The following is a 50,632-nucleotide window of genomic DNA, read 5'->3' on the forward strand; positions in this document are numbered from 1 at the left end:
ACAACTATTGAAATGACAACAGTTTTCTGTACGACACAATAATACGACCTCTATCCTTCATCTCTTTTCTCTTGAATTAAGGTGATATAATGGTCCAAAGCTACCGTCATTATATAAGCCACCGCTAAACCAAGAAAGCCGCCTATCAGAATTCCTAGTAATCGGTTTTGAATGAGACTAGATAATTGACCTCCCTTAGCTATCATAGAAAGCAATATTGCTAAGGGATTTGTAAATATATTGGCGACGGCATAATTTCTGACAACAAAATACTGTGATAAGGCATAAAAGAGTGTAACAAGAATTACTATCTGTAATCGATTAAAAGGAAAATAAAAGATCAAACTGGACAAAATTAATCCTGCTATCGCCCCAAATGTATATTGTAAGTGTCTTTCACGAATGGCTCTCAAGTTTTCTCCTAGCAGGATAGAGGCACATGCTAATGTGACCCAGTAGGGATTTTGCAACTTTAACCCTTGACTCAAATAAACAGAAATAAATAAGGCTCCACTATAGAAAACGCCATCTATAATGACAATTGGATCATTATAAAAGCGTCTTTTTAATGACTTAAGCATTAGCGGAGTTTCAGGTCGTGAGTCAAAAGATTTAATGATGATTCCGCCAACAACACTAAATGCTACACCCATCAAGAAAAATAGAATTAAAACAGGGAGTTTGTCAACCGAAACCGTCGTACTACCTCCCATAGCGCTCAACATAGCATAAAAGAGTACTCCTGGTTTTGAAATGTCGTATAACCTCGTCAAGACTCTGCTAAAAAAAGCAACGGCTGCAACGACTATAGCAGTCGTCCAAGGCAAGAAAGATGATAGCAAACCAAGTAAGAATGCTAATAGTAAAGTCAAACCGATAATAGCTAGGCGTACCACCAAGGAAAACATCGGAATATTTCGATAATAAAAAAGCGTAAATAATCCCAAAGTGGCAAAAGAAGAAATTTTAAAATTGTCACTCCAATAACCCAATAACATTATAATAAAAGCAATAATGGTGATGGTGATAACTCTGAGTTGAGCATCCTCTATTTCTTTTGTTCTAAAAATATTTTGCAAATTAATCTCATTCTCCTTTCTTTATTAAAAGGGAGGTTAGATTGTCTATCTAACCTCTTCAACTACTATAAAAACCCTAAATTCATTATAGTCAAATGAATTAACTTTCAGACAAGGAACTGAGACGCGGACAGTACTTGAGTACGGCAAGTCGAAAGTGACGATGTATCAAAGTTAATTCAAAAGACTATACTTATCGAACATCTGTCTAATATTATAATATGGAATTTTTAAAGTTAAAAAATATACTTTATAATACTATTTTTTTCCATTTTCTGATTTTAGTTCGAAAAGTTCCAAAGGGTGCAACAGTATTTACATGAATAAACTTATACACTTCCCAAGTTGCTGTTTTAGTCGCTTCATCAGCCCATTTTCTCATATGTGGTTCAAATAATTCTTCCTCACTCAACGAATCAATCATTGCATATATCGAATTAATATTTTCATTTAATTTTGCTTTCAACTCTTGCAGAGATAAATGAGCGTAGGTATCCGTGAACCACTGATATAATTCACCCAGTTGATTCCATTTAAATTCATCCGATGGTGTTTTTACTTGAAGCCCTTTTCTTTCGTCTCCTTCCCACTTAAGAAGCAAACTTGTCCATCCAACCTGATATGAAAGGTTTTCTGCTGGAGTTCTATCAACTTCGGCAATTCTCTTATCTTTCAGGCTTTCTGGGATATTAGCAAATTCTGAAATATATTTCTCAAATGTTTTCTCTATTTCAGCTTTTAGTTCTTCTTTATCTTCGTATGTTCGCAAACAATCACCTTCATTCTGATTCATCAGTACTCTAAATTAAACAGATCTTATTTTCTCCTTTATCTCTTCAACTGATATACAAATCCTGAATTCACTACTTACCGAACATCTCTACTATGAGCTTTATATGAGGTATAGACACTCTCCTTAAAACGATGGTCTCTCGGATTCAATCATACTTATGAATATATAAACGAAGGTATCCAGTCTAAAGGATGTCTCCGTAATATTATAATGTATACTGAACAAACAGTTATTGACTAGATATCTAATCCTATCTCGTGACTACGTTCTGCTTTTTTAAATAAATAAAAACCATTGCGAATAGAAGCTAAACACTCCACACGATTACGTTGCGCCTCAAAAACACTTGGGGCATCTAAAACGATAAAATTAGCTGGCTTTCCAATCTCTAGCCCATATTCTTTTTCAAGCCCCATTAACTTCGCTCCATTATAGGTCACGAGATCAAAGTTTTTATCAAAATCATCTTTTCGCATGAGTTGAGCTAAATGAATACCATTGTCCAAGATATTCATCATATTCCCATTTCCAGCTGGATACCATAAATCGACAATCGAATCTTGTGCGAATGCAACGTTTATCTTTTGGTCTACAAACTCTAAGACTCGAGTTAGCCCTCGACGTTTTGGATAACTATCTTGACGGCCTTGTAAGAAAGCATTTTCGGTTGGACAAGAGATAAAATGAATACCAGACTTCTTAAAGAGTCCCATCATTCGAAAGGCATAGGCATCATTAACTGAACCAAAAGAGCAAGTATGACTCGCTGTTGTACGAGCACCGTAATTTTGTTTCAACACTTCTGCATTTAATAATTCTAAAAATCTCGCTTGTGTATCATCCGTTTCATCACAATGAACATCAATGTATTTATCATATTTTAGAGCCAAACGAACGATTTCTTTTATGGAATCTTCTCCAATACTTCTTGCCCACTCATTATGGGGAATCCCACCAACACAGTCTGCTCCAAGCTGAAGTGCTTCTTCTACTAAATCGCGACCTGTTTTTCCTTCAGCTTCATAAGAATACATCCCATTTTGTGGAAAGGCGACAACCTGAATCGTCACTTTGTCTTTTAGTTCTTCTCGTAATTCAAGTGCTGCTTTGATTCCTGTTAGATTAGGATCTGTACAGTCCGTCTGAGCACGGATATATTGCGTACCATAACTCATAACATCCTTAATAGCTTGACGCATTCTGGCTTTCATTTCCTCTTTGGTTGTGCCTTTTTTAAAGTCATTCCAAATATCAATAGCTTCGAATAAGGTGCCAGTTTTGTTTTCAGCCTTATCTGTCTGACCGGTAAAATAATAATCCAAGTGTAAGTGAGGATCAACATAGGGTGGTAGGATAAGCTTCCCTTTAACATCAATGATTTCATCAGCATGACCTAAGTCTGTCCCGATAGCTGAAAAACGACCGTTCTCGACAATAAATTCTGTTGCTTTGTCATACCTATAAACATTAGCATTTATATATTTTTGTTTCATAGATTAATAATCTCCATTTTTTATTATTGTTAAGAATAGAATAGAGCAATTACTTTCCAAGATAAGTTAATACAGCTATCAACGCTGCTTGCGTACCTGTCTCAAGAGTTGGATGGATAGCAGGAGCAAATTTTGGATTATGATTGGCATAGACTTCTTGTCCCTCCACAAAACCGCCAAATCCCCAGTATAGATAAGGGATCCCTAGAGCACGTGGGATATAAGAAAAATCTTCAGAAGCTGTCATCGCATGGTAGTGAGTTGCAACACGATCTTCACCAAGGTTTGTCATAAAAGCTTGTTTAACTTTTTGACTGATTTGTGGATCGTTATCTGTTAACGGATAGGTGTCATAAACCTCTACCTCTGGATCTTTTTCACAACCTCCAGCCATACATTCTGCGGTTACTATACGTTTAATGGCATTAATAATATGTTCTTGAATGCCCTCATCATAAGTACGAATATTCAACAGCAAGGTAGCTGTATCTGGGATGATATTCGCTTTTAAGCCAGACTGGAAAGAACCCACCGACACCACTGAAAATTGGAAGGGATCGATTTCTCTGGATACAATAGTTTGCAACTTCAAGACGATAGAAGAGGCAATCACTACCGGGTCAATGCTAAGGTGGGGCATTGAACCATGTGCACCTTTTCCATAAACGGTTACTTTAACAGAAGCTGCACTGGATAAAAAGGCCTCTTCTTTGACACCCACATGACCTGAACACGGTTCTGTTAACACATGCTGTGCTAGTGCCAGATCTGGTTTAGGAATTTTGGAAAAGAGACCATCCTCAATCATCGACTTAGCTCCAGCTGCAATCTCTTCTCCTGGTTGGAACAAAGCAATGTAAGTTCCTGTCCATTCTGTTTGATGTTGCGCCATAGCCCAAGCGGCTCCTAATCCAGCTACAATGTGGACATCATGACCACAGGCATGCATCACAGGAACAAGATTTCCATCTAAATCCTTCATCGTCACTGTCGAAGCATAGGGCAATCCCGTTTCTTCCTTGACAGGAAGAGCATCAATATCTGCTCGAAAGAGGACTTTCTTACCTTCACCATTTTTTAAAACACCAACAACCCCTCCACCAATTTTTTGCGTTTCATAACCATAAGACACTAAGGTATCATAGATAAACTGAGCGGTGTGTGTTTCTTGCATAGATAGCTCGGGATGACTATGTAGATATTTATAGGTTTCTTCTTGCCAATCTTTAATGGTTTCGATAGATGATAAAATGTTTTGAATACTCATGTATTTCTCCTTTACTTATTCATCTTATAAAAATCTATAGGTGATGACTTATTGCAGATATTGATGAATCACTTCTTGATAGACTTCAATAAAGTCTAAATATTGTGATAGTGGTAGTCGCTCGTCAATCTTATGGTTTAAGCTCGGCATTCCAGGTCCATAAACAGCCACTTCTAAATTGGCATTTGCGCGTACAAACTGGGCGGCATCAGTTGTACCGGATACAACCATTGGTTTCACACTATCAAGATTAGAAGAAGCCATATCTTCTGAAAGCATGTTCTTTCCAAGAACATCATTCATTTGTTGAATCAGAAACTGAGGTTTGAGGGAATCATGACTATTCGCCACTTGGAGAATGGTCAGAACCAACTGTGAGTCTGGTGCTGCTTCTACTGGCGGTTGATCAGCTGTTATCACAGCCTCCAAATCCACGCCTTTTGTTTGATTGAGTTCATCTAATACGGCCTCTACTGTTGCCATGACAATCGCATTATCATATTCTGGAATAGTTCTGACATTGGCCTCAAACATTGCTTGATCAGGAATCGAATTAATTTGACTACCTCCTGATAGCAAGGTGATATTATGAAATGTTTTTCCAAGAACAGGATTTTCGATTTCCTCTGCTTGTTGAGTAATGCGTTCTGAGATCATCGTCATTGCTGTAAGCAGATGATCAATAGCATTTTCTCCTAAATCTGGAGTAGAGGAGTGGGCTGCAACACCTCTAGAGACTACCTTATAATTTAGAGAGCCTTTATGTGCATGAACAACCCCAATATTGCAGGGTTCTCCAATCAAGACTGCATCAACATCGTCTAAATATCCAAGATTGGTTAACTGGGTCGAGCCTAGTTCCCCCACTTCCTCACCAACCGTAGCCAATAGTCTAATTGTCCCTTTAAACTGACCGCTCTCTTTCAAATTAATAAAAGCAATTACAAGAGCTGTCAATCCTGATTTCATATCCGAAGCACCACGTCCCCAGATAAGCCCATCCTCAATATCTCCCGAAAAAGGCGGGTGCGTCCATTGGGATTCATCACCAGAACTAACGACATCCATATGACCAGATAGGGCTAATACTCTCCCTTCTCCATTCGTTATTTCAGCAACTAAGCTACTTCTTCCTTCACTATAAGGAATCAATTTGGAGTCAATTCCATGGTTCTTTAGGATATTCTGATAGTACTTGGCAACTGCTTCTTCATTTCCATTTTCAGATTTAATCTGAATGACATCTTGCAACATATTGATATAAGTTTGTTTATCCATTAAATAGGGTCCTCCTCCCACTTGTTCTGAGCATCTATCTTTATAATCGAAATACTTTACTACAACAGACAGTTCTTTACTAATCAGACAAGATTCCTAAAAATACTAGCAAAGACTAGAATACAACGATCCTTGAGCATAAAGTATCCGACCGTAATCATAGTAGCTCAATAATTTTATTATATCACTATTCTACTAGTTAGGTCTTCTACTAATTATTTTTTCTTGGCATAACAAACATAATTGAGACAAACGCCAGTATACAGAAAACAAGGTTTACAGCTAACCCCCATAGCAAGCCAATATCGTAATGATTTTTCCCTGAGAAAGCATAGAATAGAGCAATTGAAATAGCGACACCTATAGCACCACCTAGAGAGCTAGCCATTTTATAAATCCCAGAAGCAGAACCAACTTTTTCATTAGGTATAGTTGCGATAGCAGCATCTGTAGATGGTGTCGCATAAATTCCTAGTCCGATACCATAAATAGCATAGCCTAGAAATACCATAACAAGATACATTGGCCCTGATATGTTGACGAACATCATCAATGAAATCCCTAAAAATGTCATAATCGTTCCCATAACCATCGGTTTTCTTGCTCCGAATTGTTGGAGTAATCTCTCGCCGATACGAATGGTCACCAAAATACAAGCCAAGTAACCTAATGATAACTCTCCTGCTACTTGAGCTGATAAGCCTCTTCCTAGTTGCATATAGGTATTAACCACGATAAGGGTTCCAGCTACTGCATTTAATAAAAAGTTTGAAAGTGTTGCTCCAAGGTATTTACGATTTTGAAACAACTGGAAATCAATAAATGCATTCTCTTTTGAATGTTCTACTTTATAAAAAAGACATAAGCCCGCAAGCATCAATAAAAATAAACCTATCGTAACAACAGAGAACAGGCCTCTTTCCTGAGCACTAGCAATTCCGATATTTAAAGCAAGCATACTTACAATGAAAAGAACCAGCCCCACTAAATCAAACCGACTTTTCTTAGTTTCCACTTTGCTTTCTGGAGTTCCCCACAAGCAGATAAAGCTCATTAATGAAGCAAGGATTGAAAATACAAAAACATATCTCCAACCTAAAGTGCTGGCAATAGCACCTCCAAGAAAAGAGCAGAGCCCTGAACCACCCCATGAACCAATTGACCAAAAACTAACGGCTCGTTGTCTTTCTTTGCCATCGTAATAAGTTTTCACTAATGACATCGTAGCGGGCATAATAAAAGCAGCTGCTAATCCTTGACAAATTCTTCCTAAGATAAATAAAATGGCTCCTGATGAAAAGATTAGACAAAACGAACCCACAATGTTTAATAAAAGACCAAAATAGGTAAATCTCACCCGCCCTAATTTATCCGCCAAGCCTCCAGCAACGACAATAAATAAACCCGAAAATAAAGCTGTTAGTGATATCCCTGTCTCCATCACTGAGGAGGGCACTCCCAAATCCGCTTGTACATCAGGTGCCATATTTAAAATAGATTGTGCAAATAACCAAAACGATAAAACCGCTAAAACAATCCCAACCAATAATTTATTGGTCCCTTTGTAACTCATATGGTTTTCCATGAAAATATATCTCCTTATTAATTTTATAGCAATTTACTGATGGTAACTATTTTATTACTTCGTTTCATAATCTTCAAAGATTTAAAAAAAAAAGAACATATAACTAAAAAGTTATTTAGTCTTATCATGTCTATGTAAAGTCTGCCTAGAACTCCGGCTTATTTTACCAGCTATGCTATAATAAATAAAGAATGTACCTTTTAGACCTCACACCCACTACTAATTACCATAACTAATTGGTAATGGGTAACTAGATATGAACTAGCGTAACAATAAACAGGCTACATTTTCATAAATATAGAAAGTCAGGTATTCACTCATGGAAACGTTACAAAAAATTAACTTCTTAGAGGCTATTGATTCTTGTGAGTCACTAACGAAAGCAGCTAAACATCTATTTATTTCTCAGCCCTATCTCAGCAAAGTTATTAAGCAAATGGAAAAACAACTAGATATATCGCTTATTCATAACCATCATACAGGGAGTCAACTAAGCTATGCAGGTAAACGTTATCTTTACTACTTAAAAGAAATACACCGTCTTGAAAATAAAATAACTGATGAGATGTACCTGATACGAAGTCATCAACAAGGAGAACTCTTCTTAGGCATTAATTCTGGATTAGCTTCATTTTTTTTAGCTAAATTCATTCCTCATTTCCAGTCCGCTAATCCCAAAATTGATTTAAATTTGATTGAAAATAACCAAAACATTACCGAAAAGATGCTTTTGCTTGAGCAAATTGATTTAGCAATTGGAATGTCTCCGCTAGTATCTAAAAATGAATTATCTACGATTCCTATTTATAAAGAAAAAATTTTCCTTTTAGTTCCTCAACAAAGTAGTCTTTTTTCTAATCAACAAGCTGGAAAAATTAACTATTTTCACTACAGTTATAATAAGCTTGAAACTGAGCCTATCATCATTACACCATTGGAATATGGATTAGGAAATCTTATTTGTTCTTTCTATAAGAACCACTATATTAATCTAAATTCTATTCTAACAACAAGCACCGTACCAACTGCTATCAATCTATCTTTAGCTGGAGCGGGTTCTACTTTTATTCCTGAATCGCTTATCTCATCGCTTCCTTCAAATAAATCCTATAATCTATATAAATTTGAGGATACATATTTATTTGCTGAGTATGTTTTGATTTATAACAAAAATAAAAATCTGTCCCCTATTACATTAAAATTATTACATACTATTCAAGAGGAGATAGCAAAGTAGATAAACTTAATACGAAACCAGTAGCATGTAGTCCAATATTTTAAACTTTAAAACAGATCATCTATTTCTACGTTTTCATGGCATTCAATTCTTTTACCAATATCTCTAACCCTCAAGCTAGTTTTGGTACTATCAATAATTTTGTGTAAACACAATAGTAGAATTTCTTAATATTAGTCAGATTAGCCACCAAGTGTGTCAAAGCATGCTTCAAATCCTTTATGAATACGAGCTCCAAACTTAATATTATAGTCCTCAAAAATGCTTACAAGGCACCGTTCTAAGGCTTCTTCATTTGGGAAAACCGTCCTCTTCTTATTTTGTCGCTTAATTTCCTTATTGAGTGATTCAATCAAGTTTGTATAGTATAGGCTAGGTATGGAAGTGGGGAGAATGTAAAAAGATTCTCTGTCGTTTCAAGTGACGACATGACTTTATTATAACGAGGTTTCCACTCAGAAACAAATTGCTCTAATAATTTAATAGCCTCCTGTGAATTTGCAGCACGATAAATCTGTTTGAACTGATTCTGGATAGTTGTCTCATCTACTCGCTTGACCTTACTGGAGATATAAAGGGATTCGTGCTCGATTCAGTTATTCAATTAGTTTCATCATTACAAGTAGAAAAAGATACAGGAGATACAAAATACGGCAAGTATAATTCTTGTTGAGCATGAGTTACAGAATGCAACTGTTTGTCAAAATGAAGCCTTGTATTTTGTGGAAGTATCTTATTCTTAAAGTAGTCGAGCTTATGCAGGAAAATTTAACAGATGAAGACCGTTTACATTTAAAATTCAAGACGGAAAGATTAATCAATTTGGAAAAATTATTTATAAATAAAACTAAGTTACATTAATCATAAGATTAGCTATGCTTAAAAAAGAAAGGTTTACTGTAATGAAAAATAATAAACATAGTTTTCTAGAATATGCGAATGGTCCCTCTCTAGAAGAAATAAATGGGACAATAGAAGTTCCTAAGAACATGGGTTTCTTGAAAACCTTATTTGCTTACTCTGGTCCAGGAGCTTTAGTAGCTGTAGGATATATGGATCCTGGGAATTGGTCAACTTCTATTACAGGTGGTCAAAATTTTCACTATCTATTGATGTCTATTATTTTAATCTCTAGCTTAATAGCGATGTTACTACAATATATGTCTGCTAAACTAGGAATAGTATCTCAGATGGATTTAGCTCAAGCTATTCGTGCAAGGACAAGTAAGCCACTTGGGATTGTTTTATGGATTCTGACTGAACTGGCAATCATGGCAACTGATGTTGCAGAGGTTATTGGAGGAGCAATAGCTTTATATCTCCTTTTTCATATTCCTTTAAGTTTAGCAGTTTTAATTACTGTTTTTGATGTTTTACTATTACTGCTATTAACTAAAATAGGTTTTCGAAAAATTGAAGCAATTGTAGTAATATTGATTTTAGTGATTTTTTTTGTTTTTGCTTATCAAGTAATATTGTCTAATCCTGTTTGGGCTGATGTCTTAAAGGGATTAGTTCCTAATTCAAAGGCTTTTGATACTTCTCGTGTTGTAAACGGTCAGACTCCGTTGTCCGGTGCTTTAGGAATCATTGGTGCAACTGTTATGCCTCACAATCTTTATTTACATTCATCTGTTGTCCAAAGCAGGAAAGTAAATCGTAATGATATGAAGGATATTGCTAGGGCTATACATTTTTCAACTTTAGATTCTAATATCCAATTGCTAATGGCTTTTATTATTAATTCCTTATTGCTAATTATGGGGGTTGCTGTTTTTAAATCAGGTAGTGTTCAAGATCCGTCGTTTTTTGGCTTATTTGAGGCTTTGTCTAATCCTTCAGCAATGAGTAATTCCGTTTTAGCACATATTGCAGGTTCAGGTATATTATCAGTATTATTTGCGGTGGCCTTGCTAGCATCTGGTCAAAATTCAACAATAACAGGAACTTTAACAGGACAAATTATTATGGAGGGATTTATACATATGAAAGTTCCTGTTTGGTTACGTCGAATAGTGACTCGCCTTATATCGGTTATACCAGTAATAGTTTGTGTTATTTTGGTAAGTGGAAAATCAACAGTAGAAGAACATATTGCAATTAATAATTTACTGAATAATTCTCAAGTATTTCTAGCTTTTGCTTTACCTTTCTCAATGTTACCATTATTAATATTTACCAATAACAAAGAGGAAATGAAGACTGTTTTTAAAAATAGTTGGCTAGTAAAATTATTAGGATGGATTTCTGTTATTGGATTGATTTACTTGAATATTAAGGGATTGCCTAGTCAAATTGAAGCATTTTATGGAGATAATCCAACCAAGGAACAACTACATACAGCTGATAATATAGCTTATTTTATTATTCTCTTGATACTTTTGACTCTAGTCTGGACAATAATAGAACTTTATAAAGGTAATAAAAATTATTATTTAATTCATGGTAAAAAATAACCAACACTTTCCATTTCCCACCTATAGGACTATTTTGTAGCGGACCAATAATAAAGTATATTGAAAACTTCCAAGGTTTTAATTACCTCTGGAAGTTTTTCTATTGACACTTTTCTTGAATAGTTTCAGTTCATTCTAAAGAAGCCTCTAACTACTTGGTTAGTGGATGATTCTCCAAAAAGAGGGTTTGTCAATGATGTGCATTTCCCAACCTCTGCTCAGAAATACTATGATTGCTGATATAGTTCGTTGCTTCTAAAACGGTTTCTCTTCGCTTCGTACCATTCGTAAAATTTCTACAGTAGAAGCTTCATAAGTCTCACAACACATTCTAATAGTCTCTTTAAAATACTATAGCGGTCGCTTCCATCCTTCACTCAACCATTATAAAGTTTAATAAAATATACAATATTGCGACACATTCTATTAGCACATTTAAAGACAGAGAATAATCCACAAATTCATCTTCCTCTAAGTGCATCATCCAAAAAATGATTTGAAAGCATATTTGAACGAATCATTATACAGTCACTATACAAAAACTCTTACCAAATAATTTCTTAAAGATAAGCAAGAAACTCAAAATAGAGCCATTTAAATCTTTTTCATCTTCTAAGAAATCAAAAAATGGTTCAATTACAACAATTTCTTCTTTAAACTTAATCAGTAAGTAGTGACAATAACTATCTTTTTACAATAACAATGACTGAGCTTCTGGTATTCTTGGTAAAGATGGAGGAACCATCTCCGGTGGAAAAGATTGAATTAATGTAAAACGACTCTCTTCCGGTTGATAAATTCGAACAGAAGAAGGTAAATGAAGGGGTTGCAATAATACAAAGCCTTTTTCTGTAAACGACCTGATACACCCAAAATAAAATAGTAATTATAACAGATTTTAAATTTTTAATTATTGTAAAAACAGTATACAATCTCATTTTAATTCTATAACTATTGATAGTCAGCTATTCATTATTTAAAAATTGGGGTTTACTTCTGCACCATCAGAAGCCAACTAAATAACACGGGAATAAATGTTTAACGTTTTCAATTAGAAAAATTAAATTTGGTGCAGCATCTTATCATTGGGGCAATGTTTGTCTTGGGTGCAGGCACTGTATCCGTAGACAAACATTGGATTCATTAATGGCAAACAGCTCGGACACTATGCAGACTTAACGAGTAAAATCATCTGAACCAAGCCTAGCCACTTCTGATACTACCGCTGTAACCACAGTACCACACGAATATAAGGTCACTAACGAGACAACTCAAGAAAGGACTACTCCAGTAGCAAAAGCAGAAAGGAAGCTAACAATACCGTTGCTACTGCTACTGCTTCTAGCACGATATCCTCTACAATATCAGTAGAGACTGAGATAACAGCTACTTCTACTGACAGACCACGAATTGAAAAAAAACAGTAAAAGACCTATCAAAAATGACATTTGCGGAATTAGCATCAACCGACTTATCAAATCCTGAAACCAAAAAATTATTTGAAGCAGCTATTTTAGCTGCTGAACAAAGAGGTGATCTCTCCAAAATTGGAAACAAATTAGCTAGTAACTATATATCCGTAAACATGGCCTCCAAGCTTATCAAGACACTTTGAGACGACTGTATTGACATTGGCTCAACCTAATATTACTAGCAAAAATGTTATGTTATCTAATGTCAATAGAGGAGGCATACAAGAAGTTTTTAAAGCAAAAACAACATTAGATATACACTCAAATTAAGGAATATTTGTGGAATAAATTTAAAAGTAATGGCCCCAAGTTCATAGAGAACATCATCCAGAGAACCAACTGCGATATATTATGCAGACTCTTTGCTGTTATGGTATCGTGGCTCATGTGCATGGTGAAACATTCATCGAAGCCGAACTACGAATGACTCTTCTGTAAATTGTAATTTCTGTTTACTAGCGGTGCTATTACTGCAAATCATTCCAGTGTAATTTCCTGTTTTGTCTTACTGTCTACAAGAGTCACTTCTTGCAGCTCCGTATACACACTTTCTTTACCACTTTACAGAAATCTAAAGTATATTGTTAATAGCGTTGTTTGTGTGGAAATAAGAGGCAAATGATGGTATAATAAGCTATCATATTTATTAAAAAAATGAAAACGAGCCAGACTTGCTGAAATACAATATAGAACTTGATGTGAAAACATAGTTTATTGAAGTTGGAGTAACCCGGACAAAGTTGGCGAAGGAAATCAGCACACTCGCTCAGTATGTGGGGTCGCGTAGTCTGCAACAAAGAAACTATTGTCAATAATACGCTTGTTAAAATGATGGAGACATCAAGCAAACACTTGGAGGACTTTTTAATCGACTAAAGGGAAGAGGTTGTATATGAAAAAAAACTATATTTTATTATCAGCGTATATGATTATAATGGGAGTAGGACTTTTTGTTTGTAATCAGTTCTTAAACACTCCATATAATTCAACGGAGTTTAGCAGAAAATTTTTGCCGTTCATGATTTTATTGGCGGTATTAGTTTTGTACCACGGTATAAAAAATAAAAAGGAATTAACCTTGTACTCAGAACGCAAGCCTGGCTATGTATTTTCAGCACTTTTATTCATACCTGTTGTCGGTTTTGGACTATATTCAATTGTCAGAGGATTTAGCCCTGATTTAGTATTTCTTATATTGATAATAGATACTGCTTTGATTGGAATAGCCGAAGAGGTCATGTACAGGGGAATATTGCTTGGTGCAATGGCGAAGAAGATGAATCCCCTTATTGCCATACTGCTGTCCTCAATACTGTTTTGTACATTACATTTATTAAATGTTATAGGAGGTCTGTCAGTTTCCGAGCTAATTGGACAGCTTGGCTCAACCTTTGTTATGGGAGTATTTTTAGGAGCTATGTATTTGGATACACGAAATATACTGTTTCCTATAATTTTCCATTCATCATGGGATTACATATTACTCAGCAATAGTCTTGCAGACGTTGAATTTTTGCCCGTTGTATTGATAGGTGTATATATTCTAGAGGTATTTATTTCCCTTGTAATCATCATTAAACTACTAAGGAATTCCAAGCAGTTTGAATAACTATGCTTATGACTCTGGCTTTGAATAGGTTACACTAAACTAGACAGTCTTATAAAGTGTTCTGCACTTAAGAAAAACAGGAGAAAAACTATGTCTAGAAAAGTACGTCGTCACTTCACGATGATTTTAAGCAACAAATTGTTGACCTTTACAATGCTGGTAGAAAGCGTAGCAGTCTCATCAAGGAATATGAGCTAACCCCTTTCACCTTCGATAAGTGGGTTAGACAAGCCAAAACAACAGGTTCATTCAAGTCTGTTGATAATCTAACAGATGAACAGCGGGAGCTGATTGAACTCAGGAAACGCAATAAAGAACTTGAAATGCAATTAGATATCCTAAAGCAAGCGGCGGTGATTATGGCACAAAAAGGGAAATAATCACTGCTAATAAGGATAAATACAGCATTTCAAAGATGTGTCGTTGGTTGAACATTCCTCGTTCTAGCTATTATTACAAAGCTGTAGAGCCAGTATCTGAAGCGGAACTTGAAGAAAATATCAAAGCTATTTTTCTCGAAAGTAAGGCCAGATACGGATCCAGAAAAATCAAAATATGCTTGAATAACGAAGGTATCACACTTTCACGTCGTCGGATTCGACGCATTATGAAGCGACTCAATTTGGTTTCTGTTTATCAGAAAGCCACCTTCAAACCACATTCCAGATGCAAGAATGAAGCCCCTATTCCCAACTACTTAGACAGGCAATTTAAGCAAGAAAGACCACTACAAGCCTTAGTCACTGACTTAACCTATGTTCGTGTAGGCAATCGTTGGGCTTATGTTTGCCTCATCATTGACCTATACAACCGTGAAATCATCGGCCTGTCTCTTGGTTGGCACAAGACCGCTGAACTCGTTAAGCAAGCCATACAAAGCATCCCTTAAGCCCTGACCAAAGTCAAAATGTTCCATTCAGATCGTGGCAAAGAGTTTGATAATCAGTTAATTGATGAAATATTGGAAGCCTTTGGAATCACACGTTCGCTTAGTCAGGCTGGTTGTCCTTATGACAATTATAAATTTTGTACAGTAAAGTGTTGACTTTTCATGGTCTAGAAGATAGCTAATATTAGTTTTCTGGGTCCAGTCCCTGTCGCTTTGGCACCTTCAAAACTTTGAGAAAACAACCAATTTTTTCACCCCATCACCAAGGACTTGATGGCTCTCTTCGCCATATTATGAGACAGTGAAGACGACCATCCTCTCAAATTGTTCTAAAGGTCGTTTCATAAGCTAGTCCACTTGTTTAGCTGTCAAAGCTTTGACGTCATCGCTATGTCTTGGCCAAGCCAGTTGCACATTTTCAAAACGCTTGTAGAGGAGCCAAAATCTTTGACCATCCCAAAGCACTTTGAACCGATCACGTTGTCCACCACAGAAAAGGTAAACAGAACCTGAAAAAGGATCTAACTCATGCTGGGATTTAATAAGATAAGCTAGGGAATCAATGCCTTGCCTCATATCTGTTTTCCCACAAACCAGATAAACCTGACCTAAATCACTTAACTGAATAGTCATAAGCCAGTACCTTTTCTAAAATATCAGTTACTCGCTATGATAAGATAGACGAGTAGAATAAGAGGTCTAGGTCTTTGAATTTACAGCGAAAGATAAGCTCGTTCTTCATTTTTTTCTCAAATTTTCAAGAGATAGGTAATTGTTCTAGAGGGACAATTGGCTGTTTTATCATTCAAATATCCTCCAGTGTTTTTATTACCTACAGTATAACTGGTAAACGGAGGAAATGATAACTACCTCGTTATTGGGCGCTTACACACTTTATTGTTTAACATACAAAATCAAAAGTCTATCGAGATTATGAAGCTCGATAGACTTTTTCAAGAATTAATCTCGAAAAATTGAAACACTTTAGTTAATTAAGTTGGAGAGAGATAACTTTGTTAAAGTGCTCACACCAATAAATGGCGAAAAGTTTAATGACATTTTAGGTCAAACGATTAATCCTCTTTTTTCTTTAAAATAGATAGTAAACCAACTGAAGCTATAATTGTCAAAGCAGCAATGTTAAAGAATGGATTCTCATCCTCACCTGTTGTAGGCAATTTATTTCCTCTATCTTTATTATTTGCGATACTTGATAAAGCTTGTGTTTGGTCTTTAGCCTTAGGTTCGTTCTTATCAGCGTCTGTACTTGGATCTACGACTTTAACAGTCACAGCCACAGTAACCGTTGATTCACCTTCTTTTGTTGGTATCCCAGTGATTTGGCCTGTTGCTGGATCGTAAGTAACGCCATCTGGAAGACCAGTAACAGTAACTGAACCATCTGTTGGCACTTTGTCAACTTTCACAGTAACTGGTGTAATGGCTTCTCCGACAGTACCTGTTTGATCATCAAGTGGTGTGATAACAGAAGCTGCTGAATTTGGATCTTTAGAGTTTGTTCCGTCAATCTTTTCAGTATCGTCTGGAATACCGTCGCCATCATCGTCCGTATCTGTCACATCTGGCATACCATCACCATCCGTATCACGCTGAACAGTGATTGTAAATGTTTTTTCAACCGTACCTGTTCCATCAGTCACTTTAACAGTTGCTGGGAAGTCACGTGTTTCTTCAGTATCTTTCCAGTCTGCTAACTTATCTGGTGTACCAGTGATTTGACCTGTTGCTGGGTCATAAGTTAAACCGTCTGGAAGACCAGAAACTTCAACCTTAGCATTCCTATCATCGCTTGTTACCGTAACAGGAATCGGAGCGATTGGTTGACCTTCTGTAACAGTTACATTGTCAACCGCTACGGCTGTCTTAGTGGCTGTTTTAGGGTTTTTATCATCCACATCTGGAATACCATCGCCATCATCATCTGGATCAGTAACGTCTGGTGTACCATTTTCATCAGTATCCAATTGGAATTTAGCTATTACTTTATCTTCTGATTTATCTGGATAAGTGACAATTACTGGTACCTCAATTTCTTCTGCTGTTGTACCGTCTGATTTTTCTGGAGCTGTTACAGTCACTGTTCCAGTAGCTTTATCAATGTCAACTTTATATCCGTCTGGTACTTTAAAGTTTTCATCAATCTTATACTCTGTACCATTTGGTGCTGTTTTACTTTCGCCGTAGCTTGGAGTTGATTCTGCTGGTTTCCCTGGAACGACCATTGTATCTTTGTATGAAGGGGCATTCTTTTCCGCTTCAGATTCTTTGATGGTTACTGTAACATCAACTTCGTCTGTTGTTCCATCTGGATAAGAGACAACAACCGGTACTTTAAATTCCCCTTTGGTCATACCATCCGGAATCACTGCACCCTCTTTAACCTTCATTGTAGGTTGGTCTTTAACTTCTTTAGGATAATCAGTTGTTACTTTTGATGTGATTTCATCAGTTGATGGTGCTTGACCAAATGGTTTTTCTAATTTTCCACCTGTCGCTGTGTATGTTGTTGTTGCATCATCTTTAACGTTTACAGTAGCAAAAGTATAAGCTTTGGAACCACCCGGATAAGTTACTTCTACTGGTACTACATACGTGCCTTTCTTAGTAAGAGCTTCCCCTTTTACAACAACTACTCCAGTTGTAGGGTCAATCGTTACCATATTTGGGTCAACAGACATTGCTCCCTCAGGATAAGAGGTTTTAACCGAATCTGGAACTTGACCTGCAACAGTTGTGAATTTTGTTCCTTCCGGTGGCGTTGTATCATTGCCATCTTTGTCTTTAAAGATTGGTTTAGCTGGCTCAGAATCCTTAGCTACAACACCATCTACTGGTTTATACTCGATAAATACAGCAATAAAGGAATCTAATGCTAAAGCGTTATCTAAGCTCTTTGTATTTTGACCTTGTTCAAATAGACCTAATGTAAAGTTTGTTGTCTTAGTGATATCATTTGGTACTGTAAACTTCTCAGGTGTCGCTGTTCCTTCAACGCTTGACTGAATAGTTTGAGGTTCACCTATTGCAACACCATCTCTGAACCATTGCACTTGGTATTCACGTGTTGGCAACAATCCGCCTACTGTTGAATTGGTAACATTACCAGAGACTGCTACCTTATTCGTAGTATCATAATCAACAATATCAAGCATTGGTTGAGGTGCTAAAATAGCAAAGTTCAAGCTAGTAATATTAGTTCCAGACCCCGCAACTACATTTGTAAATAGATTATTCGGATTACCAAACATAGCTTTAGGAAAAGCCGGACTCCAAATATTATAATTAGATAAAATAGGAGATACATATAGGTAGTTCTCATTAATGTGTCTATGTTTTTGACCAATGGTACCATTCCACTTAAGAAGACTACTATTATCTACATCTTCATCTCTAACAACCTTGCCGAATTCTTCGTCTGTAATTGTATGAGAAACTTTTAAACCACTGTTTGCTTTATAAGCACTAACACCATACAATCCCTTAAAAGGAATAGAGTAATTTCCATTTTTATCAACTGTCGTTATGACTGTCTCCGCAATATGAGAACCAACCCCATGTTGGGACTGGTATTCTGTAAAGACTCTTTCTTGTTCAGCCTTAAAGTCTTCAATAGTATATCCTGGATGGTCTTTTTTCCACTGATCAAGTAAGCGAGTTACTTCATCATTTAAATAAGAAGCAGCTACTTTCAAACCATTTGCTGGAACATCATTATCATCTTTTATCCATTGATTAGCAAGCGACCCAGCAGAATCTCCATTATCAAACCAAGCTAAACCACTTACTCTACCATAGATTCCCCTGTCATGCCATGTACCATCTGCGGTACTAGGAATTTGCGACTCAGCTTCTGGTTTCTTCAACCAGTCTTTAGTTAATTTCTTTTCTTGTAAAATAACTTGAGAATTGACAATCCTATTGACTCCCGCAGTAAAATCCCAAGATTCATTTTTACGGTTAGTACGAGTATGGAAACCATAAATCTTATCCCCTGCTTGAATAATATCATACTTACTAGAATCAGGATTTTCAATCCAGGTTCTTACTGCGAAATTACCATCTCCTGCTAATTGAAAATGATGTTCTTCACCATTAGGATCAACTTCCGATTTAGATAAGTCAAACGCAAAGGTTCCATCCTCCAATGTAGTAGTATAGTAAACTTTTGAAACATAGCCTTTTCCGTTTACCCACTGCAAGTAAACGTTAACACCAGTTAGTGGAATATCATCTGAGGCTTGCCCATCAATGCTACCACCATTATCTATCCAAGCTTTACCTGAATAAGTTTGTTTAGCTGAGGAATCTCCGGGGCTATATATCGCATCTTTTTGTACTCTCTTCTGAAGCTCTTCAGACACTTCGCTGACACTATTTTTGTCAACATTAGCTTTTTCAACTGCACTATCTACAGAACGTGTTGTAATTGAAGGAGATACAATTACATTTTTTTCACTGGCTGTCTCTTCTAAAACAGCAACTTTATCTGTATCTTTTGATGAACTATTAGGGTCTATGTTGGCACTAGGCTCAGGAACTGTACCTCCATCATCAGTATTGACATTTTCTGTGAAATCTGCCAATGCTTCGACTTCTGATTCGGTTGTTTTGTCTACTGACGCTATTGCATCTGTCGCTAATTCTGATTTTGCTGGTTTTACTTCATCTACTATCCCTGCTGATACAGATTGTTTAGGCTCAATACCTGTAGATGTTGTCTCATCAGCTAGAACAGTTGTCCCAGCCATTCCTAGAAATGCTAATCCAACCAGTACCGATGCTGCACCAAATTTAAATTTCTTAATCGAAAAGCGCTGTTTCGTATGTGCGACATCATAATTTCTTTGCTTATACTTCCTAAGCATAATTTTTCTCCTTTTCAAAAGTAAAATTAGATTAACTAGTAAAAGTTATCTTTCACATTTTACTTTTTTAAAGGTTTTAGTAGTTTACATTATCTTGATAAATGTGAACTATTATTTGAATTTGTATTGTATAATCACATTCGATAAGATTTATAGAGGTGATAATACGTTGGAGTGTTCAGATAACACTAATTTAAAATTTTTAAAGGCTTTCTCTGAATTATTAGAAACGAAAAGCTTTGAACAAATTACAGTTAGCGATTTAGCAAAAAAAGCTCAACTTAGTAGAAGAGCTTTCTATAATCATTTCAATTCAAAAGAAGACTTCCTTAGGGAGTCTCAGAACGTAGACAAACCCCTGCAACTTTGATATTTCGGAACATCTCGCAGGGAAATGGGGAATAATTAAACACTCAAAAACGTTGAAATAACAGCGTTTTTGAGTGTTTTTGTTTTTGGCTACTGAGAAAAAAAGCTTGGAGGAAGATATCTAAAATAGACTTTTTCTTCAACCTGAGACTTCCTTAGGGAGTCTATTTTAATAATCTTTGATGATATCACAAAAATTTTAAATAATGATTTATTATATGAAGAAGTAATCCTAAAGGAAATGCTTAGCTACATGTATACAAACAAAGAAATTATTAAGTCCTTTGTTTGTTTTTTTCCAAATATTGACAACATAATTAAAGACTATATCAAAGGAATGATTATACATTCCGATATACCAGACTTAGAGAAACAACTCGAAACAGCATATCAAATTCCATATTCTTTCGCTCTTGATATTTATATCTCAACAATTGAAAGTATCATTTTAAATTGGATAGATAATAATTTTACTGAAAGTCCTGAAAAAATAGCAAAATATATCACATCTGTCGTGAGAATTTAACATTTATAAAAGTTAGAAAAATAAAACCAATACTTCATTTCCTCATCTAATACTTTATTAAAAAAAGACGATAGTTTTTTCTTCTATCGCCTTTGGTGACCACTTTATAAATTATATTTTTTAAAGTTAAAAAATATAATTTATAACACTATCTTCTTCCATTTTCTGATTTTAGTTCTGAAAGTTCCAAAAGGTGCAACCGTATTTACATGAATAAACTTATACACTTCCCAAGTCGCTGTTTTAGTCGCTTCATCAGCCCACTTTCTCATATGCGGTTCAAATAATTCTTCCTCACTCAACGAATCAATCATTGCATAGATAGAATTAATATTTTCATTTAATTTTGCTTTCAACTCTTGCAGAGATAAATGAGCGTAGGTATCCGTGAACCACTGATATAATTCACCAAGCTGGTTCCATTTAAATTCATCCGATGGTGTTTTTACTTGAAGCCCCTTTCTTTCATCTTCTTCCCATTTAAGAACCAAACTTGTCCATCCAACCTGATATGAAAGATTTTCTGCTGGAGTTCTATCAACTTCATCAGCTCTCTCATCTTTTAAATTTTCTGGAATATCATCAAATTCTGAAATATATTTCTCAAATGTTTTCTCTATCTCAGCTTTTAGTTCTTCCTTATTTTTGTATGTTCGCAAAAAATCACCTCCATTCTGATTTATCAGTACTCTAAATTAAACAGGTCAGGATATTGCCCGTACCAAAAGTTCTTCATCTCCATAAAAAGAGGTACTTACAAGTTGATTACTAAGAGAATATTCATCATCATCTATAGCTAAAATTTTATACATCGTTACTCCTCAAATACTATGCAACCCTTTAATTTCAAAAATAAAAGTTACTATGTCTTGTATTATACCATAATCATCCTCGTGGCGAGTAGTTTTTAGAATTTTCAATCGATTTATTCCACTATTCAAATTCTCTACAGTTTTTCTAACCACTAACTTTATCTTCATGATTAGCTATCATTTATATCATAAATTTTTGATTTTCTTTTTCACTCCCAAATCCTCAGTAATATTCAAAGTTCAACCACACCCATATTATCTTTTTGACCAGCCACTAATTTTCTAAATTGCTCTAATCTTCCTACATGTTGATCGTATTTATCAATAATATTATTAAAATATTCTTGATACTGAACTAAATTTTCATTGACTTGCTTTACAGAGATATCATCAGGTACATTTAATTGAGCTAATTCATATTTAGCTAACCTCATACTTTCAATATTATTACTATTCATATTGATAAGAATTTCTGCCATCTTATTTAAGGTAGCGATTTTTTCTTGTGCTTCCTCCAATCTCATATCAAGCTCTACAATTTTTAGTACAAACTCATCTTTGATTTCTTGGTATTGCTTGTTCGTGTTAGACAGCGTAATCATGAAGTTAATCTCAGAGATCTTCTCCTGAAGGCTTTTTAAAGTTGGTCGTCTGTATGGGAGCTTTTGGCTATCGTTGATCAATTGCCTGATTAAAGTTTTCCCTTTGATAAAACAATTTTTATCCGAGTTTTCTTTGTTATAGACAAAGTAGGAGGACGTTTCTCGAATGTAAGCGTTATATTTTTTCTGATTTTCTTCTTCTAGGATATCCAACTGATAATTGGGAATAAAGATGAGTCCACTTTGTTTGATACCAAATGAAACCTTGATATAGATACCATCATCAACTAATTTTTCAATCTGATTATCCGTAAGTTCAACTTCAAACTCATGGATAGCATCTCGTTTTTCCTTGTATTTCTTGAAGGCTTCCTCGATTTCTTCTGAGGAGATTTTATCCTTATGCTGCTCCTCTCGAAAAGTCTGATAATCTTCCTGAAGATTTTCTAATACCTGAATATCTCTAACCTCCTTCTCTTCAAAGTAACGATTAAAAAATTGAACGTCGTACAATTTCTTATCACTAACTTTTTTATGACTTAGAGTAATCATTTGACCATCTTCTTCTAGGGTAAACATCACATTTTTCTGTTTTAACTCTATGGTTAGATTCAACTCTTTAGCTTTTACATGCAATTCCTCTAGCGAATGAACATGCTTTAATAAAAATTCTAACCGACTTTCAATCTCTTGTTTGGCAAAATGTGTTCGAAAAAAGTCTTCATCATATAAGTCTCGCTTACTAAGTTGGCGACCGCGAATAGGTTTTGTCATTGCTCTATCTATCATTAGAAAGCGACTATGTTTCCGACTAAAATCAATATGAACATGTAACTGCTTTGCATTTTCTAAAAAATCATCAAACGATTTAGATTGCTGCATCAAAAAATAGAGACGTTGTTTCAATTCAAACTTATGACTAGATTCCCTATATTTTTTATAATCTCGGTAGGAATAACGTTTCTCAATAATTTTTGTACCAGCTATTTTTGAAATACGGTCAGAAATCATCCGAAGATTTCGCTCCAAATGATAATCCCAAATCAATTTCTTTTCAGAATTCCTATCGACAGAATTGATAATGATATGATTGTGGGTATGCGACTGATCAACGTGAGTTGCTACAATAAAACGAAAACGGCCACCAGTTAATTCCATCATTGTCTCATAGCCAATACGATTGATTTCTTCTGGTGTTAAGTTATCCTCTGGCGAAAAAGATTGTATCACATGATGAGCATGAATTTTTTGTTGCTTTCTTTCCAATCGGTCATTTCTTGAATCATACAATTCATCATTATTAATGAAGTTAATATTGTACATCTTGACCATCTCTTCATAAGTTGGAAAGTCCATATAATTACTCATTCCAAAATCAGAAACAAGTGCAAGATTATTGGTCTTCTCAGGATTGAGAATATACTTGATTAAGCGTCTCCGATATTTTTTTCCATGTGTCGCAAAGTGTTTAGTAACTACCATAAAACTCCTTTAATGTTTTGAGATTCACATGAAACTCTTTCTCAACTTCAGAAATCAGTTCGTCAATCCCTTGACTCAAACTTTTTAGTTGTTCCTGAGAAATGAGATGACTTTGGTTAATGGCACGTGCAATCTGATTGATGTTATTTCCAATCCTTCTCAATTCAAAAACGAGTTCCTGGTAGTTTGAAGTATCAATCGTTAAAAATGTCATTCTTGGATTAAGCAATACTTTTCTAGCATAGTCGGAAAAATTTTTACTCTTGCTTTCTGCAATGCGATCATTCAGTTGTTTTAATTCACCATCTGTTAAAAAGACTTTTTTTAAATTGGTTCTATAACGATTTTCCATACTAACCTCTTATCTCATATACTTGTCACGAAATGATTGGCTTAGAGAATGTGATTGACTTACTTCCACAATCAATTCCTGAACACAGGTCAATAAGATTGAAACATGTTCTTGAGTCACTTGATGATCTTGCTTAGCGATGACTAGTACCTCATATAAATCACGGCTAATCTGTTCTAACTTTTGTGATTTCCATAGGGAAAACCACATCTCAATACTTTTATCATCGTCATCAGTTTTAAAGAGGTTATGACGAAGAAATTCTGAAAAACTCTCTATCTGCTGGTCTTTCATCATCTCTTTTATCTGTTTTTCTTCTTTTCTCGTCATTCTAAACTGCTTTCTAACGAGCCTAATATCCTGTTTCATTCTATCCATCCTTTCAAATCAGGCATTGTCTCACAATGTGAGGCAACCTGATATTGTGAGTCGCTCCTCGAAAGACCTCACTCCTTCCTTGTTCGGTCTTTGCGAGCTCAGATATTGTGTCCACAATATCCCAAAAATCATATCGTCAGTTGATTAAAACCTTCCAGTTTTGACAGCTAACGATAGGATAACTTGGTGGCTTCGCCCCCAAACCCCCTGTGAAAAATCATGGATTGATTTTCTTAGGAATGATATTAGGATAATAGAGGTGATTTGGAAAAGGTATCACAACATGAAAAATGAGGGTAAGAAAAAGAGAGCCTGAGCTCTCAATGTTTCTTAAGTTTACTATTCAAAGGAAAAGGTAACTACAATCCCTTATAATTTGGATTCCAATTAAATTCCAAACACCCCTCTCTATTCTTTTTTAAAGACGGATCTATTAGGTTATTACGAATTGGAAACTTTTTATTCCTGTCATATTGTACATAACAGATAAAATTATCATTTTCTGGAAATAATTCTCTCTTTTTGTTTCTTCTTAATTGATTGTGATACACAGTTAAGTAAACAATGTCAGCAGACATTTTGCCATACTTAACTTTGTTACTAGCAAAACCATAATTTTCAATACTAGAAATTTGCTCAATCGCTTCTTTTATCAATTTTTTTATTTGGAACTTTGTTACTGTTTTACTCAAAACAAAAACTGCCGAAAAACGCTTTACATTCTCTAAACTGATATCAGTAATTTCAGAGATAGTGTACGCCTCACCATTTATATCAGGATAGAATCGAAAATTATCTTCTATCTCATTCCTTTCTTCAGTATTAATTTCCCACATCATAGAATCTGGAATAACTGCTCTAACAACCTCTTCAAATTCTATTTCCCCGTTAGAAAAAGCTATAATTTGTTTCGTGGAAATATTAAAAAATGAATTCATCGATCTAGACGATTGAAAAGAGATATGAATATAATTTCCTGGTCCGATATTTTTCATTTTTAAAAAATTTTTAGCTGAATATACTCCAAGAAAATATCTTGAATTTATATCTAAATTATCATGTTGAAATTCAAGATTATATTGCTTACTATCCTTAGCGTACATTGGAATTAAAGAATCAATTTGTTTGCACTCAAATAAAAGTGTTGATAAAAATAGTTTATCAATAAACTTAATTGATGTTTTAGATAAGTTATTAAAATTTTGTAATTTGTCTAGGGAAACATTCTGGCTCCAATAGTATAACCAAGATAAACACATACTACTAGTAATATCAAAGATTTCTTTGATATCCGTTATAAACTGAAATGTTGAAATTTCTTTTTGCCCTGGGCTACTTCCTTGGGTGAAATGAAAGGCTAAAGTATTATTATTGTATCTGATTCCTCCATGAGATATAGCGTTACGAATATCCGAATCTGAAATATCTGTAATTAGGTTATAGGTACGTTTCCTAAGATATTCAATCTGAGGAGTTAAAGTTTTTTGGTCTTGATTTTTACCTAGTATTTCACTGTAAAATTTGATAATTAGTTTAAGACCGTTACTATAAGCTGAATTTAGCAAGTCGTTATACAAGCTAACTGCAAATAGCTTTACTCGTAGTTCCTCACTACCATTGAATAACTCCATAAGATTTATTCTTTCTTCTATGTCTAGTAGCTGTTCATACATAGAAATCCATAAATCGAGGTTATTTAAGAATATAGTGATAAATTTTTCCAGCCCCAACTGACTTTCCAATTGATAAATCTTTGAATTCAGAAATTCAAAACCTTCTCTATTCCAATGTTTTAGTTGTTTATTTTGAAAAAATTTATAAAACAGCGGTCTTAATTCAAAATTAACCAACTCCTCTGAAAAATTTTTACTGAATTGTGAATTTAAGAAATTTAACTCACTGCCTTCTCGGGTTTGCTCCCACCATTCTTTGTATTCTTGCATTAAATCTCCTTACACTAAGAATTCCTACGCTCTTTCAACTCTCTCAACCGCTCTTTCCCCACCTTCATCATCTCTTCCTCGACTTTACTCCATTTTCCAAAGAGGCATTCTTGTAACACTTCTGCCACGGAGCCTTCATCAGTTTCAGAATCGTAGATACAAGTTCTATCTCTTTGATAAATCTGAATCTGGTCAAAGATCTTATCGGTTTCTAACTCCTTTAGGTTACCAACCAAGTTCTCAACAATCCCATCGTGGTGTTCTTTTGGTGTTGCTCTGGCCTGGGTCGGATCAATGGCATAAAGCTCTTCGTAACGAATCAAGGTGCTGAGATAAGAAAGCTCTGGTTTGGTACCAATTACAGCTAAAGAAACTTGGTAACCTTTAGAAGCTAATAATTGAGCAGTCTGACGAGGAACTTGAGTGGTACGCAAAGTCCCTTCAATCAGCAAATGGTAGCCTTGCGTGCTGAGTTCGTCAACCAGATGCTCTACCATTTTTCCTGCAAATCCCTTGGTATAGTCCACGCTATCCTTGCCATACTTTTCTTGCAGGACTAAGTAATTGGGATGCTGAGAACGGTAGCTGTCACCATCGATGATAATGATATTACCTTGAAATTCCTTTTGCTTGATACGATGTATCGTTGTCTTACCTGCTCCGCTTTGTCCACCAAGCAAGATAGCTTTCGGTTTATCTGGAATCGACTTTCCTCGGGTTAAGGCCCGAATGGTTCGTTGCAAGGCCTTCTGAAACTCAGCCTCACTGAATTCTTCCAATCTCATTATGCCACCACCCGATGATGTACCATATCTAACATCCGCTCGATACCGTCTAAATAGCCATTGTAACGCTCAATTTCATCGAAGGTATCGACAAGGTAAATCTTTGTATTGATCAATTCAGCCAAATCATCACTCATCAAAATCCAAGGATTTGATTCATCATCAAAAGCAATATCCTGACTATCTTGATATCGATAGAGCTGCGATAAAATGGCTGCTCCACGTTCTTTTATCACTTCTACTTTTAAAGTCAGTTGGTAATCTTCAACAGGTGTTAGCATCTTATCCTCCCCTACAATATCGACATAAGAAACGTTAAATTTCTGACAAATGCGGTCAATGAGTTCTGTTGAAACGGTGCTGGTTCCATTTTCGTAGCGACTCAGGCTATTGCGTGAAATCCCGACCATTTTCGCAAATTCTGGCTGTGTTAAATCGTGTGTTCGGCGTAGTGATTTAATATTGTCTCCAATCATAGATAAAGACCTCCTCATATTTGCTTTCATTATACCATAAAAAACGGATAACGCACCAAATATGGTGCGTTATCCGTTTTTAGGTTTCTTCGATTGCTTAAACTGCTCTATTCGCTTCTCCAACTGCTCAGTATTCAGTTTATTTTTCGCTTCCTGAATCGACTTATCAAGACTTTGTTCCTCAGTAGTTATATCGTTTCGAGATATTTCTACTCTCTCACTAGACCTGAAACTTGTATCAAAAACCACATTTAGGAGTTGTTCTACTTTGGTTAGTTCAGTATCTGACATCTCTGATAGTCGATGAATCAGTCGTTTAAATCGGTCCTGATTCTGGGTTTTCTTTTGAAAAAATTTCATTATCTTCTCCTTACATTGTAAAAAGGTAGCCCGCATAGGACTACCTGACTTATAGATCATCAATGGCTACTGAAATAGCCTGTAACTTTTTATTTTGGATTTTCTTTTCATCAATCAATTGATGAAGTTCTTCAATTTGCTTCTGACAGGCGGAAATATCCTTGTTGTTTTGTGCAATGGTGTCTGCCAAGTGCTGTTTGTAGTCACTTGTGATATTTACTTTCTTCGGCTGACTTTGTTTAACTTTTGATTCGGGAGTCTGTACCTCTTTAGATTTTGACTCCTTTTGTTTCTGTTCAAAAGCAGCCAAATAATCTACTTCTTCAATTGGTTTTTCATCCTGTTTATGGAAAAGTGCTGCGATTTTAGCTCGTTCTTCATGGGAGGATGTTGGTTTCACATCATCTAGTGACTGATCAAAATTCCATGTTTTACTCATTCTGTATCCTCATTTCTGTAATCTGGGTATAGTGTGGTTTCTTTACCAAAGGCTTGCTCTAGTGCTTCATGAAATGACAACTGACTAGATTGTTGCCGTTTAATAAAGGTGCTATACATTGCAGTTTGTAGTTGGTCACGATAGTGTTCCAATTTCTCAGTCTCACGTGAGACTTTTTCTTCTTGTCTAGCTACTTTTTCAGCCAGACGTTCAATCGCACTCATAGGGTGTCCTCCTTGTCACTTTCTAGATTATGATAGTGGACTTGATTTTGTTATCACAATTCCATAGCACGCTCTCGTTTTGGTGGAGGATGATTCTTAATGGCTTGTATATGGGCTGACTGAATAAGATTGCTTAAGGATATTTCTTTCTGTTGTTTCACAATATCATTCCAATCTGACTTTGTTTCAAGTCCCTGCAATGGTGGTAAATCTTTGGTGATTGGAAGTCCTTTATCTGACAGTTTCTGAAAAAATTCTCTTCCTGCTTCATCGTTATCAACAGCCATTGTTATGACGTTTGAATGAGTTTGAAAAAAGGTTGTCGTCTCTTGTATTGCCTGAAGATAATGACTAAGTCTGCTTGGTTTTACTGTATCTAGAAATGCCAATTTCCCCTGTTCCTCTGCTGCTAGACGCAAGGTCTGATAAGCAATCACTGAAAGTTTTAAGCCTTCCATTGAAATCAGGCGAACATCGGATAATTGCTTTTGGTGAAGCTGATAATAACTCATCATATCGATAACGGATTCACAAAAAATGAGTCGCTTAGGATTCCCAATATCGAAACTAATACCGACATAGCCATGAGATCCTTTCATGATTTTTTTGAGATAACCTCGATCGTGTTTTTCTTCATTTTTGACGAGACCTTGAAGGCTTGCGGCCTGTAAGGTCCCGTTGTGGTCATAGCTTTTTAACACTAATACGGGATCCGATTGATAAGTAGCTTGAGCAAGCAATCCTTGTCTACCAAAGGTATTGATAGTCTGATCACTTAGGCCACGGATGTCTTTTAAGTAAATACGTGCTTGCTGAAAGGGTTCTTCATGCAAATAATATTGAAACGGTTGATAAGTTTCTTCTATCAACTTAGCTTGTTCAAAATCCCCAGTTTCAAGATAGGATACAGCCTCTTTGAAAGTAACGCCTGCCACTAATTGAACAAAGTCTATCACATCCCCTTGTATATCTCTTGAAAACCATTTGAAAGTATTGGTATCCGCAAAAATCCGAAAGGAATCATGGTCTGGGTGTTCATAAATGTGTCCTGATAAACGTCTGAAGGAATAACCCAGACTTTCAGCCACATTTAAAATGGCCTTTTGTTTTACTGCTTTAATTCGTGTCATCTTGTCTCCCTATAAAAAAAGCAGAAGAATGTCTCCTGCTAGTTGTTCTCACTTGTTGTAGTTCCTTGGATCGTTGGTATGCTGGAATTGGCTCCATCTGTTGCTTCTTTCATGTCCTCCAGTTTCCCATTCCAAATGGTCAACTGATTAACCAGGAGCTTGTCGGAAACTTTGGAGTAGGATAACATAACCGTCTTGGTTTCTGTCTGAGTAGTTCGCTGTTGTTGCTCACTCAAATCAGAAACATAGGTCACTTGATAGGAAACTTCCGCAAGTGCAACATTGCTTTCTGTATTGACAAATATACTGGCTGATTCAAATCGGTAGTCAAGCATATAATCTTTATAAACTTGATTAATCGCTTTATTCTGATTTGTTTCCTCTTCTGAAAATGCCGAGTCCGTCATGTAGGGCTTGATACGAGTGTTATTTTCTCCTAGTTGGACCTTGGTGAAATATTGTGTGAGAAATTCTTTGACAAGCTCATCTGATAGGACTGTCGCTCTTTCCTCCTGCTTTTCCTTTGTCACAAGTTTATTGGCTTCTGCTCGTATTTGGTGCTCAGTTTGTTTTGAAACGGATTGTGAGCCAATCGTATAGCCAATCATGACCATAAAACTGACTGCGATTAAACCTCCTACTCCAATCAGAAATCGAGCTTTCACTTTATTTAACATGGCTTACTCCTTTATTAGTGATAGCCAAATCATAACAAGATTATCTTGGAAAATTTATCACAAGAAAAAGGACTACCAATCGGTAATCCTCCGTGTTAAACTATTCTATTTCTCCACCACTTTATAATAAAGCTTAAAACGAGAAATAGATTCAAAGCAATAAAAAATCCTGTAAAACTCCAAACTCCATTAGTTGCTAAATCTTCTGAATAGAGGTATCTCTCAGTAAAGAAGAGGTAAACTCCATAGATTTCAATAAAGACTAATCCACTGATGAGTCCGATAAGAAATAAAGCACCTGAAACTTTCACAATCCGATAAAGGACAAACAACATCAGTCCTATTGCTGCGATAATCAAAAGGCTTTGTAGAATTTGCTCCAACATCTTACACCTCTTTCTAGGCTAATTGCTTGCGATAGTAGTCAGCCTGTCTCTTGTCTAAATCATCTAGTTGGACAACCAAATCAAGGTATTCCGTCTTTGTCACCTCATCTAAGCTAGGAAAATCATTCTCACGACTTGTGATGATGAGTTCCAGCTGCCCAGTAATTTCACGCCTTGAAAAACTGTAATCAAAGGTCTCATCTTCATACTGTTCCTTTAAAGTTTGGTAGGTTGCCCTATCTTCTGAACTCGTAAAGCCTTGTGACAACCATTCTTCTAGTTGATAACGCATTTCTTCTAGTGTTTGGGTCATGATCTATTCTCCTTTTGTGATTTCTTGACTTCATTTTACCGCGTTCAAAATTATTTGTCAGCCTTTTTTCTTATATCTCAAGTGCTATTTGTTGCTTCTTTTGGGGTGTTGTATCTTCACTAAACTTGGCCAAAGCTGCATCTATCTCTTCAATCTCTGCTTCTTTTTCAACCAAGGGAGCTAAAACATCATACTTAGCCTTTACAAGCTGATAGTCCTCTTCCTTTGGAAAGACTTTATCAACTTCTACTTTGGCTACTCGTAGCTTATCTTTTAAATCCTTTACCAGCTCTTGCGTCTTTTCTTGGTCATCTATAATATGGTCAATGGCATTACTGATCCGTTGAATGGTTCCCACGTCTGATTTCAAATCAAGGGCGACAGTATACTGGTTATCACCTACAATCATTAAAGAAATGGTTTCTGGTAAGGGCTCACTAGCACCTCGTGTAGTCATTTTTAAATCAAATCCTCTAAAGCTGGCAAGTGTCCTGACTTCCTTGGTCTCTGAGCGGTTATAGGTGATGAGTTTTCGCAGATAGTCCCCAGCTTCAGCACGATTATCCATTGCTTGATTGTCAAATCGCATGACAAAATCTTGCGACTTGGTTGCCAAAGATTGGGCAATATCTTTATCATATTGACTCAACCGTTTTTCCATAATAGGGAGGTGCTTCTCGCAATAGGAAATTGTGTGGCGGTATTCATCTTTTGAGCGATTAAAAGCTCGTTTTTGATTTTCTAACACCGTCAGTTCATTTTCCAATTCCATTTTCAGTTTGAGATAGGGGTTACCTGTCGCTAGAGCTTTGAAGTCAGAAGCGGTCATGGTTTGTTCATCAATGTCTTCAGCTGATCTCACAGGATCTTTTGAGGTCATAATCTGAGTGATATACTTTAGCTTATTCTCCTGTGTCTGGTCGAGTAGGTCAGAGGTCTCACGACCTCTTTCCCCTCTAAGAACCGTGCATGAGAGTTTCCCCTCACACGGCTCAAGCTTCTATAAGTCCTCGTTAGAGAACCAGCGTGTTTTCTTTTATATTTTTATGACAAGTAGGGTGTACCAATGTTTTTATTGGTTTATGGTCTTTCACTGTTTGATGAACTCGGAAATCTGTTTCCTTGGTGATTTTCAATTCGCAAACTGGACAAATCCCTTTTTGTTTATAATATAGTCCGTTAATCACACGTCTTCCTTTTAGTTCTTGTCGCATTTGCTTTTCTTGACGTTCCTCAAAATACAGTTGCCATTGTTCATCAAATGGGTTTGCTTCCGCCTTAATTTTAATATGTCGGCGAATATCAGTATCAGAAGCATATTTCAAGCGAAGATAGAATGGTTCGCCATTTTCCATTGTATCAGCAGTTGGAACACTAAAAATCCAACTACGGCTACCAAAAGTATGGAAATATTTATTAGCAACCCACTTTCTCCCCTTTTTAGGATGTCTTCGGACACACCACTGCCATAGACATTGATAGATATCAAAATCAAGTCTTTGAAATGCTTCTGATGAAACGTTGTGCTTTTGGTAGTTAACCCAACCTATGATAATAGGATTTAACTTACGGATTAACAGCTCCTGTTTCATCGACGGGTTGTTTTTGATAATATCCCTGATTTTCGAAACAATACTTTCGTAATTCTTTTTGGAAGGTTTGGTTAGTAATTTTCCGTCGTACATTCTAATGTTTACGCCCAGAAAATCAAAGCCATCCGTGATATGAGTTATCAACGTTTTTTCTTCAGATAACTCCAAACCACGTTCTTTCAAGAACTCAATTATGACTGGTTTAACCTCATTTTCCAATAGTTCCTTACTGACACCAGTAACAATAAAGTCATCCGCATACCTAACAAAATTAATTTTTGGTGCATAGACCTTACCATTAACCTTTTTCTTTCTAAATGTTGTTGAAAGTTTTCTCTCAATACCATCTAGTACCATATTTGAAATGATTGGTGAGATTGGTGAACCTTGAGGACTTCCAAACTCTGTTGGAAATAACTTTCGATTTTCGATATAACCACTTTTCAACCATTTTCCAAGTATTGTCTTGTTCATTGGAATGTGTTTCATTATCCACTCATGACTGATATTATCAAAACAGCCTTTAATGTCACCTTCTAAAACCCACTTAGCAGATTTTTGCTTACTCAAAGCTGAGAAACATTGTTCAATCGCATCCTGAGTACTTCTTTTGGGTCTAAAGCCATAAGAATTTGGGTCTGCTGTTGTTTCTGCAATAGGTTCTAGAGCGAACTTAAATAATGTCTGCATTGCTCTATCTGTCATCGTTGGAATACTAAGAGGTCTTTTCTTACCGTTTTTCTTAGGAATATAAATCCGTCTTAGTGGTTTTGGACAATAGCCCCTAACCTTTAATTTCTTGATTGCTTGATATTTAGCATTAGGAGTTAACCATAGCTCTTTATCAACGCCACTTGTCTTTTTGCCTTGGTTTTCAGTGACACGTTTCACTGCCAAGGCTCTTGCATAAAATGAAGTTGTTAGTAAATGTTGGAGTGATTTCACTCGGTTAAATTTACCCAACTTCCACGCTTTCACAATACGCATTTGTAGTTTTTTAACATAGATTTCAGCTTTCACAAAGTCAATACTTTCCCAGCTGTTAGCTATGTTAGTAGTAGCACACAATTTACTGTTCATTTGCTTTCTCCTTTCAAAAATTCTACAAGTTCTCTTGTGATTAGAAACCGAATGGAAGTCTGCACTCTTTCGAGTTGAGGCAAATCTTGAACCTCTATCCATCTCATTACAAGATGGCATTCGCTTTTTCCATTTTCCTATACCTGCACTGTTATCAGCATTTCTTACGATTTGCCTTGCTAGAAGCAACAATACAGGCTTACCATGTTCCACTTAATGAACAAAATGATAGGTTAGGCTCCACCTCTCTGCCGGCAGTCATCTGTCCGTGTAACCCCACTATGGAAAGGGTTATCCGACTGCACACCTTTTGGTTCAGGCTTATCAGCAACTTTAGCCTGTTCAACTTAACGACATTTAACAGTGGTTCACATTTGTTAGCCATACTATCAAGCCTAGCTCCCTAACCGCTTTGTTGCTAGCAGTATCGGTCTCCCCTCACGGTTCGACCTTAAAGTAGGGCTACCTTACGTATCAGCTTACCACATGGCGAACATGCAGTTGATACTTGGCTCAACTAACGGAATAGTTGGTCTGGTCATCATGCCAGACAGTTCAATTAAGCGACTTCATGTCGCACCCAGAGGTAATTGTCGAAGCTCCCTTTAGTAATATAGTGATAAATATCTACCTCCTGGTGCATGTTTCCCTGACGAATCAATCTACCATTTCGCTGGACAATGTCTGAGGGACGCCAGGGAACATCTAAGTGGTGGACAGCTTTCATGCGTGATTGCACGTTTAGACCCGTTCCACCTTTTTCAGTCGAAGCCATGAGAATCCGTACTTCTCCGCTATTGACCTTTCGTGAGAGAGAGTTTTTCTTCTCATCAGTATTGGCATCATGGACAAAGGCAATTTCTTCTTTTGGAATCCCTCGATCAACCAGCAAAGCTTTCAGTTCATTGTAGACATCAAAGCCTTCTTCCTTACTTTTAGGTGTTCCAATATCAGAGAAAATCATCTGAGTGGCTTTGTATTCAGCTCCTTCACGGTAAATCCGCTCGACATTATCGACTACTTGAAGGATTTTCTGATTATCCGCTAAGGTATAAGCAGGGTCAATCAACCGCATATCAATAGCTAGTTTTCTGGCTTCACCTGTTATCTTAAGCATGTTATCTCGACTTGGATCAACACTGCCTGACTTGATAGCGTCTGAACGGTCAACCAACTCTTCAAGGTAGTATTTCTGAGCTTGCGTTAACTCGCTTTCCACCGCAATAATCTTAGCTTCAGGTACAGGTAAGTCGAGCATATCTGAGGTCTGAATATCGGCAGTTTCCTTGTAGATTCGCATGAGTTCAGGAAGGTTGACAAATTTCTTGAACCGTTTCTTGGGTTGGTACTTATCTCCTGTCGGGGCTAGTTCCATAGAGTTTTCAATATTCCCAAAAGCCCCTACCCATGAATCAAAATTAGAGACCTGGTATCGTTCTAGGACATCGGGTTGGATATAGCTCATCATGGTATAGAGTTCACTAATAGAGTTAGAGACTGGTGTTCCTGTCGCAAAGACCACATTACAATAGTCGTGTTCTCCTTGAACCTGTCTCACTTTCATTTCCATATCCACGTTCTTTTTTGAAGTGGTATTGGTGATACCCGCTACATTCCCAAGTCCAGTGATTGGACGGATGTTCTTGAAATGATGAGCCTCATCCACAAAGAGAAAATCAATGCCAAGGTTTTCAAATTCAATAAAGGTATCTCGCTCCAGTTTTTGGAGTTCTTCCAACTGGTGTTCCAATCCCTTAATCGAACGTTCCGCTTCTTTCACCGTATAATCACTGTCACTTCCTAGCTTGATTTCTCTGAGTTGTTCGAGTTTGTCATTGATATAGGTGACCTGCTTCTCTCGACTCATCGGTATTTTCTCAAATTGTGAATCTCCAATGACAATGGCATCATAGTCCCCTGTGATAATCCGTGAGACGAACTGTTTGCGTTTGGCTTTGGCAAAATCTTTCTTAGTAGTCACATAGACTTTCTTGGTAGGGAAAAATTTCATGATTTCTTGACCAAACTGTGCAGTCAGACTAGACGGCACCACATAAAGAGGTTTATGCACCATCCCCAATTCTTTCAACTTGAAACCAGCTCCAAGCATGGTAAGTGTTTTACCTGAACCGACTTCATGAGCTAGGAGTGCTCGTTTCTCCTCCACAATCCGTTGAATGGCATTCTTTTGGTGAGGACGTAAGGAAATATTCTGGGCAAGTCCATCAATGGTTAAATGGCTACCGTCATAGGACTTTGATACCGTACGATTGTAGAGCCTATTGTAGGTGTCTTCAATCATCTCTTGGACTTCTGGATACCTTGCTACAAAATCTTGAAAGAGTTCTTGTAGGTGTGTTTCCTTGGCCCGCAGGACTGTTGTTTTCTCCACATCCGTCACATTCTTTTTCTTATCCCCTTCGACAACTTGTTTTGTGATGGTTGGTTGATTGGAATTCAGGAGATTTTCAAAGATTTTTCGACCACTATCATAGCGTGAAGCAGGGACACCTAAACTCCTATCCGTTGCGTTGGAATAGGTGTAGGCAAACTTAGATTGGTAAGTGATAACTCCGTCAATGGGACTGACTTCTAGGACTGTCGCTACTTCTTGGTCAGACAGTTCATAGACTTTCCCCATAAAAGTTTCTTGGGCAAATTTTCCATAAACAGCCAGAGGAATCCAGCGTGAACCGATTCGATAATCAATGTCTGCCAAAGTAATACGTGCTGGTTTGATAGCTTCTAGAAGTCCTGCATAATGCGGCCAGTTAAAGTCTTGATTGTCTTGTTTGACGAATAGGTCCACCACTTCTAACTTGGTAACGACATCACCTGACAGGAAGTCTTGGCGAGAAACATAGGACAGCTCCCCATTCAAATACTTCTCAGGATCAGGCATAATGAGGTCGCCTAATTCCTCAATCAAGGTCATCTTCGATTCAACCTGATAGATAGACATCATATAAGCAAAATCAACACCTCGTCCGTCAGCCAAGCTGGAATTTAAGGCATCAAGGGCAGTATGTACCTTTTTAACCTCTTTTTCAGGACGCACTAGAGCCTTCTCAAAGGCAAGGGACTTAGTATAGATAACAGACTTTCCACTTGGATCCAGACTTTCATCTTCCAAACTAGCAAGAAGCGAATACTTATCATCACTATCAAAAAGATTGCGGTTCACAGCACTATTCAAATACCCATAGCGTTTGACAAAACTATCATAGGTACGATTGAGTTTTCCTAACAAGTGGTTAAAGGTCTCCTTATCATAGTCATAATAGCGTTGAATGGCAATGACCTCTTGGTAGGCATTGCGAATGTCCACCATTCCTTTGATTCGTGCCACTTCTTTATCAGACAAAGGAGCTTCATAGAAAACTGTCTTTTTGAAATAACCCTTAAACTGACCACGTTTGGCTGCATCATCGGTCACATAAACATCTAGAGCTGTGCTATCAGTCACTTCTAAGGCATTAAAGCGATCAATCTGCTTTTGAGAATGTTTGGTGTCCCATGCTTTGAAGTTGCCCTCTTCATCGACATAGTAACTGATTTCTTCCGTCTTGGTTCCGACTCGAATGCCTTTATTATCTCGATAGTAAACTGTAGAACTCTGGTAACCAAAACTGTACTGACCCAGATTCTCCCTCATTTCAGCTGGAATGGAGGTATCAATGACTTGTTTGATCAACACATCTGGGTTAATGATGACCTCATTTCTATCAATCTCTCTTGGGGCTTTTACTTGATGTAGAGCTGCTTCAACACTTGCAATCAAGTTATCACTAGTCCCCTTAACAGAAAGTGTTCCGCCGTTAAAATTTCTGACCTCGTAGGTTCCTAGCACTTGGCTATTGTATTCTCCATCAAAGTAAGGATTGAGCCAAATGCGACTATCCTTCTCATAGCGAATAGAACCTGAAAAGGCTAAGTCGTCTGCCACATATTCCTTGTTCAGGTGTTTCTGGAAGAATAACATATCCGTTGTGACACTCGTTCCCGCAATGGCCTTAAAAGCGCTATCTGGTAAACGCACACCACCAAGAAAATCAGACGTCTCACGAATGTCCTGGAGAATGTTTTCTGTCCGTTTGTCCATGGTTCCTGTTGAGGAAATGATAGCCACTTGCCCACCATCATGCACCAAATCAAGGGATTTTTTAACAAAATAATCATGAATCATATAGGGTTTATCATAGCGACTGTCCGCAATCCTGATATTAGCAAACGGCACATTTGAAATCACCAAATCAAAACTATTGTCGTTAAAAGCCACCGTCTCAAAGCCCTTAATTTCAATGTGACTATTGGGATGAAGGTGTTTGGCAATAGCTCCTGTAATAGTATCTAATTCTACACCATATAACTCACTCTTTTCTCTTATGTGTTTGGGCATTGCTCCAAAAAAATTCCCTGTTCCCATGGAAGGATCTAGGATTTTGCCACCTGTAAAGCCAGCTCTTTCCAACTTATCCCACATCTGACGGATCAGGGCTGGGTCTGTGTAATAGGCTGTCAAGGAGGACTGTTTCATATCCGAATACTCTTTATCTGTGACTAGGCTTTTCAGTTCTTCTCGTTCCTTAGAAAATTTTGGATTATACTCATCAAAAAATTCATTGGCTAGTCCACCCCAGCCTACATACTTGGCAAGGAGTTCTTGTTCACTTGGTAAAGCATTGCGGTGCTCTACTTCTAGATTTTTTACCAAACGAATAGCCGCGATGTTTGTCTCAACCTTATCTCTAGCAGTCTTTGGATAAAAGTCCGTCATATCTTCTGGAAAATAAAAGTCCATTACTGGAATCTCTGGAATTGTTTCGACGACTACCTCTTCAGGAATTTGACTATCTGATTCTTCAAGATCAGTATCGTTATGACCTTTTTCTGAACCATCTGGTTCCAATAGTCCAACACTCTGAACTGGCTCCTCTTCCAGAAATGAGAATAGGTTTAATTCTTTGTCCGCTTCTTCTAACTCTGTTTGTTGTTCTGACTTTAGCTGATGAAGTGCCTGACTGACTTCTTCCCAGGTCCTCAAATAAAGAACTGGATTTTGTTCAATGATATCCGAAAAGTCATTGACTAACTCAATCCGAATCAAACCGTTCAATCGAGCATCGCTGACCGACACGACCTCAAAGTCCTGTCCCTTATAGGAAACCAATGACCCCAGAGGATAAATGTCCAATACTCTCTGGACTAGTGGATTTTCCGCAAATTCTCCATCAACTACTTCTTTTCCCTCAGCTTTCTCTAGCTTGCTTTTCCAATCTCTGAGGGTTAAATCTGGCTGATTACCTTTATCTTTTTCAAATTGCTCCACATCTTCTCTGCTGAGTTCTTGGTGTAAAAAGGCGTAGGCAACTTGTCGCAGCTCTTCAATGGAAAGCTGGCTACCAAAGAAAAATTCAACCTTTTCATGACTCAATCCCATTTGGAGTAGTTCTGTCGCAAGGGCTAGTTGAGTTACCGAGGCTTTGGGATAGCCACCTAGTAAAGCAAGGTCCGCATTTTTCAAACGAAAACGACCTGCCGCATCCAATAAAATACCGACTTGGTCTGATTCAAACTGAGATAGCTCAATCCCTAGCTGAGTCAATTTTTCTTGATTTTCTATCCTAATGGCTCGTCCAATTTTTTCTAATTCCTTTTCTTCGACTGTGGTCAGCGTTCGTTTCAGCTCATAGGGACTACCATCAGCTTCTAAATAGGTGAGTAACTCCTTGCCCTCAAAGATTGGTGTCATTTCCATTTCAGTGTCAAAATCACCTCGTTTAAAACTTGGGACTTTGGAACATTCATTTCGAATTTGGTCAAAATATGTTAGTATCTCAAATTTACGTCGTAAAGATAACTCTTCATAGGCAGGCAGATGACTGGTTTTTCCTGTTTGAACATCTAGTTGAGACAAATCTACATCCAAACTAGCAATAATCAAAGAGCCATCTTCTCTAAAAGATATTGCCTGATGAACACTTGTTTTGTGCTCATCAACAGTTTCTTCATTTTCTAGAACTGTTTCATCAACTCCTGTTTCAAGCTCAGGCTCGTAAGTCAAGAGAAACTGTTCAATATCTCGGCTAATCCGATCCGCTAAATTATTAGCCACACGATACACATTGACCAAATTAGCTCCCCTACTCTTTTGTAATAGAGAATCTGGTGAAATAGTTTGGTAGTGTCCATTTGAGTCTAATAATTGAAAACGAGTGGCAAGATTGAACAAGGCCACTTCTATCACCAAGTTTTTTTCAGACGGCGATAATTTGTCAAGTTTTTGGAGACCAGTTTGCCCAAATACTTGTGTATAGGTCAATAGATCATGAGCAGTATCATAAGGACTAGCCTGGACAAAAGCTGAAACATCTGTCTCAAAGTGAAGTACCTGAACAGATCTTTTGATTCCCTGCCTATTTGTCATAAACTGACGAATAAGACTATCCCACTCCTCATCAAAATGCTCTGCTTGGTAATATAAAAATGCCTTAAGCAGGGCTCTATCACGAGGAATGGTGGCTCTCATCATTTGTAGTAAGACTTCTTGATTCATTATTCCCTCCCAATCGAGTAGGGACTAATTTCTAGTCCCTCTCACACCACCGTGCGTGCCGTTCGGCACACGGCGGTTCAACTAACTTTTAACGCATGTCGTTTTAGATAATAGTCTAGGCAAGAAACCAGTCCACGTTTAGCGAGGACTGGTTTTGATATGGCACGTTTCAGTACAGACCTCTGAGCCACTAATTGATAATGGTCTCCCCAGCCAGATACTTTATCCGCAATCCACTTCGGCACTCCTAATTTAAGAAGTCCCCATAATCGCCTAGATTTCTTCTTCCATTGTTTCCAGATAATAACTCTTATTCGAGTTCTTAGTCGTTCATCAATGCTTTCCATGGCTGATTTCATGTTCGTCATAGAAAAGTAGTTTATCCAACCTCGGATGACCCAGTTTAGTCGCTCAATTCGGCTGTCTAAGTCAATACTCCACTTACGGGACGTTAGTTTCTTGAGTTTTCTCTTGAAACTCTGTACGCTATCCTGATGCGGACGACTTTTCCAACCCCCCGATGATTTCCAGAACCCAAATCCTAGATACTTCAATTTGCTCGGTCTCACAATCTTGGTCTTGGTCATGTTGACTTTCAAACCTAATCGCTTTTCAATATAACGACTAATTGAATGCATCACACGTTTAGCCGCCGCCTCACTACCAACTGTGATGACGCAGTCATCTGCGTAGCGAACAAAGCGAAGTCCGCGATTTTCCAACTCTTTATCTAGCTCATTAAGCATGATATTGGACAGGAGCGGTGATAGGTTTCCTCCCTGTGGCGTTCCAACTAGTGTTTTATGCCGTTGGCCGTTGATGACTACACCTGAATGAAGGTACTTACGAATCAGAGATTCTGTATCCCCATCCTGGATAATGTTATGAACAAGCGACATCAGTCTATCTTGAGGAACGGTATCGAAAAACTTTTCGAGGTCTATGTCCACTATCCACTCATAACCGTCATTAAGGTATTCTAATAACTGGATAACGGCATGTTCACAGGACCGATTGGGTCTGAATCCGTAGCTCTTATCAGAGAAATAGGGTTCACAAATAGGACTAATGACTTGGACAATAGCTTGTTGTATCATTCTATCCATGACCGTTGGGATGCCAAGCTGGCGAACTTCGCCGTTAGGTTTAGGAATTTCAACTCGTAAAACGGGCTGTGGTTTGTACTTTCTCTGCTTTATGAGTTCTTTAGTTGACCGCCAGTGTTTGCGGAGATAGTCATCTATTTCGTCAATAGTTACGCCGTCAATTCCTGCTGAACCTTTATTGGCTCTAACTTGATTGTAAGCATCCAACATATTTGAACGTGATAGGATATTATCTAGTAACTGTGACATGTGCGTACTCCTTTCTTGTTTCGGTGTCTGTAGGATGTCTTATATTGGCGAACTTTCTTCTAGTCATTACGTGACTGCCTCCAGTTCTATCAGACCATTCTTTACAGACACAATCGAAGTAGGTATACTTCGGTTAATTGTTCAGCCCTTCGCTCCGTTTCCATTACAGAAACTTCATCACTACTATGGCTTTGGCTGACTTCTCATGGTTCGTTGTTACTACGTCTTATCGACGCCCATGAGACCTCACGGGATAAGTCGTACATCTTTCCTCGTTTACACTCGTGATTTACGCAAATAGGTTACGACTACCTTTTTGGACTTTAGTGTTGAAAGCCACCTTATCCGCTAAATACGCCTTTGTATCACGTTTCTGTTCGTAGTGCCACGATTTCGCTATCCCTTCCTCTCCCCGCTACCTCACGATAGTCAGGCTTGGGAGTCGCTATTGGGTTCACCGGTAGCGGGTGCCCACGGAGGACTTTCACCTCAGATGTACGATATGCCCGTCGTACTTTCAAAAAGGCTGAGAGTGTTTCTCAGCCCTTTGCGTTAATCTAGGACCAAGGCTCGTTGGTCTCTTTCTTGTGGAATACCTTCCATTACAGTTGCCACATAGTGTTGTAAGAAATGACTTTTCTGGTCTAGTAAATCTTTTTGCAAGGCAAGGTGAACCAAATCTCCAAAATAATCCTGACTGGAAATAGCCAAGTCCTGTTGAATCATGGCCTGTAAGGTTTCAAGGCTAAGTGGTGAATAATCGTCACTATCCAAAACCTCATACTGTTCCAAGGTGTCTGAAAGACTATTTGAGGACATTAAATCCATAATAAAACTAGATCCTTCACCTGTTCGGTACAGCTTTTCCAGAATGTCAGTCATATCTGCCTGTACTTCATCCTGATAACTATCCACTTTAACTCGTAGCTCATCACTAATCAAGGATAGGTCATCTTCATCCATATAATCTTGAAAAACCTGATCGAGGATTGTTCTATCAGAAATACTTAATTCCAAAGAGAGAAAGGCTTTGATAAACTCTTGGTAATCGACCTTCCCCATTTCAGACAAAGCCTCTTTCATGGTGTCAAAGTTCCAAGCCATCACACAACTCCTTTTGTGGGACTAGTGGTGAATGTCCAGATTGTAGTTCTTCTAAATCAGCTTGACCATCACCATCTGTGTCAACAGACTGCGGATTGGTTCCGAAAGCTAGTTCCTGAGCATCTGTCAAACCATCTTGGTCTGAATCCTTTTCATAAATAGTTTTTGGATTATTCATCTACTTCTCCTCCTTTTTCTTCAGGCCATAAGCCGTACCAAGTAGAATACCAGCTCCAATCAAGCCCAAAAGGGATTCCTGTTCCCCTGTATTTGGCAAAACGCTAGCTGGAACAGGTGGTTCTATAGTCTCAATTGGTGGTTGAGGTGGGGTGGGTTGATTTGGACTTGGTTCTTCAGGTCGAGGTGTATGTGTTACAACTGTATTTGAGCTGATGACATAGCCATTCACTGTATGGAGATAGGTATTCTCCACCTGACCAGTCGCAATCCGTTTCATCTGCAGGTAAACATCTGCCTGAAAGGCTGAATCATCAGAGATAGTCTCTAAGAAGGATTTATCAAATGAAATTGACACTAGGCCATTTTCTGTATCTACCTGTTGCAAGGTATATTTCGTAACCTCCGTTCCTTCTTTTAAGACAGAACCGTCTTTGAGGATGACATCCGTCATCAGATAGCTGCGATAAACACCATTGTACTCATCATGCTTTTCATCATAGTTATCTTCAAAACTATATTCAAATAAATCAGTCGCACGATTGCTTGGAATCAATGCTCCAACCAAGCGATAGTTAAAGGTTTGATGCAAGGCCACTTCTTTCCCGTCAAGGCTGGCATCTTTATGAGACAAGTTAATCACCACATCTTTTTGTGGGTCTAGTTTGGGAACATTATTGACCACTGTTTCCGTGACATAGGCCAAGCCAAAATCAATCTGATAGGCTGTATTTTCATACTGACCACCTGTTTTGGTCAACTCATTTTTTACCGTCATCGGAAGCGTGACAACTAAGGTTTGACCAGTCTTCACATAGGTATCATAAAAGGCTTTTGGATCATCGCTACTAAGAACTTGAATGGCTCCTTTAGGTGTAAACTGACGTTTAGCCATGGCATCTTGAACAACTTTCGGAGCTTCTGACAAACTAGCGTAGGTGCTGACAGAGATACCAGATACACGATTGCCAGCCTTATCCAAAACTTGAATGCCATCAGGATTTAGGGTAAGGGCTTCTTCTGGGTAATCGTCTACCATGTAAAATCCCTTGGCAAGAACATCATCCGTCACGACCATGTCCTTGTATTGACTGTAATCCAAGACAATTTTGTAATAATTGACCGTATTCGGAAGAACAGTCTTTCCATCAATTGAAATACCTTCTTGGTTGGTATTAGACTTATGTGGAGTTACTTTAGGGACAAAATTGATCACCGTGTTGGTTTCATAAGCTTGGCCAAAATCCACCTGATAGGCCACGTTTTCATAAGACTTCCCTGAATTAAGCATGGTTTCCAAAACCGTCATCGGAGTGACAATGGTAATATTCTCCCCCTTGGTCACATAAGATTCAAAAAAGACTTGTGGGTCCTCAGGCATGAAAACTTGAAAAGCTCCTTTAGGCTGAAGTTTTTGTTTAGAAAGGGCTTCTTGTAAAGATTTAGGAGCTTCTGATAATCGAGAATAAGCCTTCACCATGATTCCTGAAACTGTTTTACCATCAGATGTGACAAACTGAATAGCTGCTTCATCCGGCAATAAAGCTTCTTCTGGATAATCATCCACAAAGTAAAAACCTTGTGCAATCTGAGAGTTGTCTGCTTTAATCCCTCGGTATTGGTCCAAGTCCCATGAGAGAGTATAGTGATTTTGACTTCCCACTAGCATGGGCTTCCCGTTGATATCCACTTTATCCTTGTTTAGGTTTTGTTTCTTGGGTTCTGGAGAAACAAGGGTGTTGGTCACTTCCTTGGTTTCATAGCCATTGCCGAAATCAACTTGATAAGCCTTGTTTGTATAGGTCTTTGTCTGACCATAGAGACTATCTTTCACCGTCATTTTGGTCAAAAGAGCTAAAGAAGTTCCTGTTTGAACATACTGGTCATAAAAGGCTTGGTTGTCATCCGGCAAAAAGACTTGAAAGGCACCTGTTGGTGTAATCTTAGCACGAGCTAATTTATCTTGAAGGTCTTTAGGGGCTTCATTTAGGGAGGCATAGTTTTTAACCGTAATTCCTGATACCTTCTGACCGTCAAGGGTTGTAACAGCCGTCCCATTTTCCACTACATCAAGCACTTCCTCTGGGTAATCGTCCACAAAGAAGAAGCCTCGTGCAATTGTCTCTTTAGCAGAACGATCTCCCTTATACTGGTCCAAATCCCAAGTCAAACGATAGTGGTTGGTTGTACCAAGGGCTACGACCGTGTCATTAATGAGGACACCATCCGCATTTTCATTGTTTTTATCTGGTGTAATGAGTGTGGTTGTCTCCCCATCACCTGGTGTACGAACCGTTACAACATTTGAAGTGACTGTGTAAGCATTGGTTGTGCCCTTGTTCAAAAGGAGTTTGTAACTATTGGAATAGGTTGCCCCATCATTTTGAACAGAACCATAGACTTTTGGAGCGGTCAGTTGATAAACCTTGGTTAAATCTTTATTTACCTCCTGCAACAAGTTTTCCTTTGCGGTCAAGGTCACAAAATTCTTAGTCTCATCAAAGCTAAGGATATAGTTTCCATTCTCTTTTTGTGTTGTTTCCTTATCAAATAGGTAACCAGCAGGCAAGTAGTCCTCAAAAATGAGACTAGTCGTTTGGGCACGATTGGGCGATAAGGCATCAACTGTTAAGGGATAAATCACCGTTGAATCTTTTGCGACAGTTTTCTCATGAAGATTAGCTTGGTCGCTATTGACCACTTCTTTCATAATCTCTGGAGTTGTCGTCAAATGGTACGCATGATAATGGACAGTCGGAACTTGTGGTGGCGTTGGAAGTTCTTTTGGAGTAGGATTAACAGGTAAGGTTACCTTGGTCAAGGTCAGACTAGGCTGCACTACTTCATCCAAAGGCTTTGGCGTGAAGGTTACAGGCTTTTCTGGTGTAAATGTTTTAGGAGTAAAGACATCTGGTGTTACCGTAATAGGTTCTGGAATGGGTTCAAGTTCCACAGTTACATGAGGTTTGGGACTATAAGGTGTCACTGTACGTGCAACTGGTAGGGTATTTAAGGCGAACCAGTATGACAAGCCTACATTCTGTGGCATATCACCTTGCCCAAAGGTGACTGTGTAGGTATTGCCTGATGTAACTGTTGAGACAATAGCTCCTTTATAAGCATAACGACTTGATGTGGTATCCCATTCCTCAGGTAAATTCAAATCACTTGCACGGTTGGAACCCAAAGAACGTGCTAGACCTTCATTAGTCACTTGAACGGTTGAACCATTAATCGGCACAAATTTCCCAGATGAATCTTTAACATATTCTAAACCAATGTCATTATGATTGAGGGAAGAGTGTGTGAAGACTCCTGGCTTTTCTTTGGAGAAGGTAACTTGTGAACCGTCTTCCAAGAAATACTTAGCAACTACACGAAACTCCATCTTGTCTGTTCGCCAGTCACCATTTCCATCATTTCGATAGGCAATGAAGCCTTCGGTAGGATCATTTGGCACAACTAGTTTCACAGCATCGGTTCCAGCTGGCGATACAAGGTTGGTAATATCGTAAGTCACTCGACTAATCTTTTTACCATCAAATCGTGCATGTTGAAGATTTTGATAGTTAAAACTAAGGGTCTCACCTGTTTTGAAGCTATCATAGACAAAGAATCCTGTTGAATCCAATATTCTTGAGTAGCCACCCAGCATGGCATCGCCAGTTGAAATGATTTGATTAGGATTTCGGGTAATTGCTCCATGTTGTGCTTGTGGCTCACCGTTATTGAGATTGAGGGCTTGAGCAAGGGCTTCAGAAATATAACCTTCTTCACCTTTTGAAATCTCGGCCAAGTCACGTTGATAGCGTTCCAATTCTTTGGCATTATAGGCATCAATCGCTTCATTCTCTTTTCTGGCTGCGGCTTCTTTTTCTTTATTACGTTTAGTAATGGCTTCAATCTCGGCTGCTCGATCTGAAACGAATTGTTGTTTCTCCTTATTAGCTTGATCTACTGCGGCTTGACCTGCACGGTTTTCAGCATCAACAGCTGCTTGACCTGCCTGATTCCGCTTTTCAATGGCTTCGTTATCTGCTTTTGCCTTAGCAAGTCCAGCTTCATTTTCTTTTTGAATGGCTTGGTTTTTCGCAACAATATCATCTGCCTTGGTTTTCTTCGTTAGATAATCCGCTACTGCTTGTTCGTTTGTTGTTTGAATGGTTTCAACAGTCTTGCCATAGTTTGTATAGTCAAGTACAGATGTCCCATTCCCTGCTGAAACTACTTGTTCTTTTACTGTCACATCAGCATCTGCATACCGAGTTTTTAGGTCATTGACTTTGGTATCAACCCAAGCATTTGTCTCTTTACCAGTTTGGTTGGCCCCTTCGTAGGCCTTTGACAGCTCCTTATTTTCCTGTTCAATTCGGACTTTTTCATCCTCATAAGCTGCTTTGTCAGCTTTGTAGGTTTCAGTAACTTCATTGATAGCCTCAATTTGGTTTTGGGCATCTGCTTCTGCTTTTGAAATTTGTTGCTTGGTTTCTGTCGCAGAAGTTGTATTTCCCAAATCCATTGGGCTATCTTCAACCGTAGAAACACCTTCAGCCTTTGCCTCTTCAACTGCTTGTGTTACCGTATCATGTGGTACGGTGACTGCAATCGCTCCATTAGATTGTCCAGTTAACGCTAAACTTTCAGTTTGTTCAGATAAAGGGTTTGGCTGTGCTTCTGGTAAATTTGTGGCTGGATTCTCCGTTCGTTGGATGGTGGTGTCAACTGATGATGTGACTTCATCAGCAGATGCAACCGTTCCTCCCCAAGCAACAACAGCCGTCACCATAGTTCCAAGGGCAACGGAACATAAAGTACGATATTTTTTACTCTTGCGAAAGACGTGTTTCTCGCCTTTTTCCTGATTGACAAGAAAGTGATGATTACATGTTTTGGTCATAAATAGTCCTTCTTTTCTTTTTTATGTAGCAACAAACTGTCACTCTTTATTAGATACGAGGGCGTTAAACGAGCACGACAAAAATAGGAGTTTTGACGAAGAACTTTCCGTTCTAGGAGAAACTCTCTTTTTTGTACAGCTCGTAGCCCAAGTTCAATACCATCATAAAAAAGAAGGCTTGATTTTGTTATCACAATCAGTTCAGGGGAAAGAAAAAAGCCACCCATAAAATTGGGTGACAAAGTAATGAATATTCAAGTTTTCACTCGTTATAGTTAAATTTTGTAATTACCTATCTCGTTAAAAAGCTTCGTAAAATGTCAAAAACCTCTTCTTTTGAAAGAATAAGATCTGAATTCTGTGGAATTGACTCTATTTCTAAAGATAGTAGTGAGACGAATTGAGCCATGTCTTGTTTAACACTTTCAGAGACTTCCAAATCTGATAAAGACTCTTCTTCACGAAGTAAGGCTGATAGACGAGTCACATCATTCAAGTGTTTCTTTATTTTTTTAGTAAGACCATGTTCACCATTCTTGGAACGATTCTTCATATCAAGCCAAGCCTTGGCCTTAAATACAATCAATCCTTTAGTACTCAATACTGAATAACCATCTATCACTTCGCGTTCCTTAACCAGTAACTGATAATAATCCTTATCTAATAGCAGGGCAGATAAACTCGCATCCTCATCAAAATGAACAGGAGTTTCTCTACTCATCTTTTTTAGTGGAAATTCTGGCAGAACACTAAATAGTTCAATCATTTCTGGAAAACCAGGTTTCCTGGTTGTAAAACGAAAAAGTTGGGCTTTATTATCTTTTTGACTACCTTGATACTCACCAAACTCCAAAAATCTAATTAAAGTATTATAAAAGTCTATATTTTTTGACTCATCAATGATGACCATATCATAGTCTTTCGTAGTTCGACTTTCAAAACCATTCACATCCAATACGATAGAGGTTGCGGTTCCACCAATTAGGACATAGTAATCTTGATAATCACGAAACATTTCTTGAAAAATAGGTTTTAAATTAGCTGGCATTTTTCTCTCCTAGTATGTTTATTATCTTATCTTCTAACATTTCTACCTCTTCTTCAATTCTAGGATCCTCTACATCTTTCAAAGTTAGATAGAGCGAAATTGGATCAACTAATATAACATCTCCATTTTCAAACCAATTATTTTTGATGTAATCAAAAGGTACTGGCTCATAATTCCAAATTTCAAGACGATGACCTTGAAAGATGTTTTGCTGAATCTCCTTTTCAATACGCTTATATCTTTTCTTAGAAATAGCATAGCTTCCATAGTTTTCTGAATCTGCAAGCATACTAAATTGTGATAATGCTTGTAAATAGGTCATTTTTAATGCCCCTTCATTGTACAACTGTTGAAAATCTTTATCACTAATCACTAAAACCTCTCTAATTGGATCTTTGATTAATGATTTAACTTCTTCAAAAATCATTTGTTTAGGTTTCGCAAATTGATAAGTTTTCTGTTTGTTATGAAGCCACCCTCGTGCTTTAAAGGCTTTTAAATAGCGATACAAACTAGGAATAGATAGACGTGTTATCAGGCTGATTTCAACTAAATCAATGATTAAATCAGGAGTATGCAGTAACAAGGCAATTAGTAGCATTTGTTCTGTAGGTGATAAGGGATCACTTGGTTCAAATTTTTCACTTGCTTTAGAAAATAGAAATCCTATTTGTGGAATAAATGTATTTTCTTGATAATCAATATAAGAGGCACCAATTTGTAATAATTTCTTCTTCTGTTCATCTGACAGTTTATTAAAAACTAAAATCACATCTTTATCAACCTGCTTTTGAATAGCTTGAGCTTGTTTAACAAAATTATCTAAGCTCCCTGGTCTTTTTTCTTTAACCAAAAGGAAAACCTTATTTTTTACAGTCAATGTAGAAAATTCATAGCGCTTTTGAAAAATGATTGGAAGATCTAGGTCTATTTGCTGTATTTGAGCTTCAAAATGAAAAGCTCTCATAACATTATTAATTTTGGCAAAGTCCATTTTTCGCTCCTTTTTATCATTATATTTGCATTTTATCAAATTGTATAATAAAATGCAATATTTTTGATAAAACAAAAAGAATATGCTAACAAATTCAATTATTGTTAGCATATCCTTTTTTATTTCGTCGTATAAGCAAAACTCAAGCTACTATCCACTCCAGATAATTTACGGAAGGTGTAGTTTGGATTGCCATTATAGTTGGTTTCTGAGATAAGGAATGAGCCATCTGGGTAGACTTTTTCGACGAAAGCCACATGACCGTATTCTGTTGGTGTGCCATGTCCTCCTCCCGCAAAGGAAAGAATAGCTCCAGCTTGTGGACTTGTCCCTGTCTCTCCACCGAGACTTGCGGCTGTACGCACCCAATCTTGGCCATTGCCCATGGTACTGATAATTGGAATCTTCTCACCATTTTTACCTTTGAGTTTTAGACCCAGTTGGTTGATACGGGCTGCGACTCCCCAAGTACATTGGCCGTAAGCATATCCCATACCGTCACCACCTCCTGGAATAGAGTTTTCAAAAAGG

At 37.5% G+C, this 50,632-nt stretch carries 36 protein-coding genes and 4 pseudogenes; 7 read left to right on the forward strand and 33 right to left on the reverse strand.

Annotated elements, in window-relative coordinates:
- Positions 1-50: 50 nt before the first annotated feature.
- From ACHUFA_RS08725 to ACHUFA_RS08750, 6 genes are all read right to left on the reverse strand, one after another.
- Entirely contained in the window at positions 51-1,079 is a 1,029-nt protein-coding gene (locus tag ACHUFA_RS08725; RefSeq protein ID WP_017769523.1) for an FUSC family protein, read from the reverse strand.
- Between the two features lie 250 nt (positions 1,080-1,329).
- Positions 1,330-1,848: a ClbS/DfsB family four-helix bundle protein gene (locus ACHUFA_RS08730; protein WP_037563924.1), complete on the reverse strand. Its 519-nt coding sequence runs from the start codon at positions 1,846-1,848 to the stop codon at positions 1,330-1,332.
- Between the two features lie 260 nt (positions 1,849-2,108).
- A complete protein-coding gene (locus tag ACHUFA_RS08735; protein WP_394405592.1) occupies positions 2,109-3,365 on the reverse strand; it encodes an amidohydrolase family protein in 1,257 nt (418 codons plus the stop codon).
- Between the two features lie 49 nt (positions 3,366-3,414).
- On the reverse strand, positions 3,415-4,632 hold the full coding sequence (locus tag ACHUFA_RS08740) for an amidohydrolase (RefSeq protein WP_017769519.1): 1,218 nt from the start codon (positions 4,630-4,632) through the stop codon (positions 3,415-3,417).
- 48 nt (positions 4,633-4,680) lie between these two features.
- Positions 4,681-5,910: an ArgE/DapE family deacylase gene (locus tag ACHUFA_RS08745; RefSeq protein WP_394405594.1), complete on the reverse strand. Its 1,230-nt coding sequence runs from the start codon at positions 5,908-5,910 to the stop codon at positions 4,681-4,683.
- A gap of 211 nt (positions 5,911-6,121) precedes the next feature.
- On the reverse strand, positions 6,122-7,495 hold the full coding sequence (locus ACHUFA_RS08750; protein WP_394405596.1) for an MFS transporter: 1,374 nt from the start codon (positions 7,493-7,495) through the stop codon (positions 6,122-6,124).
- A 319-nt stretch (positions 7,496-7,814) separates the two neighbouring features.
- On the opposite strand from ACHUFA_RS08750, the gene ACHUFA_RS08755 reads away from it, so the two are divergent.
- Positions 7,815-8,732 carry a LysR family transcriptional regulator gene (locus ACHUFA_RS08755; RefSeq protein WP_394405598.1) on the forward strand — a complete coding sequence of 306 codons (918 nt, stop codon included), beginning with the start codon at positions 7,815-7,817 and terminating at the stop codon, positions 8,730-8,732.
- Positions 8,733-8,914: 182 nt separating this feature from the next.
- Here the strand turns inward: ACHUFA_RS08755 and ACHUFA_RS08760 are convergent.
- Positions 8,915-9,318 (reverse strand): annotated as a pseudogene (locus ACHUFA_RS08760) (transposase); the annotation flags it as partial.
- A gap of 289 nt (positions 9,319-9,607) precedes the next feature.
- Between ACHUFA_RS08760 and ACHUFA_RS08765 the strand changes: the two are divergent.
- From ACHUFA_RS08765 to ACHUFA_RS08780, 4 genes and pseudogenes are all read left to right on the forward strand, one after another.
- Complete coding sequence (locus ACHUFA_RS08765) at positions 9,608-11,188, forward strand: Nramp family divalent metal transporter (RefSeq protein ID WP_079452679.1); 1,581 nt, start codon at positions 9,608-9,610, stop codon at positions 11,186-11,188.
- Between the two features lie 1,441 nt (positions 11,189-12,629).
- Positions 12,630-12,803, forward strand: a complete 174-nt coding sequence (locus tag ACHUFA_RS08770; RefSeq protein WP_172601434.1) for a hypothetical protein — start codon at positions 12,630-12,632, stop codon at positions 12,801-12,803.
- Between the two features lie 749 nt (positions 12,804-13,552).
- Entirely contained in the window at positions 13,553-14,269 is a 717-nt protein-coding gene (locus ACHUFA_RS08775) for a CPBP family intramembrane glutamic endopeptidase (RefSeq protein WP_047210214.1), read from the forward strand.
- Between the two features lie 90 nt (positions 14,270-14,359).
- Positions 14,360-15,287 (forward strand): annotated as a pseudogene (locus ACHUFA_RS08780) (IS3 family transposase); the annotation flags it as partial.
- Positions 15,288-15,506: 219 nt separating this feature from the next.
- Here ACHUFA_RS08780 and tnpB read toward each other — a convergent pair.
- Both tnpB and ACHUFA_RS08790 read right to left on the reverse strand, forming a co-directional pair.
- The gene (gene tnpB / locus ACHUFA_RS08785) at positions 15,507-15,791 is read right to left on the reverse strand and encodes an IS66 family insertion sequence element accessory protein TnpB (RefSeq protein WP_047210215.1); all 285 of its coding nucleotides are present in this window, start codon (positions 15,789-15,791) and stop codon (positions 15,507-15,509) included.
- Between the two features lie 440 nt (positions 15,792-16,231).
- The gene (locus tag ACHUFA_RS08790) at positions 16,232-20,044 is read right to left on the reverse strand and encodes a YPDG domain-containing protein (protein ID WP_394405601.1); all 3,813 of its coding nucleotides are present in this window, start codon (positions 20,042-20,044) and stop codon (positions 16,232-16,234) included.
- Positions 20,045-20,147: 103 nt separating this feature from the next.
- On the opposite strand from ACHUFA_RS08790, the gene ACHUFA_RS08795 reads away from it, so the two are divergent.
- Positions 20,148-20,414: a TetR/AcrR family transcriptional regulator gene (locus tag ACHUFA_RS08795; RefSeq protein ID WP_394405603.1), complete on the forward strand. Its 267-nt coding sequence runs from the start codon at positions 20,148-20,150 to the stop codon at positions 20,412-20,414.
- A 147-nt stretch (positions 20,415-20,561) separates the two neighbouring features.
- Positions 20,562-20,939, forward strand: a pseudogene (locus tag ACHUFA_RS08800) (TetR-like C-terminal domain-containing protein); the annotation flags it as partial.
- Between the two features lie 140 nt (positions 20,940-21,079).
- Here ACHUFA_RS08800 and ACHUFA_RS08805 read toward each other — a convergent pair.
- From ACHUFA_RS08805 to ACHUFA_RS08920, 24 genes and pseudogenes are all read right to left on the reverse strand, one after another.
- On the reverse strand, positions 21,080-21,598 hold the full coding sequence (locus tag ACHUFA_RS08805; protein WP_047210217.1) for a ClbS/DfsB family four-helix bundle protein: 519 nt from the start codon (positions 21,596-21,598) through the stop codon (positions 21,080-21,082).
- Positions 21,599-21,984: 386 nt separating this feature from the next.
- On the reverse strand, positions 21,985-23,835 hold the full coding sequence (locus ACHUFA_RS08810; RefSeq protein ID WP_047210218.1) for an SAG1250 family conjugative relaxase: 1,851 nt from the start codon (positions 23,833-23,835) through the stop codon (positions 21,985-21,987).
- Positions 23,822-24,187 carry a MobC family plasmid mobilization relaxosome protein gene (locus ACHUFA_RS08815; RefSeq protein WP_047210219.1) on the reverse strand — a complete coding sequence of 122 codons (366 nt, stop codon included), beginning with the start codon at positions 24,185-24,187 and terminating at the stop codon, positions 23,822-23,824. The genes ACHUFA_RS08810 and ACHUFA_RS08815 overlap by 14 nt, the downstream gene beginning before the upstream one ends.
- Before the next feature lie 9 nt (positions 24,188-24,196).
- Positions 24,197-24,556 (reverse strand): SAG1252 family conjugative relaxosome accessory protein, encoded by a 360-nt coding sequence (locus tag ACHUFA_RS08820; protein WP_047210220.1) that lies wholly within the window; start codon positions 24,554-24,556, stop codon positions 24,197-24,199.
- Positions 24,557-24,924: 368 nt separating this feature from the next.
- Positions 24,925-26,508: a hypothetical protein gene (locus ACHUFA_RS08825; protein ID WP_052771882.1), complete on the reverse strand. Its 1,584-nt coding sequence runs from the start codon at positions 26,506-26,508 to the stop codon at positions 24,925-24,927.
- 14 nt (positions 26,509-26,522) lie between these two features.
- Complete coding sequence (gene pezT, locus ACHUFA_RS08830) at positions 26,523-27,293, reverse strand: type II toxin-antitoxin system toxin PezT (protein ID WP_320879075.1); 771 nt, start codon at positions 27,291-27,293, stop codon at positions 26,523-26,525.
- Positions 27,293-27,769 (reverse strand): type II toxin-antitoxin system antitoxin PezA, encoded by a 477-nt coding sequence (gene pezA, locus ACHUFA_RS08835; RefSeq protein WP_002935067.1) that lies wholly within the window; start codon positions 27,767-27,769, stop codon positions 27,293-27,295. The genes pezT and pezA overlap by 1 nt, the downstream gene beginning before the upstream one ends.
- A gap of 69 nt (positions 27,770-27,838) precedes the next feature.
- Positions 27,839-28,129 (reverse strand): hypothetical protein, encoded by a 291-nt coding sequence (locus ACHUFA_RS08840; RefSeq protein ID WP_047210223.1) that lies wholly within the window; start codon positions 28,127-28,129, stop codon positions 27,839-27,841.
- 49 nt (positions 28,130-28,178) lie between these two features.
- Complete coding sequence (locus tag ACHUFA_RS08845) at positions 28,179-28,568, reverse strand: DUF5945 family protein (protein ID WP_002943340.1); 390 nt, start codon at positions 28,566-28,568, stop codon at positions 28,179-28,181.
- The gene (locus tag ACHUFA_RS08850) at positions 28,565-28,792 is read right to left on the reverse strand and encodes a DUF5965 family protein (protein ID WP_394405607.1); all 228 of its coding nucleotides are present in this window, start codon (positions 28,790-28,792) and stop codon (positions 28,565-28,567) included. The genes ACHUFA_RS08845 and ACHUFA_RS08850 overlap by 4 nt, the downstream gene beginning before the upstream one ends.
- Before the next feature lie 53 nt (positions 28,793-28,845).
- Positions 28,846-29,922: a toprim domain-containing protein gene (locus ACHUFA_RS08855; protein WP_043028694.1), complete on the reverse strand. Its 1,077-nt coding sequence runs from the start codon at positions 29,920-29,922 to the stop codon at positions 28,846-28,848.
- Between the two features lie 38 nt (positions 29,923-29,960).
- On the reverse strand, positions 29,961-30,599 hold the full coding sequence (locus ACHUFA_RS08860; RefSeq protein WP_043028693.1) for a hypothetical protein: 639 nt from the start codon (positions 30,597-30,599) through the stop codon (positions 29,961-29,963).
- A gap of 95 nt (positions 30,600-30,694) precedes the next feature.
- Complete coding sequence (locus ACHUFA_RS08865; protein WP_002935084.1) at positions 30,695-30,985, reverse strand: DUF5966 family protein; 291 nt, start codon at positions 30,983-30,985, stop codon at positions 30,695-30,697.
- 13 nt (positions 30,986-30,998) lie between these two features.
- Positions 30,999-31,298, reverse strand: a complete 300-nt coding sequence (locus ACHUFA_RS08870; protein WP_043028692.1) for a DUF5962 family protein — start codon at positions 31,296-31,298, stop codon at positions 30,999-31,001.
- A gap of 70 nt (positions 31,299-31,368) precedes the next feature.
- Positions 31,369-32,178: a helicase SNF2 gene (locus tag ACHUFA_RS08875; protein WP_489686319.1), complete on the reverse strand. Its 810-nt coding sequence runs from the start codon at positions 32,176-32,178 to the stop codon at positions 31,369-31,371.
- 133 nt (positions 32,179-32,311) lie between these two features.
- Complete coding sequence (gene ltrA / locus ACHUFA_RS08880) at positions 32,312-33,970, reverse strand: group II intron reverse transcriptase/maturase (protein WP_394405610.1); 1,659 nt, start codon at positions 33,968-33,970, stop codon at positions 32,312-32,314.
- 559 nt (positions 33,971-34,529) lie between these two features.
- The gene (locus ACHUFA_RS08885) at positions 34,530-40,526 is read right to left on the reverse strand and encodes a DEAD/DEAH box helicase family protein (RefSeq protein WP_394405612.1); all 5,997 of its coding nucleotides are present in this window, start codon (positions 40,524-40,526) and stop codon (positions 34,530-34,532) included.
- Positions 40,527-40,603: 77 nt separating this feature from the next.
- Complete coding sequence (gene ltrA / locus ACHUFA_RS08890) at positions 40,604-41,881, reverse strand: group II intron reverse transcriptase/maturase (RefSeq protein WP_172041084.1); 1,278 nt, start codon at positions 41,879-41,881, stop codon at positions 40,604-40,606.
- A 552-nt stretch (positions 41,882-42,433) separates the two neighbouring features.
- Positions 42,434-42,985, reverse strand: coding sequence for a hypothetical protein (locus tag ACHUFA_RS08895; RefSeq protein ID WP_024392279.1), 552 nt, complete (start codon positions 42,983-42,985; stop codon positions 42,434-42,436).
- Complete coding sequence (locus ACHUFA_RS08900; protein ID WP_024392280.1) at positions 42,969-43,163, reverse strand: calcium-binding protein; 195 nt, start codon at positions 43,161-43,163, stop codon at positions 42,969-42,971. The genes ACHUFA_RS08895 and ACHUFA_RS08900 overlap by 17 nt, the downstream gene beginning before the upstream one ends.
- Positions 43,164-48,059: an SspB-related isopeptide-forming adhesin gene (locus tag ACHUFA_RS08905; RefSeq protein WP_394405614.1), complete on the reverse strand. Its 4,896-nt coding sequence runs from the start codon at positions 48,057-48,059 to the stop codon at positions 43,164-43,166. It abuts the gene before it with no gap.
- 583 nt (positions 48,060-48,642) lie between these two features.
- Positions 48,643-49,107: pseudogene (locus ACHUFA_RS08910) on the reverse strand (hypothetical protein); the annotation flags it as partial.
- Complete coding sequence (locus ACHUFA_RS08915) at positions 49,097-50,101, reverse strand: hypothetical protein (protein ID WP_014636947.1); 1,005 nt, start codon at positions 50,099-50,101, stop codon at positions 49,097-49,099. The pseudogene ACHUFA_RS08910 and the gene ACHUFA_RS08915, both read right to left, overlap by 11 nt.
- Positions 50,102-50,220: 119 nt before the next feature.
- Positions 50,221-50,632, reverse strand: a 412-nt coding sequence (locus ACHUFA_RS08920) for a CHAP domain-containing protein (protein WP_394405617.1), incomplete at its 5' end; no start/stop codon positions are given.

It is taken from the genome of Streptococcus hepaticus (genome assembly GCF_043656315.1).
GTDB classification, from domain to species: domain Bacteria; phylum Bacillota; class Bacilli; order Lactobacillales; family Streptococcaceae; genus Streptococcus; species Streptococcus hepaticus.

Coding starts and splice junctions, on each gene's coding strand:
- ACHUFA_RS08740 (WP_017769519.1), bottom strand. CDS start 4,632: ATGAGTATTCAAAACATTTTATCATCTATCGAAACCATTAAAGATTGG.
- ACHUFA_RS08875 (WP_489686319.1), bottom strand. CDS start 32,178: ATGACCTCAAAAGATCCTGTGAGATCAGCTGAAGACATTGATGAACAA.
- ACHUFA_RS08850 (WP_394405607.1), bottom strand. CDS start 28,792: ATGAGTGCGATTGAACGTCTGGCTGAAAAAGTAGCTAGACAAGAAGAA.
- ACHUFA_RS08820 (WP_047210220.1), bottom strand. CDS start 24,556: ATGAAACAGGATATTAGGCTCGTTAGAAAGCAGTTTAGAATGACGAGA.
- ACHUFA_RS08900 (WP_024392280.1), bottom strand. CDS start 43,163: ATGAATAATCCAAAAACTATTTATGAAAAGGATTCAGACCAAGATGGT.
- pezT (WP_320879075.1), bottom strand. CDS start 27,293: ATGAGATTGGAAGAATTCAGTGAGGCTGAGTTTCAGAAGGCCTTGCAA.
- ACHUFA_RS08915 (WP_014636947.1), bottom strand. CDS start 50,101: ATGGACTTTGCCAAAATTAATAATGTTATGAGAGCTTTTCATTTTGAA.
- ltrA (WP_172041084.1), bottom strand. CDS start 41,881: ATGTCACAGTTACTAGATAATATCCTATCACGTTCAAATATGTTGGAT.
- ACHUFA_RS08750 (WP_394405596.1), bottom strand. CDS start 7,495: ATGGAAAACCATATGAGTTACAAAGGGACCAATAAATTATTGGTTGGG.
- ACHUFA_RS08745 (WP_394405594.1), bottom strand. CDS start 5,910: ATGGATAAACAAACTTATATCAATATGTTGCAAGATGTCATTCAGATT.
- ACHUFA_RS08840 (WP_047210223.1), bottom strand. CDS start 28,129: ATGAAATTTTTTCAAAAGAAAACCCAGAATCAGGACCGATTTAAACGA.
- ltrA (WP_394405610.1), bottom strand. CDS start 33,970: ATGAACAGTAAATTGTGTGCTACTACTAACATAGCTAACAGCTGGGAA.
- ACHUFA_RS08870 (WP_043028692.1), bottom strand. CDS start 31,298: ATGACCCAAACACTAGAAGAAATGCGTTATCAACTAGAAGAATGGTTG.
- tnpB (WP_047210215.1), bottom strand. CDS start 15,791: ATGACTATTCAGTTAAGTGATTTAGGTCAGGTTTATCTGGTTTGTGGG.
- ACHUFA_RS08735 (WP_394405592.1), bottom strand. CDS start 3,365: ATGAAACAAAAATATATAAATGCTAATGTTTATAGGTATGACAAAGCA.
- ACHUFA_RS08845 (WP_002943340.1), bottom strand. CDS start 28,568: ATGAGTAAAACATGGAATTTTGATCAGTCACTAGATGATGTGAAACCA.
- ACHUFA_RS08895 (WP_024392279.1), bottom strand. CDS start 42,985: ATGGCTTGGAACTTTGACACCATGAAAGAGGCTTTGTCTGAAATGGGG.
- ACHUFA_RS08865 (WP_002935084.1), bottom strand. CDS start 30,985: ATGTTGGAGCAAATTCTACAAAGCCTTTTGATTATCGCAGCAATAGGA.
- ACHUFA_RS08765 (WP_079452679.1), top strand. CDS start 9,608: ATGCTTAAAAAAGAAAGGTTTACTGTAATGAAAAATAATAAACATAGT.
- ACHUFA_RS08855 (WP_043028694.1), bottom strand. CDS start 29,922: ATGACACGAATTAAAGCAGTAAAACAAAAGGCCATTTTAAATGTGGCT.
- ACHUFA_RS08860 (WP_043028693.1), bottom strand. CDS start 30,599: ATGTTAAATAAAGTGAAAGCTCGATTTCTGATTGGAGTAGGAGGTTTA.
- pezA (WP_002935067.1), bottom strand. CDS start 27,769: ATGATTGGAGACAATATTAAATCACTACGCCGAACACACGATTTAACA.
- ACHUFA_RS08885 (WP_394405612.1), bottom strand. CDS start 40,526: ATGAATCAAGAAGTCTTACTACAAATGATGAGAGCCACCATTCCTCGT.
- ACHUFA_RS08815 (WP_047210219.1), bottom strand. CDS start 24,187: ATGGAAAATCGTTATAGAACCAATTTAAAAAAAGTCTTTTTAACAGAT.
- ACHUFA_RS08775 (WP_047210214.1), top strand. CDS start 13,553: ATGAAAAAAAACTATATTTTATTATCAGCGTATATGATTATAATGGGA.
- ACHUFA_RS08755 (WP_394405598.1), top strand. CDS start 7,815: ATGGAAACGTTACAAAAAATTAACTTCTTAGAGGCTATTGATTCTTGT.
- ACHUFA_RS08825 (WP_052771882.1), bottom strand. CDS start 26,508: ATGCAAGAATACAAAGAATGGTGGGAGCAAACCCGAGAAGGCAGTGAG.
- ACHUFA_RS08810 (WP_047210218.1), bottom strand. CDS start 23,835: ATGGTAGTTACTAAACACTTTGCGACACATGGAAAAAAATATCGGAGA.
- ACHUFA_RS08770 (WP_172601434.1), top strand. CDS start 12,630: ATGACATTTGCGGAATTAGCATCAACCGACTTATCAAATCCTGAAACC.
- ACHUFA_RS08905 (WP_394405614.1), bottom strand. CDS start 48,059: ATGACCAAAACATGTAATCATCACTTTCTTGTCAATCAGGAAAAAGGC.
- ACHUFA_RS08790 (WP_394405601.1), bottom strand. CDS start 20,044: ATGCTTAGGAAGTATAAGCAAAGAAATTATGATGTCGCACATACGAAA.